This is a genomic window from Papillibacter cinnamivorans DSM 12816, assembly GCF_900176335.1.
GTDB classification, from domain to species: Bacteria; Bacillota; Clostridia; order Oscillospirales; family Oscillospiraceae; genus Papillibacter; species Papillibacter cinnamivorans.
The window spans coordinates 1-57085 of the sequence record NZ_FWXW01000008.1; the positions used below are offsets into that span (position 1 = coordinate 1).

The window sequence follows — 57085 nt, forward strand, 5'->3', positions numbered from 1 at the left end:
CTGATTCCCGGCATAGGCGTCGTCAAGAATCTGGATGAAGCAGGGACGGTGCTGAAAGCCCTGTTCAACGGCGCGGAGACCCTGACCCCCGCCCTGGCCGCGGCGGCGAAGATAAGCCCCGAAGCCGCCGAATGGCTGATGAAAGGAATCGCAAAGTACGGCGACACGGTGACCGATCTGCTGCACGGCGCCGCGAAAAACGCGGACGTCGCCGCCGAATGGGGCCTTCTTGTCTCCGCCGTCCGGAAAGCGGAAGACTCCGGCGGCATTCTAAAATCCGCCGACGAGCTCATTGAGGGCGCGGGGGAGGTAAGTAAATCATGGGGTTCAACAGATAACCTCATTAATTCGGCAACAACCCCCGGAAAAGGCGGAGTATCTCCAGTAGGTAGAGCGTTTCAAAAGCATGCTGGTAATCCAAATCGTGCGGGCACCTTCGTTGGAGATGTGTCGGGGAATGCCGCTAAGAATACAGAACAGGGAGCGCGATATGTTTCTGAAATTTTGAACAATCCGAAGTCGATATACAAAACATCACATTCTAATGTTTTTGGAGACATATTGGATGTGCGCCTTCCAGATGGCACTGGGGCGAGGTGGTCTGCTGATGGGAAAAGATTTATCATGTTTTTAGAAAAATATACACACTAAAAATGAAAGGAATGAGATATAATGGTAAAGTGGACAGCTGATTTTGGGAACGACCCGAATGATGATTATAACTTAATTGTTATAATTTATTGCAACGAAGAAGATGTGGCAATTATTCGCAACCTTGAAGGGGAGTTGGTTCTTCAATGGTTCGCAAAAAAGCCTAATTTAGAAGTGCCTGTTGATTGGCTTATAGGGTTGCTCGTGGCTGCAAAAGAACGTTTAGCCAGAGATTAATACCTTAGCGCTTTTGCGGTCGGCGTTGCCGGACGCTGTGAATCGGCAGGCGCACCTTGCGGCGCGCCTGCCTTTATCCTGCATGGTTTTCTACCCCCATGGTTCACCTCTGACTTTTAGGGAATCGGGCCGATATTATGGCTGACTTTCTAGGCACGGAACATGCCACACAAAGGCCTCACAATCGCTGCTGCCGCCAAGTGGGGTAACCTCCTGCCATGCCGCCAAAACGCGACACAGGGGCACACGGCGGGCCACGGTGCCGAGGTTCTTTCTTTGGTCATAACACAGAGTTAAAACTGTAATATTCTTGTAACACAGCACTAATTGACAAACTTTTACAACCGGCTTATAATTTGCGGCAGGAGGGGGTTTAAGGGTGTAGCACCTTAGCTCTCTCTTTCTCTTTTTTCTGAATGTGACAGTTCGGAGACACTCGCGGAAATGACTTGCAATACTTTTCGAGCAGAGTTAACATCACACATCAAAGAAACCTGCTTGAAGCGTAAAGTCCGTTGGTGGATAGGCTGTCGCGCCCTTGAACACGGGAAACCGTGAATTCTGGCATCTGAGGTTGCCGAATGGCTGATGAAAGGAATCGCCAAGTACGGCGACACGGTGACCGATCTGCTGCACGGCGCCGCGTAAAACGCGGACGACGCGGCCGAATGGGGCCTTCTTGTCTCCGCCGTCCGGAAAGCGGAAGACTCCGGCGGCATCCTCAAGTCCGCCGCCAGGAACGCCGACGAAACCCTCGACGCCGCCCAAAGCGCCGCCAAATCCGCCGATGAGCTCATTGAGGGCACGGGAAAGACAAGTTTAGCAGATTGGGCTAATAATACAGAAGAGCTGGCAAAGACATCTCCTATAGAAATCCCGGAAAATGCAACAATCAAATCAGGCACTAAAGCAGCAGGATATGACCAAATAAGCTATAAATGGACAGATAGCGGATACAACTATGAGGCACGGTGGCATACAAAAACACCCGGGGCACCCGCAGGACAAGGTAATACATGGGTTGTTTCAAGAGTTACACAAGGCAATCCAACTGGTCAACGAAGAGTGATTCATATAATGGTTGGAAACACATGGGTAACGAGACATGAATGGCAAGCGGCTATAACGGCATACCAAAATGGTACGATGACGGCCGCACAGAAAGCGATGTTAAAAGCTGGTCATTGGCTTGCACCATAAAGGAGGGGTTCATAAATGGATAACCAAATAAATAAATACTATGAAGGATATGAAGGTGAGCCTGAGATACAATTTATAAAAGGTTCTAATAATCGAACCATCCTCAGCATATGGGAGGGTTTTTTTGATGATATTATGGACCAATTTGAACCGACTCCCTCTGGTTGGCAAGGGCTGGCGTACTACTATCACCTTGTAACAGGCTGGGAAGATGGAATTTGGGAAATGCCTGATATTTATTCAGCATTAGCAGAATTCCAAAGCATCGATCCAAACAAATTAGAGTTTAATGGTTCTGCTGAAGTTCTATCTGCAATTTGCGATTTTCTTAAAACGGCTATTAAAGAAAATCAAAAGGTATGGATTGACAAGGATTAAGTTCTAGTATATAGCAAGGCGCTTACGATTGCCAACTACCCAAAGGTGGCGGTTAAAAAGCTTCAATTTATCGCACTTTCACTGATTTCCGACCACCTAACTGACGTCAATGCCCGAATTCGACCACCTGAGCAAAATCCCGGAAACGCCCAGCACTGCTGGGCGAAGTGAGCGGCGGGAGGTCGCGCACGACCACCCGCCTTTCTCCTGCTCTGTTTTCGACGCAGTAGATTTGCCCGATTTGAGTGGAACAGGGTAAATCTAATTAAGCAAAGGCACAGCTTGCTTTCGCGGAGACCCTGACTCCCGCCCTGGCCGCGGCAGCGAAGTCGGGCCCCGAGGCCGCCGAGTGGCTGATGAAAGGAATCGCAAAGTACGGCAACACGGTGACCGATCTGCTGCACGGCGCCGCGAAAAACGCGGACGACGCGGCCGAGTGGGGCCTTCTCGTCTCCGCCGTCCGAAAAGCGGAAGACTCCGGCGACATCCTCAAATCCGCCGCAAAATCCGCTGACGAAGCCCTCGACACCGCCCAGAGCGCCGCCAGATCCGCCGACGAGCTCATTGAGGGCGCGGGGGCGTAAATGTCAAAACAACCGGGCCGATGATGAAAATCGGCCCGGCTTATTTTTCTCTTTACAGCAGGATCAGCAGTTCCCGGAGAAGCTTGCAGGCCGCGGCGGCGGAGGCGCCGGAGGGGTCCAGCATGGGGGCCAGTTCGCAGACATCGGCGGCCACAATATTAAGCCCCTTCAGGGAAAGAATCGCTCCCAGAAGCTCTGAAAAGCTTGCGCCCCCCGGTTCCGGTGTGCCGGTGCCGGGCAGCACCGAGGGGTCCAGTACGTCCAGATCCACTGTGAGGTAGACCGGTTTTCCCGAAAGGCGCGCCGTCACATCGGCAAGGCCTTCAAAATCGAATTTTCTGGTATAAACGTGCTCTTCACCCCAGACAAATTCCTCCCGCTCGCCGGAGCGGATGCCGAACTGAAAAATGCGCCCGTCCCCCACCGTCTCCCAGCAGCGCCGGAGGACGCAGGCGTGGGACAGCGGCTCTCCCAGGTATTGCTCCCGGAGGTCGGCGTGGGCGTCAAAATGCAGGATGTGCAGCTCCGGGTACCGATTAGCCGCCGCCCTAAGGGCGCCCAGGGTGACGAGGTGCTCTCCCCCCATCATAACGGGGAGTTTTCCGTCGGCCAGGATCTGCCCGGCAGTCTCGCCGATCCGGTCCAGGGCCCTCTCCGGTGCGCCGAAGGGCAGCTCCGGATCTCCCGCGTCAAATACCTTGTTCTCCGGCAGTTCCTTGTCCTGATACGGGCTGTAAGTTTCCAGGCCCCAGGAGTCCCCCCGCATGGCCCGGGGGCCGAAGCGGGCGCCGGGCCGGAAGGATGTGGTGGAATCGAAGGGCGCTCCGAAAAGAACGAGTTTCGCTTCCCCGTATTCCGCTGTGCAGCCCAGAAAGGTCTCCAAATTCCGCTTAAGCATCGTCCTTCAGCTCCGAAATCACGTAGTTGGGCAGGGCAAAGGCTCCCCGGTGCAGCTCGGGATTGTAGTACCGGGTCTCAATGCCCAGGCGTTCCCACCGGTACAGCTGAGCTTCCAGGGGATCGATCCCCTTGGAGGCAAAGCCGAAAAGCCAGTGCCCCGAGGGATAGGTGGGTATGTGGGCCTGATAGACCCGGCAGACGGGAAAGCACTCGTTGATGCGCCGGTGGGCCCGCTTCATGGACCGGGTGTAGTCCGGGTAATAGGGGGACTCGTGCTGATTGACCAGGATCCCCTCCTCCCGGAGAGCGTTATAGCAGCTGCCGTAAAACTCCCGGGTGAAAAGCCCCTCTCCGGGGCCGAAGGGGTCGGTGGAGTCCACCAGAATGAGGTCGTATTCGTTTTCCCTGCTGCGGACGTACTTGAGCCCGTCCTCGATGAGAAGGTTCACCCTGGGGTCGTCCAGGCGGGAAGCGGTCTGGGGAAGAAATTCGCGGCAGGCGCGCACCACTTCCCCGTCGATCTCCGCCATGTCGATGCGCTCGATCCCGGGATACCGGGTCAGCTCCCGCACCGTTCCCCCGTCGCCGCCGCCCACCACCAGCACCCGCCGGATGTCCGGGTTTGCCGCCATGGGCACGTGGACGATCATCTCGTGATAGATGAACTCGTCCTTTTCCGTGAGCATCATGAGCCCGTCCAGGGTTAAAAAGCGTCCGAACTCCTTGGATTCAAAGATATCGATCCGCTGAAAGGGGCTTTGTACCGAGCACAGCTGCCGCTCCACGCGGATGGAAAACCGCACATCGGGTGTGTGCTCCTCCGTATACCAAAGTTCCATTTTTCATTCCTCCAAAACCTGAATGCTCTCCGCCGCGGGGTCCACGGTGCCGGTGATGCGGCAGCCCCTGTCCCTGGCGTACCGGATGTACTCCACGATCTCCCCGGTGATCCTCTCTCCGGGGGCCACCACGGGGATGCCCGGAGGGTAGCTCATCACGGATTCCCCGCATACCCGGCCGGCGCTGTCCGCGAGAGGAAGGCTCCGGCGCTTTGCGTAAAAGGCCTCCTGAGGCGGCAGTACCACCTGGGGAGGGATGTACTCGTGGTCGAACATTCCCGAGGGATCGCGCCGTTTCAACCGCCGGATCTCCTGAAGGGCGGAAACCAGCCGCTCCGCCATAAGCTCGCTGTCCCCCACGGACAAAATGGCCAGAATGTTCCCCAAATCCCCGAATTCCACCTGGATTCCGTAGTCGTCCCGGAGCATGTCGTACACCTCGATACCGGCGAGGCCGATCTCCCTGGTGAAAACCGGGAGCCTCGTCCGGTCAAAACCGAAAACGCCGGGGCTGCCCGCAATGTCGGGGCCGAAGGCCCGGTAGCCTCCCAAGCGGTTAATTTCCCCTCTGGCGTACTCCGCCAGGGCGAGGACTTTGGAGAAGGTTTCCTTTCCCTCCACCGCGAGATTCCGCCGCGCGATGTCCAGAGACGACATGAGCAGATAGGACGCGCTGGTGGTACCCGTCAGATTGATGATCTGTCGCAGATACCCCGGGTCCACCCGCTCCCCGGCTAAAAGGATCGAGCTCTGGGTCAGAGACCCCCCGGTCTTGTGCATGCTCACCGCCGCCATATCCGCTCCCGCGCGCATAGCCGGCACCGGAAGCCCCTCTCCGAAGGAAAAGTGGGTTCCGTGAGCCTCGTCGGCCAGGACGAGCAAGCCGTTTGCCCGGGCTAGCTTTGCTATGGAAACCGTGTCCGGGCAGATGCCGTAATAGGTTGGATTGTTCACCAGGACCGCCCTGGCGTCCGGGTTTTCCCGGATGGCCCGCTCCACCGCCTCGGGGGTCATCCCCAGGGCGATGCCCAGGCTCCTGTCCACTCCGGGGTCCACGTAGACGGGGACCGCGCCGCAGAGAATCAGGGCGTTGATGGCGGAGGTGTGCACGTTCCGGGGGAGGATGATCTTGTCCCCCCGCCGGCACGCGTAAAGGATCATGGCCTGGACCGCCGAGGTGGTGCCGTTGACCATGAAAAATGCGTACTTCGACCCAAAGGCGTCCGCGGCCAGCTCCTCCGCCTCCCGGATCACAGAAATCGGGTGGGTGAGGTTGTCCAGGGGCTTCATGGAGTTTACGTCCACGGAAAGACAGCGTTTTCCCAGAAATTCCGTAAGGCGCGGGTTCCCCCTTCCCTGCTTGTGGCCGGGAACATCGAAGGAAACCACCCGGTCGGCCCGGTAACGCTCCAGGGCCTCCGCCAGGGGCATGTTCTCCTGCCGGTTCGCGCTCTTTCCCATGGTCACGCGAAGACGTTCTCGCCGCTGAAGATTTCGATCATCTCCCGGCGCAGGTTTTCCACGATCTCCAGCCTCTGGCGGGGCAGAAGCTCGTAGGCATCCACGTTGAAGAGGTAGTTTTGCAGGACAATATCCTTGATGAGCATCTTGGTGTGGAAAATGTTCGCCTGATATACGTTTATGTCCATGGCGTCGTACTTTTTCAAAGTGGCGCCCTCTATATAGTTCTGGATCGAGGTGATGTCGTGATCGATAAACAGCTTTTGTCCGTTCATATCCCTGGTGAAGCCCCGAACCCGGTAATCAATGGTGATGATGTCCGAGTCAAAGCTTCCGATCAGGTGGTTCAAAGCGTTCAGCGGGGAGATGGTGCCGCAGGTGGAAACGTCGATGTCCACGCGGAAAGTGGCGATGGAGTTGTCCGGATGGTACTCCGGATAGGTATGGACGGTGACATGGCTCTTGTCCAGATGCGCCGCCACGTCCTGTTTGACCGGCAGAACCACCGGTTCTTCGCCTTCTTTTCCCCGTTCCAGGATCTGCACCTGGATGGGGTGCTCCGCGATGAGAATGGTGACGCTGGCCCCCTGGGGGTCGTAATCCTGCCTGGAGATGTTCAGCACCTGGGCTCCGATGATCTCCGTGACGTCGCAGAGGATCTTGGTAAGCCGCTCGGAGTTGTACATCTCGTCGATATAGGCGATGTAGTCCTTCTGTTCCCGCTCGCTCTTGGCATAGCAAACATCGTAGATGTTGAAGCTGAGCGTCTTTGTGAGGTTGTTAAAGCCGTATAAAGTCAGCTTTTTTTCCAACCCTACCATCACAACCTTTCAATAGTATCCGCCCCCGCATGTCCGGCAGGGGCGGTAATAAACACTGTATATTATATTGAAACGCTCTCAAATTTCAAGATATTTTTGAAATATTTTGAGATAATCACGATTTTTTTACTTCTGTCTCTTAAAATCTTCTTTTTATTTGGAATTCCTCCGAATATCTCCCATATCCATCGGCTTATCTCCAACGGCTCCTCTTTTTCGCCGACACCGCCGCGCTCCGTTTTTCGACCCGTTTCTTTTTTAAATTAGTATATTCCTATTTTTCGTTGCTATCCCGGCCGTTTTTGTGTATCATAGAATTCGTGTAAAAAAAATAAAAGGAGATCCGATTATGTGGCAAGAATTGTATAAAAAGAAGAAAATTTCGGCAGATGAAGCGGTTTCCTTGATAAAAAACGGCGATCGGGTCAGCATCGGCGAAAATGTGGACGTGGCCCCCACCCTGGTGGAAGCCATGCTCCGGAATAAGGACCGGTATCGTGATGTGGAAATCGTCCACATGCTGCCCATCGGTCCCCAGGAGTACCTGGAACCCGGCATGGAAACCCATTTCAAACACCACACCATGTTCTGCGGCGCAGCCAATCGGGCCGCCGTGAACTGCGGTTTCGCCGACTATACTCCGTCTTTCTATTACAACCAAGGCTCCATCACGAAAAATGAACTCCGGGCGGACGTCCTTTTTGTTCAGCTCACTCCGCCGGATAAAAACGGGTACTGCAGCTTCGGCACTTCCGCCTCCGTGAAGCGGGAAGCCATGGAGAGTGCGAAGATCGTCATAGCGGAGCTCAACGACCAGATGCCCTATACTTACGGCTCTTTCGTCCATATCTCCGACCTGGATTATATCGTGGAATCCTCGAGGCCCATCACCGAATTTCCTCCCGCGCCGGCGGGCGAGGTAGAAATGCAGATCGGCGAGATCTGCGCCTCCCTCATCGATGACGGCTCCACCCTTCAGGTGGGCATCGGCGCGGTGCCCGAGGCGGCGCTGAAAATGCTCCGGGGCAAGCGCGATCTGGGTGTCCACACCGAGCTTCTGGGCGACGGGCTCATCGATCTCATGGAAGCCGGCGTCGTCAACAATAAAAAGAAGAGCTTAAATCCCGGCAAATGCATCACCACCCTGTATATGGGCACAAAGAAGCTCTACGACTACATCGATCGCAATCCCGCCTTCGAGGTCCTCCCCGTGGCCTATACCAACGATCCCCGGGTCATCGCCCAGAACGACAGGATGATCTCCATCAACGCCTGCCTCCAGATCGACCTTCTGGGCCAGGTGAACTCCGAGACCATCAACGGCAAACAGTACTCCGGCATCGGCGGCCAGGTGGACTTCGTCCGGGGCGCCACCATGTCCAGGGGCGGCAAATCCATCCTGGCGGTAAACTCCACCACGGCGGGAGGCAAAAAGTCCAAGATCGTCCCCTTCCTGGCTCCCGGCACCGTGGTTACTACCTCCCGCACCGACGTGGACTACGTGGTCACCGAGTACGGCTACGCAAGACTCAAGGGCAAGAGCATCCGGGAGCGGGCAAAAGCGCTGATCTCCATCGCCCACCCTAATTTCCGCGCGGAGCTCACCGAGGCGTTTGAAAAGGCGTTTTTTAAGCTGTAATTTCCGGAAACACTTCAAAATCACAAAAAGGAGAAGCGGCTATGTGGAAAGAGCAGTATAACCAGAAAAAAGTGACCGCGGAGGAAGCAATCTCCCATATCAAATCCGGCGATACCGTGGCCGTCGGCGGCCCGGGGCACGCTCCCCTGCTGCTGGTGGACACCCTGGTAAAGCACAAGGACGATTTCAGGGACGTCACCCTCTACCAGATGGACCCCCGGGAGCCCATTGGATACCTGGCGCCGGGGATGGAAGGCCATATCCATCACGTCACCTCCTTCTGCTCGGCAAACAACCGCGGCGCGGTGGCCTCCGGGCAGGCGGACTTCATCCCCTGCTTTTATATGGACAAGCCCGAGCTGATGCGCTCGGAGATTCGGCCGGACGTGGCCTTCATCCATGTGACCCCTCCCGACCGGGACGGGTACTGCAGCTACGGGGCTATCGTCTCCTTCATCCCCGGGCTTGTGGAAAGCGCCAAATACGTCATCGCGGAGGTCAACGACCAGCTGCCCTACACTTACGGCAGCTCCATCCACGTCTCCGAGATCGGCTGCCTGGTAGAGGTCTCCCGCCCGGCCTATACCGTGGCTCCCCCCGTCATCGGGGAAGCGGAGTGCCAGATCGGCGAGATCTGCGCCTCCCTCATCGAGGACGGCTCCACCCTGCAGATCGGCATCGGCGCGGTGCCCGAGGCGGCCCTGAAAATGCTCCGGGGCAAGCGGGATCTGGGCGTGCACACCGAACTTCTGGGCGAGGGCCTTGTGGAGCTCATGGAGCTGGGCGTCGTCACCAACAAGAAAAAGACCTATAACCCCGGCAAGTGCACCGCCACCATCTATCTGGGCTCCCAGAAGCTCTACGACTACCTGGACCACAATCCCAGGTTCGAAGTGCTCCCGGTGAACTACACCAACGACCCCAGGGTCATCTGCCGGCACGAGAAGATGGTCTCCATTAACGCCTGCATCCAGGTGGACCTTCTGGGCCAGGTGAACTCCGAGGGCATAAACGGCAAGCAGTTTTCGGGCATCGGCGGCCAGGTGGATTTCATCCGTGGCGCCGCCATGTCTCCCGGCGGCAAATCCATTCTCGCCTTCAACTCGGTGACCAACAAGGGCATCTCCAAAATCGTCCCCACCCTGCCCCCCGGCACCGCGGTCACCACTTCGAGAACCGACGTGGACTATCTTGTCACCGAGTACGGGTACGCCAGGCTCAAGGGAAAGAGCATCCGGGATCGGGCGAAGGCCCTCATCTCTATCGCTCACCCCGATTCCCGCGCCCAGCTTACCGAGGAGTTTGAAAAGATTTTCTTCAAGCTGTAATCCGGAGCCGATTTTTATAAAACGAACAACGCCGGGGGAAGGAGCGCCGCTTCTTCCCCCGCTTTCCCCTTTCGGCGCGAAAGAGGATTGTCCCCCGCTCCGCTTTGCACCTTCCCGCGGCGGATCCGGCCGATTCGTTTTCCTCTGCCGGGCAGGAGAATTTGCTCTTGACTTGACCACAAAAGCTGGTATAATAAATTTTGCTGTATCGCCGCCCCCCGGCATTCAAACGGCAAAATAACCGAATACGCAGCACTCACTCAAGCAATCATGGAGATGTCGCCTAGATTGGTCGAGGGCGCGCGACTGGAAATCGCGTAGGCCGCAAAACGGTCTCGAGAGTTCGAATCTCTCCATCTCCGCCACTGAAAATGCATGTGTTAGCATTGAAACTAGCACATGTATTTTCTTTTTATCTTAAATGTTTATACTACACTTGATTTGACTATCCATAATGATTAAATGAGGAGCTTAGGAACGAATGAATGCTGTGATTAAAGAATTGATAGACGCTGCCGACAAAGCGATAAAAGAGGAACGGTTTGATGCGTTAATGGATTTTTATACTGAGGATGCGGTGCTTGTTGTCAAACCCGGTCTGGAAGCAAGAGGGAAAGAAGCAATTAAGCAAGCCTTTATAAAAATCGCTGCTTACTTTAAAAACAGCGTAATCCCCACACAAGGGAAAATGCTTATGATTGAGGCTGGCGATACGGTTTTGGTTATGTCCCAGACCCTGTTGGAGTCTGATAATAAAAACGAATCGGAATTCAGCATGGATCGACGCGCAACTTATATCTACCGAAATATTGATGGGAAGTGGCTGTGCGCAATAGACAATTCATATGGAACTTCCCTGCTTGATTAAAACTTTAACAATCAAGGGATATCGAAGGTCATGACACATCCCAAAAAGAGCGAGCAGGTTTACCCTGCTCGCTCTTTTTGGGTTCCGGCGGCTTCGCCGTCTCCACCCGGTTTGATTTTATCGCGACGGCGAATATCAATGTATATACATTTTATACAATTGTATTTTTTTATTGACTTTTTGGATGCGTTGTAATAAGCTTGACTTGAGGTGATATTTATGTCAATAGATCTTGATGCCTTAATACCTTTTGAAAGAATAAAAAATGAGCCGCAGCAAGTATTTGACTTGGTGGACAAGTGTGGGCAAGTAATATTGTTGAAAAATAACGCTCCCGCGTATATCATTGTTAAACCCGAAATGGTATTGGGTTTTCAGCAACAAGCTGCAATACCAACCATAACCAACAAGCACAAATCTTCCGCATATACGCTTCAAGAAGCTATGAAACTCGTGTTACTTGAAACCGAAGGGAACCAACTACATGCGGCAGAACTAGCGGATACAATATTTTTGAAAGGTTTATATTACAAAAAAAACGGCAGCAAAGCCGAATATAACCAAATCAGAGCAAGGTGCGGCCACTATCCCGATATGTTTGAAGCGCTTCCTGGGAATATCATCAGGCTGAAAATCAGCGGAAAATCCGTGCATTAGGAAAACTAATTATAAAAATATACTAATAATGATAGGTGATGGAACAAATGAGAGGTAAGAGAATATTCACCGAAAAAGAAGCGGCTGAAATCAGAGTACTAATCAAGCAAAAACAACATGAACCAGATAAGCAGAAAGCGATAAGAGACAAAATCAGACGACGCGGTTTTTACTATAATGATTTTCGGCCCAACCGGAATGACGGCGGTTATACTGTCGAAGATTTCAATGAATTAATCGATACTGGTGAAATTCAGATCGTCGATTAGGACGTATCATACATTTTTCTATTGGGAGGAGTTATGATGGAGCTAGATTATATATGTCCTTTCCCAAACAGGTGGAACGAAATATATGAAAATTTGTGCAGAGCCTACGAAAACATAACGGGAATAATACTTCCAAAAACCGTTGTTGAGATCAGCAATGCCGGTGGACCGCCGACCCCACTCATTTTAGCCGGCTGGGCGTTTACCAATGACGAGGATAAGAAGGATCGGTGGCAGGAAACACTTCATTGGGCTGAGAAACACAAACTCCTCCATTTAACAAATGTTGAAGAGAGCGACAGATGTTATTCTTCCGGGCATACACGCGGCGGAGGAATCTGTTTCGGTGAATACTGCGCATATACCAACGATATCATAGACCAATATAAGCTTTCCGATTATGTCACTTTAAATCAGTACATTTCCGACCCGGCGAGAGTAACGGCCAGACTGCCAGATACAAATGGTGTATATTTTGTAATCTTCCCTTATGAATGGCCTGAAGGTATGTTTGTCAATCCGGGCACCGGTGGCCATTTCAAAGGCAAAAATCCTAATGTGCCGATAGAGGAACTTTGGAGGAATTGGGTCGAAGAAGCGGATATTCTATATATAGGCAAAGCAGGAGGCACATCGGTAAACGGGATCCCATCAGATGCGACCTTAAAGGAAAGGATCGTTGCGCTGCTTCGGTTTGGAAACGGAAAAAACGTCGGCCACTGGGGCGGCCGATATCTGTGGCAGCATGAAAGCAGCCCGGATTTTCGAGTCTACTGGTATGCATGTGCGGATGAAAATCCCGTCGAACTTGAACAAAAACTGCTCAATGAATTTAAAAGAGTATGCTTAAAGAGACCTTTTGCAAATCTCAAGTAAAGAGAAACTTAGTCAAGGAGCAATCTTCGGATTACTCCATTTTCATGCCCATTTTCAAGGAGGGGGCGGTATGGCGATGTCCGATTGGATCCCGAAGATACCAACAGATGCCCGGTAGTTTTTGACTTCTCACGCCGTCTCCCCCCGGTTTGATTTTATCGCGACGGCGGAAGTGAACCTCAAACTATAAAGCTCTCACTTCATCTTTGGCTGTACATATTATATAGCAGCACAGGATCCTTCAAAATCGAATGCGGCAATGGGAGATGAAATACGTGCAAACCTTTAAAAGCTGCTCCGCTCCGAGCGTTTTTCCAAATCCGATCACGCAGGTTGCCGACATGCCCTATGCCCTGTATCTGTCGCTTCAGGGAAAATATTTCGTAGGGTATGCCCCCGACGTGCAATTTGCTAAAAATAAATACGGATGGGCGGGACTGGTGAATCCCCCTCATTCCGGCGTGAATCTTCATGTCTATGTGTGGACGGTCACCAATTTCGGCGCGTCTCCGCTGATTGCGGAAATTTGGTTCAACGCCGGTACGCCGGAGGGCGCGGCGGTATCCGAGTATATGTCGCCGGCCAACACCGCCCTCTGTCCCCTGCCGGAGCCAAGGGTGCAAATCCTTCAGGCGAACAATATCGGCGGCCCTCCCCCCGGCGGGGATCGGATCTCCGTCACAAAAGTCCCTTCCGAGGTTACGATCGTCGGCGCGGAAAACGGCGCATGGATCTTTCCGCCCGGCGGGTCCTTCAGCATTCTGTTATCCAACGCCGAGGCGTCCACTCTGTCGGGAATCGCAAACCTTGCTTTCGGATGGTGGGAAGAAGCAATCAAGTAAATGAACAGGAGGTAATATAAAAATGGAAAGCTGCAGGAAAAACGCCATACTCCTACCCAATCCGATCACGCAGGTTGCCGGCATGCCCTATTCCCTGTACCTGTCGCTTCAGGGGAAGTATTTTTTAGGCTCCTCGGGAGATCTGACGTTCGGGAACGGCGCCAACGCCTGGGCCGGTTTATTCAACCCATGTAATTCCAGGGTCAATCTGCACGTGTATTCCTGGGAGGTAGCCAATACGGGTACGACGCCGGTCCGGGTGCGGATCTATTTCAATTCCTGCCCTCCCGGACAGGGGACACTGGTGGACGCGGTATACCCGGGCAACACAGCGCTGTGTCCGCCGCCGAGGCCGAGAATCAACCTGTATCGGGCGTCGGACGTTTCCGGCGAACCGGAGGGCGGGGTCAAGGTATTTGTAAGGAGAGCTCTGCCCGGAGTGACCGTGGGCGATGAAGAGGTGGGCAAATTCATCTTCCCGCCCGGAGGGTCCTTCCTGCTCTTCCTGTCCGATCCGGAGACGCCGGATGAGCCCGCCAGCGCGACCCTCGGCTTTTCCTGGTGGGAAGAAGCGATCAACTGAAAAAGGCGGGCATAAAGCAGCGAATCCGGCGGTGCCAAACAGGGTGCCGCCGGTTGGTGTTCTTGCCTCCCTTGTCAAAGGGAGGGGGAGTGCCTCAGCGGTGGTAGGATTCCGAGGCGATTTACTCTTACCCTATAAGGGTGCCTCCCTTGTCAAAGGGAGGGGGACCGCTTCAGCGGTGGTGAGATTCTGAGGCGGTTTGCTCTTGCCCCATAAGGGTGCCTCCCTTGTCAAAGGGAGGGGGACCGCTTCAGCGGTGGTGGGATTCCGAGGCGTGAAAGAACTTTTTTACGGAATCGTTTCCTGGTTTCTCCACAATCCCTCCGTCAGGCTTCGCCCGACACCTCCCTTTCACAAGGGAGGCTTTTCGCCTGAGGGCGAGATTATTCAAGGTAAAAGCCTTTTTTCCCGCCGGCTCAGCGGGTGGGTTTCTGCGTTACACAATAAAAAGAACGGGCAGGTTTAACCTGCCTGTTCTTTTTATGTTCCCGGGGCTTTGCCGCTTCCGCCCGGTTTGATTTTCTCGCGGTGGCAAAGGCATGAGTTTACTTAGTCATAAATAAAACGATTTTATTTGCAATCCATTTGAACAAACTCTTCTCATGATTCACGCTATTGACCATAGTTTCGGTAACATTTCCATCCTCATCGAATTGAATCATAAGAAACGGTTGGATGAATGTACCTTTTCCTGTATAATATATCATTTTGTCTTTTCCTGAATCTTCAGAAACACCATTTTCCCCCAACAATTCAATGATTTGATCATACTTCATACTTACAAAATCATATTTGCTATTCAGGCTGTCAATCATTCTCTCCCTCTGCCAGATATCTTGATTCCATTTTTCTGATGTAAATTCTATCGGTGTATGTAAATTGTTTTCAATAACTATAAAAACCAGATTGCTTAAAAATAAAATCAATACAATGATTGATGTAATGATTATTGCTTTTGGAATTTTTTTCATGTCTTTGCCCCACTTCGGTCATTCATGACAAATTGTCCATTCACAATGTAGGCTGGGTAGCAGCAAGCTTTATACATTCCAGATGCCTACTATAACGATGAACAGCCAAAAAGCACTGAACAGAATAAAATAATTGCCCAACCGTTTTGAATATTTTGTTCTGTTTTCAGGGGTATCGTCTGCAACCTTTTTTAGCCTTAAGCCACTTCTTATATACAACCCATCCACCTTTTTCCACGGATGATGAAACATGCAGGAAAAGTCATATTTGCGCATAAGAAGGCCAACTCCAGCCAGAACAAAAGAAAAAAAGAAACAGACTATACTCAATATTATTCTTGTGTTCGTGCTCATACACGATACTCCTCATAAAGATAATGGGAAGTTTTCTAAATCGTAAAATGCTTTATATATTTAATAATAAGTTTAAAATCTGCGTTATTATTTCTTCGGTTCTACCCTCCATATTTTTGTTATGATCATGTTTAATCTGCTTTAAAATCCATAAATATTTTTGTAATATACTCTGATTGTGTTTATTTTGCTCAATGTTTTTTTCCAAGTAATTAAATATAGATGTATATAGTATCTTAGATTGATCAATTCCACTTTCAAGCACCGGATAGATTCCATAAGATGATAGACTATAAACTCCATCATCATCTAATGCAAATTCCATTATTCCTTCATTCATAGCTTTGAACCGATCTTTCAATTCTATTACCAAAGAATTTTCAAGAATAATTCTGGGAGATACTGCGTTTTTTTCTGATAATACAGCCTTGTTCCATGCTTCACCGAAGAATACACTGTTATCTTCGTCTATGTACATCGCGCCGGAAGTAATGGCACCTCTTAGATAAACGCCTTTTGTAGCTAATTTAAATTGCATAATACATAATCTACGAATAACAAGATATACATTTGTGAAATTATGAGGAAACATAAAAAACATACTATCCGCACCCTGCATACTTATAATATGACTATTTTCCTCCATTGATTTTAAGGAGTTGTGAATAGGATTGTAATTTTTCATAAGATCTATTGCTTCATTTAAGGTAGTTTGCATTTCCTTAATTTTTTCAAAATCGCTAGTCATTGATTTAAAACCTAATATGTCAATAAAAGCTACACAATAGTCGAAATAAAGCTCTGCCATTACTGTTCTCTCCTATTAAATTTATAAATTTTATGAGAATATTAATCCAATGTACCTACCCTTATAGTGAAAATAATATTAAAAAGAACTTACTCTTACAGAATAATACATTTTTCTCTAACTTACAATAATTGGTGCATAATTAACGGCCCTGATTATTAATCAGGGCCTTTACTATTAACCATTATCCTGCTTCAATAACTCTTCCACAGTAATATCCAGCGCCTTTGCAAGAATAACGATCTCATAATCCTGTACGAGGCGGTACTGCCCTTCCAGTCTGGAAAGGCTCGTCGCGCTGATATCCATTCCCATGGTCTGAAGTTTTGCAAGGAAATCCTTTTGTTTGATGTGCTTCGCTTTTCTGATTGTCACGACTTTGGAACCGATTATATTCTTATTACCCGGCAAATCTTTTCTCGGTTTCATTTTAAGCGCCTCACTATTCGGCTGGCTAATCTTACTCTTTTATATGCTCAATCACTTCATCCACTTCGCAATCAAGTATAAAACACAGTGTATCGAGGGTTTTCATCGTGATTGCTTTGCCGTGCTTCATTCTGTGTAAGATGTTAGATGAAAAGCCATACTTAAAAATAAGCTGATATTCTGTAATTCCTTTTTTAAAGAGGGTTTGATAAAAAGGCTTATAGCTTATCATAAAAACCACCTCTTCAATACACTAGCATAGTCAAACTGTTGACTATGCTCAATATATTGAGTATAATTACAAAAGAGGTAATCATTTATGCCTGAAATAGAAGGAGTAGTTATAGAAATGAAGCAAAATACCTGCTGTTTTTCGGGGCACAGGCCGGGAGGGCTGCCCTTCGGGTACGACGAGAAACACACGGACTGTATCCTGCTGAAAATGCGCTTGCTGGAGGAAATGGTGGGTATGCGCGGGCGCGGGGTCACCACGTTTCTCACCGGCATGGCGCAGGGGGTGGACCTGATCGCCGCGGAGATCGCGCTGAATCTGAAATGGGCGAATCCCGACGAGCCCGTCCGCCTGGTGGCCATCATCCCCCACGAGGGGCAGGCGGACCGTTGGACAGTGCCCAGCCGGGAACGGTATTTCAAAATCCTGTCGGAGGCCGACGAGGTGATCACCCTTCGCAAGCAATACACCGCCTCCTGCATGCACGAGCGGAACCGGTATATGGTGGACGCCTCCTCTTTTCTCATCGCGGTGTACGGCGGAGCCCCCGGGGGCACGAAATACACCGTGGATTACGCCGTCAAAAAGGGGCTGGACGTCGTGATCATCGACCCCGTCACTTTGAAAAGAAACCATATATGCCCTGCAAAGTCTTAGGCTTCGCGGGGCCTCATTCCCTTAGAACTACACAGCGGCAGCGAAAAGCGCATCTTCTGCAAGATGCGCTTTTCGCTATGAGAGGCAGCCAGACTGAGGAGGCTCTGAAAAGCGGAGTCATTCCTTTTCCGTTGGTATCAGGCGGTCACCAGACGATTGCAAAATACAGTATGTTTACGACAAACACAATCACCACCGCGGGCAGCGAGTAGGGAATGATATCATTGAACTTGACTTTAAAGTTCGCCAGGTAAGGCAGCGCGAAGAATGGGATGATCAGGTTCGTTGTGGAATCGCCCATCTGATATGCCTGAATCGTCGCGTTCAGGCTGGTTCCCAGGTTCAGCGAAGTGGGGATGATATAGGGGGCCTCAATGACAAACTTCGAGCCGCCCGAAGGAACGAAGATATTCAGAATCGCCGAGTAAATATATGTAATGACCGGCCATGTGCTGGGAGTGGAAATCGAGGTAAATCCGTTCGTAATCAAGGTTCCCAGCCCGGTACCCACTATTATGCCGAATATGCCGGCATAAAACGAGAATTGGAGTATGAATCCCCAGGTTCCCATTAAATGATCGCGGAACAGCTTGCAATAGTATTCGGGGCCCTGATTAAAGCACAGAACCATGCCGAGCATGAGAAAAAGAAAATTGAAAAGATTGAGGGAAAGGCCCGCCAGTCCTGCTTCCGCTATTTTCGCAATGGCAAAAAACAATCCGACTCCTCCGACTGCAAGCATCACGATCCGGGACGCGTTCATCCTTTCCGAGGGCAGGTTTCTTGGAATGACCGGCGTTATCGCGCTGGCTTCCACGCCGTATAAAAAGTCGTCGTCGATTTCGCGAATGCGATCGTCCGTCTTGGGATGCATCAAAATGGGAACAAGGACATAAATCACGGCTCCGATGATCAGCAATAGTATAAAAGGAGGCGCGGCCACGGTATCCGTAAGCGGCAGAGCGTCGGGTACCAAAGGTTTGATTTCTTCGGCAACCAGGCCTTTCAGATATCCCGGCGTCGCCGAATAGATGGAAGCGGCGCCGGAAATACCGGCAGAACCCCACGGCATCGTGCAGAACGCGACCGTCCAAAGGACGGGGGCGTGAATTTTGATGCCTTTTTTCTTAGCCGCGGCGGCGATTTCCCGGCCGAAAACGATTCCCAGCATCATGCCGACCCCCCAATGGATATAGCCGCAGAAGCCGGCAATCGCGGCCACCATTATAAAACAGGTGACCCGGTTGTTGGGCAACGACGCCAGTCGGATCAGCAGTTTCTTGATCGGCGGCGAAGAGGCGACAACGCCTCCGGTAACCAGCAAAATCGTCATCTGCATAATAAAGGCCAGCAGAGACCAGAACCCGCCGTTCCAGGCCGACACAACGCTTGCCGAGCCGTCAAAGGTCAATAGCGGGGTCTTTGTAAAAATCATTGCAGCCAGTGCGACGATAATCGTAAGGGCCAGTGTGATGAAAAAGGACTCCGGGAACCACTTGAAAAACCACTCGATATAGCTGTCCATTTTGCTTTTTTTCAGATCCGGTTTCGTATCAATTTGATTACTCATTCTAACCCTCCTCATACTTGATAACATCCTCGGGGAACGATATCGGCTGGGTTTTCCCGTTACAAGCGGACCATATTTGCCGCCGGCTTTCGTCAACTCAATGCCGGTAGAAAAGATGAGAGACGGCTAATCATACTTTTCCAGTATCTCAACGTAAACTCCGTTAAACTCTTCGGGTGCGAAAAAGAAGACTCTGGTGCCGCGGGACCCCGGGACAACGCCGTCCCATAGAAATTTGACGCCGCGCTCTTTGAGCTCTTCGTAATACTTGTCTATGTCCGTTACTTCAAACGCCAGATGGTGAATCCCCTCTCCCCTTTCCCGTATATAATCCGCAACCAGTCCTGTGGTGGCCGTCGTGTAGATCAGCTCTATTTCCGTATCGCCAATGGGGAAAAACGCGACTTTATTCGTCACCCCCTGAACATCGACCGATTCGATGTCCGCCAACTTTAATCCCAGCGTTTTTTCAAACCGCATAACGCTGCTTTCAAAGTCCTTTACCAGCACGCCCACATGCTCCAGTTTCTTAATCAATTTGCTTAAACCTCCTCAACTCATTTTTTAGGGAGGGATTATTGGGGCGGGTTATCTCGACAAAATCTGGATCCCGGCGACCAAGGGGTTTTCCAGTCCGGTCAGAACCCCGCCCAGCATCTCGGCCATGCCCGTCTTGGCGTTTTGCACTTGGGTGGCTCCGGCTTCGCCCCACAGCTGCCTCGTCACATCGTTCACGACCCGGACGCCGGACGCTCCCAGCGGATGCCCCATGGAAAGAAGCCCTCCGCTCGGATTCACTGGGCACCGGCCGCCGATATCCGCGGCGCCGGAACGGGCAAACGCAACGCCTTCCCCCTTTTTGCACAACCCCAGCATTTCATATGCGGCCAGTTCTTCCCCGGAAAAGGCGTCGTGAAGCTCCACAACTCGAATGTCTTCCGGCCCGATTCCCGCCATCTCGCACGCCTTCTTAGCGCCATCTATCAGGCACGGCAGCTCAATGGGCTCGGAACCGGCTTCTTCCGGGCTGCTGCAGGAAATCACCGAGCCGGCGATTCTCACCGGCGGACGGTGGGTTTTCTTATTGTGATTTTTGTAGTACTCCGCCGAGCACAGGACGATCGCCGCGCCGCCGTCGCTCTGGGGGCAGCACTGGAGCACGGTAATGGGATCGACAACCGTGGGAGAAGCCATAACCTCTTCAAAGGTCAGCTCTTTATGATATTGAGAAAGAGGATTGTTCACGCTGTTCTTATGGTTCTTGATCGTGGGATAGCAAAGGTCCTCCAGGGTCGCCCCGCGCTGGCTCATCAGGCGCTGATAGAGCATGGAGAAAAAGGCCGGCATCGTGAGCCCCATCTTCCCGTTCATGTCTCCCTCCACCGCCAGCAGGCCCTTGCCGTATTTTTTATTGAAAGCGGAAAGGGATTCCACGCCGAACGCTATGCCCACTTCGCAGGCGCCCAGAGCGATACGCTCGAAGAGCAGATGCACCGCGCTCGATCCGCTGGAGCAGGCGTTTTCCACATGATACATGGGAATTTTGCAGATGCCGACTCTCAGCATAACGGACTGTGCGGGATTCAGCGGCGAATAGAGGCTCCCGCAATAAGCGGTCTCGATATCCTTGGGGTTGATCTCCGCGTCTTTCAGGGCCATATTTACGGCGTAAGCGCCGAGATCGTCGCAGGTCATTTTTGCATGCTTTCCGAATATCGTCTGGCCGATTCCCAATACGTACACTTCTCTCATCATTTTTCGACTCCTTTTCCTGCGGTATATGGAACATAATAGTATCCGGCTACTTCCGTGCCGTCTTTTTCGGTCCAAAGCGCGCCCGTCTCCACTTCGACTTTCATTCCGGCTCTCACCTGCTTCTCGTCGGCATGGATCTGGCCGAATACCCGCGTGCCTTCGGGAAGGTCCACATATGCCAGAATAATGGGCGGTTTGAACGATCCCACCGGCACCCTGGTCACGCTGTAGGAAAATACCGTTCCCACCTTGCTGAGAGCCGCCTTTTCCGTGTTTTCAGAGGCGCAGAATGGACAGCGTTCCATGGCGGGATACGCGGTCTTGCCGCAATCACGGCATCTTTTGCCCGTCTGGACCAGCCTGCCGTCCGCTTCCTCCAGAGTGCCTTCGTGAAATAGGACCTGATTTCTCATACTCTTTCACCTTTTCCCTTTCTTTTTACCGTTTACCTTACGATTCCCTTTTCCTTCAGCGATGCAATCTCCGCGTCGCCGCAGCCGGCGTATTTTTTGAGGATTTCGTCCGTATGCTCCCCGAGGGCCGGAGAAAATCTGACTTTGCCGGGGGTTTTCGAAAAATGAAACACCGGGGCCCTGGTTTTGATTTTTCCCGCCGTGATTTCCTTTGTTTCCATATCCACGATCATATTTCTGGCGATCAGCTGCTCGTTTCGGACAAGGTCCTGCGTCTTTTCCACCTTGCAGCAGGGAATCTCCTTCTCCGTCATGAGTTTCAGCGGTTCTTCGACGGACTCGAAGGATTTGAGCCAATCTTCAATCATCGGGATGATGAGTTCTTTCCGTTCCGCCCGCTTTCCGGAGCCCCGGTACAAAGAATCGTCAATCATTTCTTCCCTTCCCATCATGGTGCAGAGAGCCGCCCACAGTTTGTCGCTCGCAACGCATATGATGATGGAGCCGTCCCTTCCGTTGAAAAGGCCGAACGGCGCGACCACCGCCTGATGATTTCCGCCTCTGTGGGGGACCGGGAAATTGTTATAGGCAAGGTCGGTGTAATCGTTGATGTTGACCAGGCCTTCCAGCAAAGAGATATCGATATACTGGCCCTCTCCCGTTTTTGCTTTGTGGTACAGCGCCGCCGCCATCGCGCCGAACGCATCCAATCCTCCCACAAAATCGCCGACGGCGCTGCCGATTTTCGTGGGCGGACCGTCGGGAAATCCCGTATTGTCCATGAGGCCGCTCATAGCCACGGCGATCATGTCGTAGCCCGGCCGCTGCCCGTAAGGGCCGTCCTGCCCGAAACCGGATACGGAGCACATAATGAGATCCGGTTTAATCTTGATCAGCTCTTCATACCCGAAGCCCATTTTATTGATGGCTCCCGGCTTGAAGCTTTCCACCACGACATCGGCCTGCGCGATAAACTTTTTGATGATTTCAATTGCTTCCGGTTTCCTTGTGTCCATTACGATGGATTTTTTGTTGCGGTTAAGCCACATCGCAATCAGGCTTTTCCCTTCGATAAAAGGGCCGTACTGCCGGTTGTCGTCCCCGCTGGCCTTCTCAATCTTGATCACTTCCGCCCCATAATCCGCCAACATGCTGACGGCTGTCGGCGCGGCCAAATTGTTGGAAAAATCGATTACCAGCACCCCGTCAAAGATATTTGCCATCTCTTTTTTCCTCCTTTATTCATGTAAGAGCACCGCTGTACAGCAACCACTAAAAATGCAAGCAGTATGCCAAACGTCCGGGGGAATCGGAACGCCGGAATAAACAAATTAGGCTAACACACAGCGATGCATAAATCGCCGATGCGGAATATCCTGAAACGCTTTGGCGGACAAGGGCTCCGGCCGCTTCTTACCGGCACTTTGAAATCCCGATCGAATCCCTGAAAAGCGAATATGCAGACGGATTTTCAGCAAATGAAACCTCAGATTATTTTATTTGTTATTGACACAGGCGCATATCTGCGCCTATAGTTTGTATTGGAAATATTAAACAGTGCCGCACTCCCCGGGAACCAGTAGGCTTATGCACAATTGAGCCTATAAATGAATAACAGGCGCATAATTGCGCCTGTTATGGTCCTTCATATTAAACCAGTAAGGGGTTGCGCTTATGTCTGAGATTCAATCCGCGAATGATATGGGTATTGCTCTCGGCACTGCGTTTATTGACGATGCATTTTTCATTAAATTCGCCGACTCGCAATTCTCACATCTGCTGCAGGTGGAACGAGCCGAGCTATTCGGGAAAAAAATATTCGAATTGTTCCCGGAAATAGACTGGCCCGCCGTTATAAAAAAAACAAATGTCGGACACCGGATCTGCCGGGAAAACGGTCAGATACTGATTGTCAATTTCATTAAGATCCTGATCAAATCTCAGCTGGAATATCTCATCGTATTGCAGGACAATACATACGGTGAAAACATCGTAGAACAGTACAATTTTCTAAACAAGCAGTTTCAGGGTTTTACTCAAATGCTGGACAGGCTGTCGGACGGCGTCTATATCTGCGATGCGAGCGGATGGCCGATATACTGGAACGAAGCCTTTACCGCTTTGTCCGGTCTGGACAGCGACTATCTGAAGAATAAGACGATTTATGATGCGCTGAGAAAGGGGATCGTCAACAATTCCTGCGTGCTGCCCGTTCTGGAGACACAGCAGCCGGATTCCGCCTGCATTACCTATCCCTCCGGGAAAACATGCCTGGCTTCCGGTTTCCCCATATTTGTCGACGGAAAGCTGGCGATGGCGTTTGGGATCGTACGGGACCTGACAGAGCTTATCCTGTTGCAGAAGCAGCTGGAAAAGCAAAAATACCTGACGATGACATACCGGAATAAATTGCTGGAGGTCGAATCAAAAATCTCCAACAAATATTCGTTCGTAACCCACAGCAAGGCTATGAAGGATATTTATAACGAGGTCCTGCGGGTCTCGGAGGTGGACTGCCCGATTTTACTCCGGGGGGAGACCGGCGTCGGGAAGGATTTTCTGGCAAAGTTCATCCATGATATTTCAAAATCCAGCAGAGAAGGGAAAATCATCAGCATCAACTGCGGCGCGATACCCGAAAATCTGATTGAATCAGAGCTCTTCGGCTATGAAAAAGGCGCTTTTACGGGTGCAAAAAAAGAAGGCAAGGCCGGTTTGTTCGAGCTGGCCAATAACGGAACCGCCGTTCTGGATGAAATCGGAGATATGCCTCTTCATCTTCAGATCAAGCTGCTCAATTGTATCCAGGACAAAGGGTTTTTCAGGGTCGGCGGAACACAGGTTGTCAATTTCAACGCGCGGATTATCGCCACAACCAATACGGACCTGGAAAAGCTGATCGATCAGGGAAAGTTCCGGCTGGATCTCTATTACCGCCTGAACGTGATCACCATTGAGATCCCGCCTTTACGGGAACGCAGGGACGATATCCTGCCCATCGCCCAGAAATTCCTGGACGAATTCAACAGGAAATATAACAGGACCTGTTATTATTCTCCGGAATCCATAGGCTTTTTATTAAATTACAGCTGGCCCGGAAACATCCGGGAATTGAAAAACGTTATCGAACGGGTCGTAATCATGTGCAAGCAGGACTCCATCGAGCTTCGCGCCTTCGAAAAGAGCACAAAAGCCACCATTTACAGCCTGCACCCGTATCTGAATATCAAGACGACAAATATTGAGGAATGCCAGGCGCTGAAATATCAGACGGAGATGTTCGAGGCGTCCTATATCAAGGACTGCCTGAATTCTCAAAAAACTCTGGAGGACGCGGCGGTTTATCTCGGCATAGACCGCTCCACCCTGGTCCGGAAAAAGAAAAAATACAAGCTTTAAAGAATATAAGCTTTTAGAGGTCTCCATAGGGGCGGCAATACCGGATTGTACCGTTTTTTAACCCGCAGCCTCTTTTGAGCCGCGCTGCGCCTTTGCATAATCGCCGCCGCAAACGAAAATACTGAGGTTGAATCATCGATCACAAATCGGCAAAGGAAGCGCTTTGATATGAATGAGATTATAGCTTTTATCGAGAGGAACAAGCTGGGCAGCCTCGCCACCTGCGACGGGGAAAAGGCGGACATAAGGCCCTTTGAATTGGTGTTCCACAGCGACAGGGGATTATTCTTCTATACTTCGGACGGAGAAGACGTGTACAGGCAGCTGCGCGAAAACCCCAACATCGCCTTCTGCGCAACGGACCGGAACTATAATTACACGAAGATCACCGGTTCCGTTTCCTTCAGCGACAGCGACGCGGACAAGGCAAAGATCCTTTCAAACAGCCAATTCGCCAAAGAGGTATTCGCGGGTTCCGGCACGGAAGACATGAAGGTCTTTTTCCTGCCCCACGCCTCCTGCATGCTGCATTATCACGCGGACGGCAAAGCCGTTCCCTGGCAGTTTTGAAGCAGAATACCCATCGGATCCGGTTCATCGCGGCAGCCTGCGGACTATTCCGCGGGCTGTTTTTTATAGGAAAAAATGCCAATAAGCAATTGACATTAAATGCTAATCCGTAATAGTATTAGAGATAAGAATAAGTCGAAAAAGGGTGTGATATGTCGCATGAATTGGAATCCTGAACCGAACACTTCCGGATAGCACCCCTCTCTCAACTTCTTAATCCTGCGCAATCGGATTTTATTTCGCGTCCCCCTTTTTACGCAGCTTTTTCCGGGGTAATCCGGCGCGGCAGAGGCTCCTGCGCAATATGACGGCAATCTTCCTGAAACCGAATGACATCGTCTATACGGATCTTACACCGGGCATTTTGGAGGCCAACCCAAAATTCTGATCTGGAATGATCGAGAAGGAATTGAGAGAGATGAAAGAAAGATTGAAAAAGGCGATTTCTATCCTTCTGACGGCGGCGATGCTGATCGTCCTGCTGCCGGCCATGAGCATACCCGCGGGAGCGGAAGTAATCGGCAGCGACTATACCGCGACGGTCGTTTTTAAAGATTCCGGGAACAATCCGGGGTCGGGTTACGCTGTGGTGCTTAAGCAGGGCGACCTGAGCTTTGATCTGACCGAAAGTTCGACCACAAAGGGTACATACACCGCCTCCGTTCCCGCCGGGACATATGACATTTACGCCGGCGGCACGGACACCGAAGAGGACATCACGGTGGACAGCAGCGGCGGCAGCGCGACGGTGGACTGCACCCCTTCCCTTACGGCCACGGGCAACAGCGGCAACTATGTTGAGCTCTCCTGGAAAACCTACAGCACAACCGGCCACTATATGGTCTATCAGAAGGATAACGGCGAGGACGCCAGCCAGTATCAGACGATACCCGTCAGCGTGAACATAAAGGTCCTGAACGTATACCCCGATGCCGCCGGTTCCGACGGTCTTCAGGGCTGGATGAACACTTCAACTTCGGGAAGCGACACCGTGGGCAGCCCGACGGTGGACGGCGTCAAATACACGATGACGGTGGATAAAATCGATATCACGACTTTCAACAGCACTCCTGCCACATATCTTTATAAGAACTCCGACGGAAGCTACAATTACGACGTCATCTACTTCGGAGCATGGGATTCCAATAACGGCAGAGATCTGTCCGCTTCCGCCGCAAACGTCGTGGGCACTTTCATCCAGTACGGCGGCGGCTGCCTGTTCGGGCACGACACGGCCTATTACGGACACAGCAATTTTTACGGGCTTGCGTCATCCTATATGAATATGCTCAGCAGCTCGGGCATCGGGTTTTACGGCAGCAGTTCAGGCAGCAGTACCGTATTGGTGCTGAAAAACGGCCTTCTGACGAATTTCCCCTATAAGCTGACCGGCGATCTCGTTGTGCCCGCGTGCCATTCCACAGACCAGTTCGCCATGGGCGACGTCTGGATGAACTTCGAAGCCGTCAATTTAAGCAGCGGCTGGAATGTTGTGCACACAGAATACGCCTACCAGACGGGCACGAACAATTTTTACCTGACGACCTGGAACAACTGCGCAATGATCCAGACCGGGCACAGCGGCGGCAATTCCTCCGCCGACGAGCAGAAAATCCTCACCAACACGCTCTATTACCTGGCGCAGATCACGAAGGAAAAATCGGCCAGCGATCATATGTCTCAGGATTTCGCCTCGCCGGACGCCGTCAGTTCGGGCAGCGTAAGCTCCGCCGCGTCTGGGACCGACGGTGAAATCATCCGCTGGACCGCCTCGGACGACAACGGCAGCATTTACAATTATTATCTCAAGGAAGTATCCCAGGACGGGAGCAGTTCTCTCCTCTCCCCAACGACAAACGCGACGGTCACCACGGGCGTATCCGGCTACTATGTGCTTGTGGATACGAATGCGACCGCGAGCGCGAGCACCGTTAAAAGCAGCGGCACAAAAGTGACCGGAACCTCCTATACCAAGACCGGGCTGACGAACGGCACCACTTACTATGCCCATATCGTGACGGTGGACGGCAACGACAACCTGTCCGGCGTGACCACGGCCTCCTTCGCCTATGTGACGCCCGGTCTGTCGGCAGCCGCCGGCACTTCCCCGCTCGCGGAGGCGAACCTCAACGGCAACAGCCTCGCGGTCACGCTCACGGGCACGACCTTCGCGGACGGCACCCTTTCGGCCTCCAATTTCACTCTGAACAACAAGCCGGCGGGCTTAAGCGTCGGAAGCGTCTCCTATACGGACGCGACCCATTGCACGGTGAACCTTGCATATGACGGCTCCGTATTCGGCAGCGTGAGCAATTTCAGCCTCACCATCGCGGGTTCCGAGCTGAACTCCGGCAGCAGCCTTACCTCCGGGACGCTGGCGATCACGGCAAAGCTGCACGGCACGGCGAAGATCAGCGGAACCGCCGCCTACGGGCAGGAGCTTACGGCGTCGGTTGAAAACTGCAACAGCACGGGCACCCTTTCCTACCAATGGCTGCGCGGCGGCGCGGAAATTTCCGGCGCGACGGGGCAGCGCTATACCCTGACCGCGGACGATATCGGCAGGGAGATATCGGTCCAGGCAGACAGCAGCGTTGAGACGGACGGCCCGCTGGTAAGCTCCTCTGTAACGGTGGCAAAAGCCGACTGCGGGACGGTCACGGGCATCGCGCCCGTCCTGTCTTCCAAAACCGTCCGGAGCATCACCGTAATCCAGGTCGCCGGCTACGAATACGCCGTCGTCGCCCATGGAGCGGCGGTCCCCTCCGCCGGCTGGCAGGACAGCAATGTGTTTACCACCCTGTCGCCGGGCAGGGATTACGACGTCTACCAGCGGGTGAAGGAGACGGCGACGGTCAAGGCTTCGGCCCCCAGCGACGCGCTGGGCGTGACGACCGATTATTGGCTCAGCGATACGGACAACAGCGCGAAGGCAGAGCTGGACGGGCAGTCGCAGGACGCGGGCACGCAGGAGACCTCCACGGGCTCGGACGGCAGGATAACGACGACGGTGACCGTGGATGAAGACAAGATGAGGAGCATCCTCGAATCGGCGGAGACCGGCGACACCGTTACGCTTCCCATAACCGGCGATTCGGATGCGGTGAGAGGCAGGCTGACGGGGCAGACGGTAAAGGACATGGAAAACAAGTCCGCGACCCTGGCCGTCCAGACCGATTCGGCCATCTACAGGCTGCCCGCCGAGCAGATCGATATCGCGAGTATCTCCCGGCAGTTCGGCGAGGACATTTCGCTCTCCGACATCGACGTAACAGTGGAGATCTCCGTACCGTCGGCAGAGACGGCGGCGGTGGTGGAAAGCGCTGCGGAGGACGGCGGCTTTACCCTCATGGTCCCGGCGGTGGAATTCACCATAAGCTGCGAGTATAACGGGCGGACCATTCCGGTGAGCAGTTTCAACGCCTATGTGGAGCGGCTGATCCGGATCCCCGATGGCGTCGACCCCAATAAAATAACCACCGGCGTCGTGGTCGAGCCGAACGGGACGACCCATCACGTGCCGACGCAGGTGACCGTGATCGACGGAGTATACTACGCCAGGATCAACAGCCTGACCAACAGCACCTACGCTCTGGTCTGGCACCCCATCGAGTTTAACGACGCGGAAGGCCACTGGGCGAAGGACGCAATCAACAACATGGGCTCGCGCATGGTCCTGTACGGCGTGGGCGGCAATACTTTCGAGCCCGACCGATCCATGACCCGCGCGGAATTCGCCGCGGCGGTAGTGCGGGCCCTGGGCCTTGAGCCGGGCACCGGCTCCGTCAGCTTCAGCGACGTGGGCGAGAACGACTGGTTCCTCCCCTATGCCCAGACGGCGGCTTCCTACGGCATCATCAAAGGATACCCCGACGGGGCCTTCGGTCCGAACGACACGATCACCCGCGAACAGGCGATGGCCATACTGTCTCGGGCAATGACGATCACCGGCCTGGACGCGGAGCTTACCTCCGGCGATGTCGGCGCCCTTCTGGGCGCCTACGCGGACAGCGCGGAGGTCTCCGCCTACGCCGAGGACAGCGTCGCAGTCTGCCTGAAAACCGGCATCGTGAACGGCAGAAGCAGCACCGCGATAGCGCCGCGGGAAAGCGTTACCCGCGCGGAGGTGGCCGTCATGATCCAAAGGCTGCTGCAAAAGTCGGAACTGATCTAAAACGGATATCCGCACAAAAGGACCTGCGAAACACCGGAAGTGTTTCGCAGGTCCCTTTATTTCTCCGAAAAAGCCTTCTTTTCTGCGGGACCGGGGGCTGTATATCGCTGAAAAGCTGGGCCTGGAGGCCTGGGGCGTCCCCTCCGACCTGCGGGACTATCCCGGCCAGTTCTACCGCGAAGCCAGGGAAATCCTCGCCCGGGCCAAGGACTTCGTCGCCGTCCTCTTCATGCCCCGCCCCACCTATCTCGGCGCCTCCATCTCCATCACCGGCAGCGGGGATGCTACGGATGGGTAGGGGAATAAAAGTTTGATTCTCAATCTGTACTAAAAAGAATGAGCGACTTTCGGTAACTTATTCCTGCCTACAGTAAAGAATTTTTATATATCGCTTAAATTAAAGGCTCTGGATTTTAACGTCCAAAGCCTTTAAACGTTACAAATCATCACATTCTTCAATATTGCTAAATCCTTCTTCTTTAAAATGTTTTGATATTTGCCGCAATGTAGTAGCAAAACGAGAGTACCCGGCATCGTCTGCCAGGTTTGCTTTATCTTGATAACGATCTGATAGTTCAAAATCTGCCTTTCCTGTTTTATCTATTGAATGAACACCTCTTGAATTAATGGCCTCTGTTCTATAGCCTTCTCTAATTCTATCGCTATCACTTGCTTGAAGAAGGACTGCAATATTTTTGTGTATAAAAAATCCTGAAGGATCTGCCGGAGAATAGTATAGTAATTTTCCAAGAGTAATCATCGCTACTTCAAATCGATCTATCAATTTACTCTTTTCTTTAACATTTTGAACCCATTCCTCGAATTTTTCTATATTTAACAAACCTTCTTCATTACTTCCAGGTACAATTTTACATCCGCTTAAAAGATAGTAATATTGTTCTGCCATTATTTTTGAATGTTCACTTAATTTTTTTTCGCCTTCACATTCTTCTTTTTTATTTCTTGGCTTGTAGATCATTTCTATAGCGTTTATAAACAAATCGGGATTATCAGCTACTCCTTGATATAATGTCTTTGCATTGATTTCAGAACTGTCATCAAGGATACGTAAAAACTTCCATTCAAGTTTTAACATAATTTCATGGTCAATTGTTTGCTTTTGTAACCAGCCAATTATTTTTGAAATGTTGTATGCAGTCATATCATTGCATTTTAAAGCTTCGCCGCTCACTTCATTTAAACAAAAAATAGCTATACCCGGTTCAATTAAAGATTTCTCAATCATACCATTTATGATATCAATGGCTTCTTCAATTTTGTTTACGTTGATTAAATTTGAAACTACATAATTATTAAATTCAAGTCCATCTATTTCTATTATGTAAGGACTTATTAGATTCCAATAAATACTCTCATTACCTTCTATCTTCTTCTTAACATAGTCTAATGTTTCATTTGCAAGCGGAATTAATGCCAAAAAAGTAGCATTTTTATTAGACGGCCATTGGGAATCCATTGTCTTATATACCCATTCAATACCTTCATTACTAAATTTTTTTATTATATAATTATTAGCTACAGTTCGCAGTATCTCGTCTTCAGAAGTAATCCCTTTGAGAATTACTTCTTTAAATGCCTCTATTTCTGAAAGATTCGCTAAACAGCGACCAATTATCTCAGGTTTATCTACTCTATGTGCATATTCCAGCAGGCCAAAAAGGTTAATATTTTCAAATAATTGTTTAACTACTGTTAATTGATTTTCGGATAACTCTTTTTCTGATTTTTTCCAATCACCTTTATTCCTTATTAGTAGACTATGTTGTTCTTTTTTGAATAATCTAGCTGAATAAATTGTAATATCAATGGGTTTGTATTTTTCAGTAATCGCTTCTATTTTCTTAATTGCTTCCTCTGGCAAAGCCCATTTAGCTTCTGGAAAACTTTTATGATGTGCAATGAAATCCAGAAGTTTATCCCAAATTATATATTTGAATTGATCATCTGGTTCATTATCTAAATAATTATCATAGAAATCACACAATTTTTCGAATAGTATCTTTGGTACATTATCTAGGAATTCTATTAATTCGGCTATACGATCTGCCGATCCTTCTGCCGCTTCCATTGCGTTCATAAAATAACATTCTGTAATTTCCCAATACTCTTCTGTACTAATTGTTTCAGGTATATTACCATAAGGTAAAAAACGAGGACGTTCGATCGGATTTCCAGCTTTTACTTTACCTGGTAACAACGATATAATTAGTTTCCATCCTAATTCATTATTTTCTCTCTGTAGCGTGCCTATGATAGATTTCCGTCTAGATAATACTGCCGATGTTTGAGGAAACCACGGAAGTAATATCCCTGTTAGCGTACTTAACGCTTTTTCACTATATGCTGCAAGAGAAAACAAATTTTGACATGAACTTGTAAAATAATCAGAATTGCAGGCAATTAATGATAATGCATAGAAAAGACTTGGACCATATTTATATTCAAATACTCCAATTTCACCTTCATTTAAGAACTTTTGTATTGGGTTATTGTCATGTTTTAAATTCATTTCAATTGATCTAAGAAATACTTCTGGTGCAGCCTCAGCAAGCAAACTCAAATTTTCAGAAAGTGTCGCCCATATTTTCCAGTCTTTGATTTTTAATATTTCTCTTATAATAATTGACGCATAATTATTAATCTTTGTTCTTGTGCATGAAGTAAAATATTCGGGTTTATTACCTAATATAGCTAAAAACTCTGATAATCCATGAGTGATTTCATGAGAATAAATAGGTTTTTTATTATAGATCTCCGCCATAAATCTCTGATTCTGCTCAAGGTTATACCGAGGATTAATTGTTGTTAAAACTTTGATTATTTGTTCTTTAATAATCTCAAAATAACTATCATATATTTTATTTCCTTCTTGCTTTAAAATATCAGAACGGTTTTTAATCTTCCAAACTCCGTTACTAAACTGTATTGAAGTATTTTCTAATGATCTAATATCTCGTATTGGTTGAATCCAGTTCTGATATGTTTCTTGAGTGATTTCTTCAATTAGTTTAATATCATTATTATTATTTTCGTCCCAAGCACCTAATATTGCTGCTAACAAGGTTGAAGAAAGACCCGTATTATATTGCCTATTAATTGCTGATTGATAGACTGGATACGAATAAAATTCAGGTTGATTTATACTTTTAATGATGCGTATCCTATCTTGATGTGTCATTAGATAATTTTTGCTTCCACGTCTTAGAAAAGCTTGCCCTCTAAATACACCTTCCCGTTCATTTTTTGCAAATGTATCTTTGACTTCATAAATTCTATCGTTATTTGCTTTTGAAATAAATATGTATCCGAATGTTAATCCTTCATACTCAATAGTACCAGTTTGGATATCTGGCCTTGGATTTATTTTATCAAATAAATTTTGATATTCATTATCATCTTGCATTGGAATAGTTCCTAATCCTCTTTTTTCAAGTGTTTTATCTACAATTCCAAATATAATAAATTTATTATGCCCTATTCCAAAATCAGAATTTAGCATTGCTATTACTGTCTCAATAACTCTATAGCAATTCTTATGGTTATATGGTATTTCTTTGTATTCAATGGTATCAAATTCTGATGGCAATTGAGAGAGAACCTCAAGAATATATTCATTTGGGGTCCAAAGCATAAAAACTCACCTCATATTGTATAAATCAATAATTCTTTGTTAATATTATTTTGCTAAAATATAATTATAGTTTTACACCAACATAATAGTACTCTTTTCGCTATTTTACAATAATTGGTGTAATAAAAAGGCCCTGATTACATATCAGGGCCTTTTCTGTATCTTGTGTCAATGGTCAATAATTTCTTCTACTTGACTGTGAGATATGACCATAATATATGATTTTTTATTTAACAAATGAAAATTCGTTGAGTTCCTTAAAATCCAAAAACTCTGCCAGGGTCATATTCATACCGATTGCGATACGGTGCAGTGTCTGTATACGCGGGTCTTTCGTTACTCCGCGTACAATATTGTCAATCGTAGACTGATTGAGACCGCTCATGGACGCCAGCTTGTTATAAGCAATCCCTCTTTGCCTGCATATGGAGGATATACGCATTATGATGATTTCGGAATATGTCATAAGCATCTCCTACCTGTATTCGAATCTTTCTTACATAATAATGGATGTTATGACTGTAATTACCCGAATTCGGGTTGACTTGTGAAATAAATCCATGATATTATTACCTATATTCGGGTAATTTTATTAAACTGACGCTAGTAGAGGACTTCAACATGAACGACAAGCAAAATACCTGCTGTTTTTCGGGGCACAGGCCGGGGGGACTGCCGTTTGGGCACGACGAGAAACACCCGGACTGTATCCTGCTGAAAATGCGCTTGCTGGAGGAAATGGTGGGTATGCGCGGGCGCGGGGTCACCACCTTTCTCTCCGGCATGGCGCAGGGAACAGATCTGATCGCCGCGGAGATCGCGCTGAATCTGAAGTGGGCCGATCCCTCCCTTCCCGTCCGCCTGGTGGCCGTCATCCCCCATGAGGGGCAGGCGGACCGCTGGACGGTGCCCTGCCGGGAGCGGTACTTCAAAATCCTGTCGGAGGCCGACGAGGTGATCACCCTTCATAAGCAATACACCGCCTCCTGCATGCACGAGAGGAACCGGTACATGGTGGACGCCTCCTCTTATCTCATCGCCGTTTTCGGCGGAGCTCCCGGCGGCACGAAATACACCGTGGATTACGCCGTCAAAAAAGGGCTGGACGTCGTAATCTTCGACCCCGTCACCCTGAAACGGCGGCATATCCCCTCCTCTTTGCCCTATCCGGCCGTTCCGTAAAGGGTGCCTCCCTTGTCAAAGGGAGGGGGACCGCTTCAGCGGTGGTGGGATTGTCATTCGCGAAAGGACTTCCTTTCTGGATCGTTTTCCGTTTTCTCCCGAATCCCTCCGTCAGGCTTCGCCTGACACCTCCCTTTCGCAAGGGAGGCTTATCGCCTGAGGGCGGAATTATTCAGGCGGCAAAAGCCCTTTGTCTTCCGCCCGCTTTGCTGGCGGTTTTCCTCGTTACACAACAAAAGGCCCTGACTTTGCCGTCAGGGCCTTTTAATGTGTTTGCGGAAGTATGAGGAATCACCGGTTCGTTATCTTTTCGCGGATCTCCGCGCATTTCAGCGGAGAGAGAACCGCCGCCGTGCCGGAGCCGAAATAGGCCACGTCGTCGATGGCGAGCCACCGGCTTTTCTGGCCGTATTTGAAGTTCAGAACAGCGTTGCCTCCCTGGGCGCGCGCCTTAAAGGCCAGCTCCCGCTTGACGTCGTTTAAATTCTTCAGCTGCGATCAGGTAGATCTTCATCGCTGTGCCTCCGCAGCCCGCCGGCCCGCTTTGCCGCCGGCGCATCGGGCCGAAACGGCTTAACCGGACTTCGGCGCCGCCTCCGGCTTTCGCTTTGAGGCGGCACCGTTTATTCCCGGGCTTATTTTCTGTTTTCCCAGAGCTCCACCAGAATGCCGCTGGAGAATTTGGGACGGACAAAGTTGATCCAGGTGTTCTCGAAGGCGGAACCGGGATTCCCCGCCCGGACAGGCGCCTTTTCCAGCATTTCGCACCCCTGGGAAATCAGCTCGTGGCAGGCGGTTTCTATGTCCTCCACCTCGTAGCAGACGTGATGGATCCCGCCCTTGCCGTTGTTGAACTCCTTCAGAACGCCCCCGGAGGGGATAAGAAACTCGATGGGGCTCTCCTGCCCGTTCGCCTTGGTAAAGATCGCCTTCGCCTGGTACGGGGTCTCGCCGATACTGGCCGCCTCCAGGCCGTACTGGGCCATGAAGGCGTACGCCTTTTCCTCCGTGGGCACGATGATACCCACATGGTGCATTTTCATCCTCTGAAACACGGTTCTTCCTCCTCCGGGCAGCTTATGCTGCTTAATTCACGGGACGGGGTGCCGCTGATTATAAGATAATCCATTTTTCGCCCTTTTACAATTCCCGATTAAAAAATCGCGGAGGAAGGGAAGCACGGCATTCTGCGATTTTACGCTGTCCGTTTTTTGCGCTGTTCTTTTATTGCGCAGTTCAATTTTTGCGCTGTTTTTCTATCTCATCCCCGCGCGCCGGGCTTTTCTGGCCGCGCCAGCCCCGGCCAAAAAAATATTTGCGGAGTTTCCCCACAAGCGGATAAACCGCGTTCCGCTGCTTTTTCAATCGAAAAACGCGGCCCTGATACAAATTCAGGGCCGCGTTTTGTTCAGTAACTATTCAGGAGCCGACGGGTCTTTCCTACCGTTTTCCGCGTTTTTTCCTTCCGCCCATCAGGATATAAACCCCCGAGGCGAAAAGAAGGACTAAAGAGGCGGCGGCCGCAATAATCACCATGGGGTACTCCCCCGCGAAACCCGAGGCCATCAGGTGATTTGCCAGGATGCCGGCATAGGCCCAAACGAAAACCAGAAGATACGCAACGCACCGAAACCGGACAGCCGCCACAGCGCCGATAACGGCTCCCAGGGCCAGAATAATCACCGTCCAGACCGGCTGGGAAAGCCCGAAACCGTCCCATCCCAGCCAGACGAGAAGCGCCGTGACGTTTGCGATGGCGGCCACGGTGATCCACCCGGAATACACGCCGAAGGGCACCTTGACAAAAAGCGCCTCCCTCCCGGTGAGTTTCTTGCCGCCCAGCATGCGCATGATTGCCAGAAGCACAGCCAAAAGGCCCGCCATGAGAAGAACGGACAGCGGGACCAGTTCATAGTGCCAGGCGAAAATCCACAGAAGATTCAAAACGGAGGAAACGGCAAACAGGACTCCCACCCGGCACAGGAGCTCCTCGTCCGTCTCCCCTTTCCCACGGAACAGACCCAGGAGATAGAGAACGTGCGCCGCCAGCAGGATGTAGATGACTCCCCATATGGCGAAGGTGAAGCCGGGAGGCGAAAAGAGGTTAGGATATTCCGCCGCCGCTTCCGCCGTGGTAACCCCGCCGATGGGAAGAACGTTTGCCAGAATATTGACGAGAATCATCGCAAGAAAGGCAATGACCGCCGCCGCGGTTACCACCGGGCATCTGCTTTTTGTTTTCATAACGACTCCCTTCCGCATTTCCCTGTTCTTTCTCTCTCAGTAAAAGCCCCGGGCCGCTGCGATTTCCGGGCATTCGGCATTCCTTCCGCGCAGCGTGCGCGGGGAGCGATCCCCGACGCCTCCGGCCGGGTGCCTTCGTTCTTAAAACCGCCTGTACTGTTATTATCTTATCATACGACCCTGCCCGGAATCCAGTGCATTTTGTCCTTTCGCATCCCTTTCCCGGCTTTATCGCCGGACAATTTATGCTTGTATATTCTTATGTTTTTTAAAGCGGAAACAGACTTGTTTTTTCGGCAAGGAGATTTTTTTACTTACATCCGGCTGAAAAAATATGCTACACTATACATACAACGTGCGGTTTTGACGAACGTAAGTCCAGTTGTCAAACCTCACGTTTTCAATTTAAACATTCATTTTTCGGAATACTTCAAAGGAATTCAGGTGACACTATGGCAACTTTATCCCGCCGTTCCAATCTTGAGCTGCTTAAAATGCCGGACTGCGGGGGGCTCAGAGAAGACGGAAGGTGCAGCCGGATCGATATCCCCTGCTGCACGGGTCCCAAATGCGCATTTTTCCGGGAAGCGAGCAGTCCTGCAAAAGCCCGGATCCGGCTGCGATCACTGGACGAAGCGCTCCAGAAGCGTATCGCGGACAAATATTACGGCGGGAAGCGCCCCTGGACCCATCCCTGCGAAGAAAGCACGGAGGCAAAGGGTCATGTTTAAAACCGGGGATTTGGTTCTCTACGGAGGCACGGGGGTCTGCAGAGTCACGGAAATCACACAGCGCGATCTGCAGGGGGCCGAAGGAAACGCGCTGTACTATATCCTGAAACCTCTTTACAGCAATTATATCGTTTCCACACCGGTAGACACCGAGAAGGTTGTCATTCGTCCCATCCTTACGAAGACCGAGGCGGAACAACTTATCGACAGGATCCCCTCTTTCCATCCGAAGCCGTTTTACAGCCGCATGATCCGGGAGGTCGCGGAGCATTACGAAGCTCATTTTAAAACCTATTGCTGCGCGGATCTGATGGAACTGTCCATCTCGCTCTATGCGAAAAAGCAGGAATCGGAGCGGCAGAACCGAAAATTCGGCCTGGTGGACGAGCGGTATATGAAACGAACCGAGGAGCTTCTCTTCGGAGAGCTGGCCGCGGCGCTTGGAATTTTGAAAGAAGAAGTTCCCTCTTATATTACGGCGAGGGTCGGGAAAAAAGGAGGGGAACCTGATGGCAAATGTGACTCATGAGCAGGTCCGGCACAGGCAATTCGGCGTCGGGACGGTTACCGAGCAAACCGAAACCACAGTAACGGTTATGTTCAATGGGGCTTTCGGACTCCGCAAATTTCAATATCCCCTGGCCTTCGATGCGTATCTGGAGCTTTGCCGTCCCGACGCAAAGCAGGCTATGGACACGGAGCTTCAGCAGTTCAGGGAACAGACGACAGCGGAACAAAAACGCAGAATCGAGGACCTGGATCGGCGCCGAGAAGAAAAGCGGCGGGCATTCCTTGTTGGAAAAAAGACTTCCCGCAAAAGCACGCAGGCGAAAAAAAACGGAAAATCAGCAAAATCCGAATAAACAGCACAGGCCGCCGGCTTATATCCGGCGGCCTGTGCTGTTCAGTGCCATTTCAGCAGGCCCTCCGCGCGGAGGGTATCCGCATTCCCGCGCTTTCCTCAAGCGGTCTATTCCATGTATTCCCCACAGCTGTAATCATTAAACTGACGTTTTAGCTTGAGAAGGATCGAGTCGTCGGGCTGAACGGTTTCCTCGATAATCTTATACTGAATCCGTTTGCGGTCAAGCTTCTGTTTAAATTGCTCCAGCTCTTCCCTAACGGCTGCTGCGGCCTCTTCGTGGCCAACCAGGTCTTCTTTCAGCTGAAAATGAATGGTCTGCTCCAGGCAGGCGTATTTGATCCGCTTCATTCTTCTTCCTCCTTTGCCAGCATATTCTATCACGTTTCAAAAAGCAGCCGCAAACGAAAAAAAACGCAATTTTAAAGTTTGTGAAATACGCGCATGCACTGCCGGCGCAACATTTGTGCAGTTTTTCAGGTGAGAATTATCCAACCGCGCCAGCCGGATGCCCCCTGCTATACTTCTCCGTAACGTACATCCAGGTCCCGGACTATTCCGCGTATGAACCCATGCTCCGGCACATATATTGAAACGAGCGTTCCCGGATGCTCAAATCCAACCGGGGCGGTTTTCGCCATGAAAAAAACCAGGATTCTTCTCATACGGAGAAAACGTCTGTTTCCGCTGTCTCTCTTTATTCTGCTCGCCGCCGTGTGCGCCGCGGGCTTTTTTTTCACGCGCACCCCGCCCGAGACGGCGGAAGCCTTCTCCGGGGAATTCATGTGGTACTATATCCCCCAGGAGGCGGGGGAGCCCCCTCAGCCCATGGAAAAGGCGGAGTATATCGGAAATTACAGGATCCTCTACCTGGGGAAAACCGAAGAAAAGGTCATCTACCTGACCTTTGACGACTGCCCTGAAAACCAGAACATTCCCGCTATTCTGGACATCCTGGAAGAGCACGGCATCACGGCCGCCTTTTTCATGAACGAGACCTATATCCGAAAGTACCCGGAGGTCGTCCGGCGGGCGGTGGACGCGGGCTGCCTCATCTGCAACCACACAGCCCACCATGTAAGCGTTACGCGGCTTTCCTTCAGCAAATTCAAAGCCGAACTTCGGGGCGTGGAGGAAGCCTACCGGGATGTGACGGGCAAAGAGCTTTCCCGATTCTTCCGGCCGCCCCAGGGCCTGTTCACCGAAACCACCCTGGGCTACGCCCAGGAGCTGGGGTATACCACGGTGTTCTGGTCCTTCAGCTACGACGACTGGAACGAGTTCGCCCAGCTTTCTGCGTCCCGCGCCATTTCCATTGTCATGAAGGAAACCCATCCGGGGGAGATCGCCCTGTTTCACTGTCAGTCCCGGACCAATTTAAAAATCCTGGACGGGGTGATTACCGCCTGGAGCGAGGCGGGGTACTCCTTCGGATCGCTGGAAGACCTGGCGGACTGATAAAACTGTCGGTTAAAAAGGTACCGGAATATTTCAGACTAGCTCAAAAAGCCGCCGGGTCAAAGCCGGCGGCTTTTTGGATTCGGACTATATTATGCACATTTCCCTGCAGCATCTTTCAGGCTTCCGACAGCGTACCGATGAGCCGCCGGGCAAATTCCCCTGCATGTTTCTTTTTTTCCTCGGTGATAAACTCCGCTTTGTATCCGAAATCCCTTTCCGCCAGCATGCCGATATAGTCAAGCTGAGAGTGCCTGCAGTAGCGCCTGATTCCCTCTTCGAAGAGATCGGCCCCCTTTTCGGGGCGATACCCGCAGGTGGTTATAATCGCCGCTTTCTTTCCCTTCCAGAGTGACGGGCCTTTTTCATCGCCATAATATTTGTTCATTCCGTACATCAGCCGATCGAGAATCGCCTTCATGGGAGGCGTGCAGTACCAGCAGTAGATCGGCGTAGCCAGAATCATAACGTCGCACCCGTACACCTTGTCGAAGATCTCCTGGGCGTCATCTTGAAACCTGCATCCGAAAATCGTCCAGTCTTTCTGGCAGCTGCGGCAGGCGACGCAGGGCTCAATATGCTTGTCGTGGAGCCATATCTGATCATGCTGAACCTTATGACGATCCAACTCTTCAAGAAACGGCCTGATCAATTGAGCCGTATTCCCGTTTTTGCGCGGGCTCCCGCTGAGTATGCAAAATTTCATATCCGATTCCCCGTCCATTTGATTCAATTGCTGCTTGACCGGTTTTGAAGCCTGAGAAAGCGTTCACCGGTGTTGCGAACCTTTCCAATTTCTGCTACAGTAAAACTATAGCAGAAATATTCCCTGTTTCCTAGGGCAAAGCACGGTATTTTAAAAATCGGTGCAGAGAAAAGGAAAGGAGATCTTCCATGGCAAGCGCAGCTTTGGATTATAAGAAAGAATTTTGGGACCTATATCACCCGAAAGCCGCGCCCCGCTTGATAGACGTGCCCGCCATTCTCTTTCTGGCGGTTGACGGCAAAGGCAATCCCAACGAGGAGGGCGGCGAATACTCCCGGGCCATGGAGCTTCTATACGCCCTGAGCTACTCCATCAAAATGAGCAAAATGGGACCGGAAAAGCCGGAGGGCTATTTTGAGTATGTGATACCGCCGCTGGAAGGTCTCTGGTGGCTGGAGGGGGACCGGCCCTTCGCCTTTTCGGAGAAGGACAAATTCTGCTGGACCTCTATGATACGCCAGCCGGAATTTGTAACGCCCGGGATGCTGGATTCGGCAAAAGCCGCCGTACGGAAGAAAAAACCGGAACTGGACGTCTCCCGGGCAAAATTCTTTACCTATCGGGAAGGGCTCTGCGTCCAGGTGATGCACCTGGGGCCCTATGACGGGGAACCGGCCACCATGGCGCGGCTGCAGGAATTCCTCCGGGCAAACGGGTACCGGGACGCCGTGTCCGACCGGCTTCCGGACGGAACCGTTCTCCGGCATCACGAGATCTATCTGGGAGATCCCCGAAAGACGGAGCCCTCCAGGCTGAAGACCGTTCTGCGCCACCCTGTGAAGAAATAATCTGGACTTCAATAAAATGTCGATACAACAAAAGAAACAGTACGGTTGTCCCCCCGCCTCCGGCGGGGGGACAACCGTACTGTCTTGTTTAATCTTTTTGGGGTTAATAGTATAAAACGACGGGTTCGGACCGCGCGGTACCGTTTGTTCTCCTGTAAATTTTACCGCGGGATTGTTCTTTCCCGTTTCACCAAATCCAATGGAAAATTTCTGTAAATATTCGGTAAGTCACCGCTGAATTAATATTCTGCGGTGACTTGTCCTTTTGATTCATAATTGAATTTTTTCACGGAATTTCCGCGGTTCCTGCCGTCTATTTTATGGAATTTAAAAATATTTTTTAATATCGGATACGGTACTTTCCCTTCCTTCGGACAATGGACGACTGACTGGTTTGGAGGACCTCCGCCGCCTTATAGGTATTGCCGTATTTATGAAGGGCATATTCCACATAGTTTTTTTCGCACCGGGCAAGGTATTCCCTCAGGGAGGTCTTCTTCTCCAGAAGCATGTCGTATTCCTCGTTTACGGCTTCGCTTTCTTCCGGTTCATCCTGCCATCCAAGGGCGTAATCGGGAGCAAATTCCGCCGTTATATCCCCGATGTTGCTGATCTCAATGGTTTCGTCAAAGCTCATGACCACAGCCCGTTCCACGAAATTTTTCAGTTCCCGCACGTTCCCGGGCCAGTTGTACCGGGTCATATATGTCAGGGTATTGGGCGAGAGGGTCTTCTTTTTGTTGTATTTATCGCAGTACCGCCTGAGAAACAGCGACGCGAGAGGGACAATGTCCTCCCGCCGGTTTCTCAGGGGCGGGAGCACGATGGGAATTACATTGAGCCTGTAGTACAGGTCGCTGCGGAAGCTGCCTTCGTTAATCGCCGCGATAAGGTCCTGATTGGTCGCCGTGATCAGCCGGAAATCCACAAGGTGATGCCGGTTGGAGCCCAGGCGCTGAATCTGCCTGGTTTCCAGCGCGCGCAGCAGCTTTCCCTGCAGGTTCAGGGGCATGGAATTGATCTCGTCCAAAAACAGGGTCCCCTTATCGGCTTCTTCGATCAGGCCCTGCTTTTCGGCCACGGCACCGGTAAAAGCGCCCTTCTCAAACCCGAAAAGCTCCGCCTCCAGCAGGTTTTCCGGCAGAGAGGCGCAGTTGATAATCACCAATTTGTTCTTATTTCTGAGGCTGTGTTCGTGGATGTAGTTGGCGATGACCTCCTTCCCGGTGCCCGTCTCTCCGGTAATCAGCACGGCGGAGTCCACTTTGGCAATCCTGTCCACCATTTCCATAAGCCTTCGCATCTCGGAACTTCTGGATATGACGGTATCCGACGGTCTTTCCTCCATATGGGGCATGGAAACGCAGTTGATTACATCGTGCCTAGCTGCCTCCTGCAGCGGGTCGTTGATCGTTGCAACGTCCCGGCAGATAGCAAGGATATTTTTTACGTTGCCGTTTCCGTCAAAAATTGGTGTGGATATGATAAGCTGCCTATAGCGCCGCTTGATTCCGTCCACATCCTGAAACATGATCACACGTTTTTTTTGCTTATATACAATGTCGGAGATGGAACTCTTGATAAAACCTTCCTTCACAAGATCGTAAACATTATACTGCATGATCTTTGTCTTCGATATTCCCGTCATCTTGACGTATGTGCTGTTTACGAAAATATAGTCGCCTTTTTCGTCCAGGACGTAAACGCCGTCGATAAAGTTATCCAGCATTGTCTCATAAAACTTGCTGTCCATCTTCCGTCACCTCCGCTGAATTTTTCTCTTCTCTGATATCATACTATTTTTAAGCCCGCTTGTCATCCTCCATCTCCGGCCAAATTCCGCCGCGGCAAAATTTTTGGCATAATAATTGCATATATCATTGGCAGATTCTAAATCTGCGGCAAACCGCCTGCCTGTCCGGGTGTGATTATCCTGTTCCGGTTCGGCAGTCCTGCTTGTTTGCCGATAGCCGCAGCTTAATTTATTATACCACGTTTCCTATTATATGGTATAATAAATGCGGTATCCGACAGAGCAAATTCCCGCCGGATATTTCTGCGGCGGGCCGTGGCATACGGCCTCAATCCAGTGCAAAATACATCGCCGATAAGGCGGAACGGAGGAAGTTATGAGAACATGTATTCTTGGTTGCGGCTCTATGGGAACAGTGTTGGGCGCGTTTATGACGAAAAACGGCTGTAAGGTCGATATGGTCGACTCTTATGCGGATCACGTCAAAGCGCTCAACGAAAAGGGCGCGAAAATAGTCGGTTTCGTGGACATGACAATCCCTGTCAAAGCCCTCACCCCGGATCAGATGGAAGGGATCTACGACCTGGTGTTCCTGTTTACAAAGCAGACGGCAAACGAAGAAGTGCTGTCCAATCTTCTGCCCCATCTGGGCCCGGACAGCACGGTCTGCACGCTCCAGAACGGCGTGCCTGAAGTTTATGTCTCCGAGAAAATCGGCAAAAACAGAACCGTCGGCGGCACCGTGCTTTGGGGCGCTACTTTCTGGTCCCCCGGCGTTTCCGAGCTGACCCAGGATATCACCAAATCCAAGGTTCTCTTTGATATCGGCGAGATCGACGGCAAAATCACCGATCGGATTAAAAAGGTTGCAAGCGTTCTGGAATACATGGGGCCGGTGGAAATCACCACGGAGCTCATGGCTTCCCGCTGGGCAAAGCTGGTGAACAACGCCTGCATGAGCGGCATGTCCGCCGCATGCGGCTGCACTTTTGGGGACGTTTTGGACAACCCCAAGGCCCGCGCGTGCCTGAGCTATATCGGGTATGAAGTAAAAGCCTGCTGCGAAGCGGACGGATTAAAAATGCCCGTTCTCCTCGGCCGCTACTCCCCGGATACGCTGGATCTTTCCAAACCCGGAGGATTTGAAGCTTCTCAGAAGATGTTCCTGGAAATGTACGACGGACTGCGCACCGCCAAGGCCAGCATGCTTCAGGACCTTGAAAAGGGCAAAAAGACGGAGGTCAACATGATCAACGGCTTTGTCTGTGACACCGGCAAGAAGCACGGAATCCCCACTCCTTACTGCAGCACCGTCGTGAAGGTTGTCACCGGCATTGAAAACGGCGAATATCCCCTCTCCATGGACAATATCAAGTATTTCAAAGTTCCCGGCTTTAAAGACTAATTTCGGTCCGGAGAACAAAACTATATTTAATACAGAAAGGTGATCTTCTATCATGAGCACAGGTCTCGAAAACAAAGTTATCATCACAGCCGCCCTTACCGGCGCAGTCACGCCGAAATCCATCAGCCCCAACACCCCCATCACCCCGGAAGAAATCGCGGAAGACGCTTATAAGTGCTGGAAAGCGGGCGCCGCCATTGTCCATCTTCACATGAGAACCGACGACGGCATCGGCACCATGGACAAAGAGCGCTTCAAGAAGACCGTTTCCCTCATCCGTGCAAAAACGGACTGTGATATTGTCGTCAACTGCACCACTTCCGGCGACAACAACGCCACCGACGAAACCCGCATGGCCCACATCAAGGAAATCCCCGCCATCGAGCTCGCCTCCTACGACGCAGGTACCTTCAACTGGATGCCCAGCTTCGTGTTCTACAACACGCCCCAATTCCTGACAAAGCTCGGAACCACCATGCAGGAGTACGATGTCAAGCCCGAAGTTGAGATCTTCGACATGGGCATGCTGAACAACGCCAAGTATTATCTGGGCAACGGCGTTCTCAAGTCCCCGATGTACTGCCAGCTGGTTATGGGCGTGGGCGGAGCCATGGAAGCTACTGTTGAAAATCTTCTCTATCTTGTCAACCACCTGCCCAAGGACACCGTCTGGTCCGCTTTCGGCATCGGCACCGCTCATCTTCCCATCATGTACGCGGCACTGGCTCTGGGCGGACACATCCGCGTGGGCCTGGAAGACAACGTTTACTTCTCCAAGGGAGTCAAGGCATCCAACCCGCAGCTGGTTGACCGCGCCGTGCAGGCCATCACGACCTTCGGCAAAGAGCCTGCTACTCCGGCGGAAGCCCGCCAGATTCTGGGCCTCAAGCCCCTGGTGCGCTAATTTATTTGCTTTTCGGTTTTGTTTTGGTTACTCTCCTTCCCCCCCCCACGAAGACAGGCGGTCGCAAACGCGGCCGCCTGTCCGTTTTTTAATCAACATATTTATCTCATATTATTATGTTAACTTTTGAAATCGTTTTTTCTGCAGCATGCGCTCTTTCATTGAATCAGAGCAAAGTTTGCTCGGTAGCATTACCTTCAGCGTTTGTAACAACTTTATCATTCTGCTTAAATATCGCATATCCTGGCAATATGCATCCATATCCCACTTTTAGTATTCATTATTATGTTAATCTTTAGTAATAATTCAAGGCCGGGGGGATTCCCCTCCGGCCTCGACAGTGGATAGATTATTCCGGCTTTTTCGGATATTCCTTCAGAAGACTGAAAAAGCCCTTGTTGATGGAGGAAAAGTGAATGTTGACGCCGGGACGGAACTGGGATTCCACAAAGGTAATCAATTTGGCGTTCGGAAGCATCCGGGCCATTTGAGCCGCCGCCTCGTAGGGCACCATAGCGTCGCCTTTCGCGTAGTACAGCGTCACGGGCTGCGTGATGGAAAACGGGTCGAAGCCCCAGGGAATCGCGTGCAGTCTTCCTTCCCTGGCGGGGCCGATGCACCGATTGGCAGAGACATCATTCAAAGAGTTCTCGTAATAGCCTCCGGGCTCTCCCCGCAGGCCCTTTTTCATTTCGGCCAGCTTATTTTCAAAATACTCCTGTGTCTCGGAAAGGGGCTGATCCTCAAGCCTCAGATACCCTTTCTGAAATTTCGGGGGATACAGACTGAATATCTCCTTTCGGAAAACAGCCGGAACACCGCCTAAAAGCCAAACCCGGCCCACAAGCTCCGGGAAACCAACGGCAGTGGCATACGCGTAAGGCCCGCCGGCCGAAATACCCACGACGTCGAAAGAGTGCAACTCCAGCTGCCGGACCGCCTCTTGAAACAGCGGAATCCAATCTCCCACCCTTGTAATGTTCATAACCGAGCTGTCCCCATAGCCGGGACGCTCAAAAACGATACATCTAACGTCCGCCTCATCGATGGCCCGGCGCCAGCTTCCCTCCAGCCAGGAGCTGACCAGCTGGCCGTGAAATAAAACCAGCGTGTGCTTTCCGCCGCCGTACACCTGATAGGCAAGCCTGTCCCCGTTTTGCAGATTGACGAATTTTTTTGCCATGCCGAATCTCCTTTTTCCCCGGATCTCCCGCGGGACGTTTCTCTATAAAATCCGCCGCTTCCGGCGGCTTCATATGGCCCAATACGCATTAGTATAAGGCAGCGCGTCCGTTTTTTCAATACGCGGCGGCGGAAAAAGCTTCCCGCGCCGCGGATTCCCGGCTCTCCGCCTCATTAGGTATACCATAATATAATTATGTTAACTCTTTCGCGCATATTCCGGGATCTTCTTCCCTTTTTCCTTTGACAGATACGCTCCGCTGCGGTAGTCTATAATTAACATATCATTCCAAAGGAGGACGCGGTATGGCGAAACCGGAAAAACAGCCGGACGGCACCTGGGCGATCCGCGCCTGGTGGCGGGACGCCTCCGGAAAAAACCGGTCCAAGCGCAGAGGCGGCTTTATCCGTCTGCGGGACGCCATCGACTGGGCGGACGCCTACGTGCTGGAACAAAAAGCCGCGCTTCCCGACAGGAAATCCCGGCGGGTCACGCTTTCGGAATATCTGGACACCTGGCTGTCGCAAAAAGGACCCTCCCTGTCCCCCAATACGGCCTCCGGTTATGAAGAGAACATCCGCAAGATCAAAGAGCATCCTTTGGGGGATACCTCTCTTCTCCGTGTGAACCGGGAAGAGATCCAGTCATTTTTTGATTCCCTGCCGGGAAAGCCCAGAACGGTGCTCTACGTATACCGCACCCTTCACGCCGCCCTCCGCTCCGCCGAGGAGAACGGCCTTATCCCCGACAATCCCGCCCGCAGGGTTTCGCTTCCCCATGAGGAACCCTATGAACCCGCGGTCTTATCCCAGAAGGAAGCGGCCGATCTTCTTTCCGCCCTCCGCAGGGAGAAGAATGATCTTTATATCCCCGTACTCCTCTCCCTGTTGTACGGCCTGCACCGGGGCGAGGCCCTCGGCCTTCGCTGGGAGGACGTGGACGCGGATACCGGCCTTGCCGTCATCCGAATGAGCTATACCACCGAGGGGACACGGGGCACCGTGCTGCGGGCTGTGAAAACGCCAGGAGGCTTCCGCCAAATCCGGTTTTCCCAGGGCGTCCTTCGGGAACTTCTCTCCTATCGCGGCGTTTTCGAAAATCGCCGGGGACGCTTTCCCCTTTTTGTCTCAGAGACACCCAAAGGGCTTCCCGAACCCCGTTCCATGGTCAAGCGCCTTAACGGATTTCAGAGAAAACACGGCCTGAAGGTCTGCCGTTACGAGGATCTCCGCCGCACCTGGGAATCATTGGGCGGAGGAGCAGAAACGGAACTTTCCGCCCCGGCCGTCCGTTCGCTGTTTCCCGAATAAAAACGTCTTTTCCGGTTGTTGCATATGCTTTTCTATTCAAATATGGCGTTATTATTATGAATCGTATTCTTTATTCTTATCTGCAACTATTCTTTTAGTTTTGTCACATATTTTACATTATATTATGTAATTTTTAAAGTATCCTTAGTATATCGTTTTCACTATGTGACTTTATCGACTTTCGGGAAGGCTGATTTGTGTCCAATTTTCCGCCTGCGCTTCATTACCTATCATCCATACGCCGCATCTGGGGATATCTCGGATCCCATATCCCGGAATACCTTATATCAGGGAGGAATATCCATGAACAGCGGGCTTCAAATCAAAACGGTCCATACGGACGCGGAGCTGGAACTCTTTTCTCCCGTGATTCGCCGTGCTTTTCTTACGGTGGCCGAGGAGTTTCACCTGACGCCGGAAACGGCGCCCACCAATCCCGCCTACGCGGGCGTCGAATCTCTGATCGCCATGCGGGACCGGGGAATCCAGCTTTACGGAGCGTGGCACGCCTCCCGTCCCGCGGGATTTGTCGCTCTGGAAGATGCGGGGGACGGCTTGTTCTATTTGGAGCGCCTGGCGGTTCTTCCGGACCTGCGGCACCGGGGATACGGGACGGATCTGATCCGCTTTGCGGAGGAGCGGGCCCGGCAGCAGGGCGGCAGGAGCATCTCCATCGGAATCATATACGAAAACACCATACTGCGCAGCTGGTACATCCAATACGGTTTTCAGGAAACCGGAACCAAGTCCTTCCCTCACCTGCCCTTTACCGTAGGTTTTCTGAAGCTGGATCTCGTCTAGTCTTTCTTGATCCCCGGACGCATAAAAACCGGCCGGCAGGCATTGCGCGCACCGGGATCTCCTCTTAGAGGAGATCCGAGTTATCCGCTTCACCGGCTCCGATGACGTTTCAGGAGGAATGTTTATGGCAGAGACAAACCGGCTCTATATTCTTTGGACCAACGCAGACCTCATAACCTCGGATAAAATGGTGATGATGTACGCCATCAACAGCAAGCTCCACTTCTGGTGGGAGGAAGTCACGGTGATCATCTGGGGAGCGACGGCGAAGCTCGTTGCCGAAAACGCTTCGATTCAGGAAAAAATCAGGGCCGCCCGGCAGGCGGGGGTACACTTTTCCGCCTGCAAAGCCTGCTCCGACCAGCTTGGTGTATCCGGCAAGCTCCGGGAGCTTGGAATCGAGGTCATCTTCTGGGGCGAGGGCCTCACTGCGATTCTAAAGGAAAACCGCTGTCTTCTGACCGTATAACCCCAGGTCTTGTCCCCAGGTTCCATGTCAAACTAATGATCTGCCGCCGGCTCCATGCGGGAGCCGGCGGTTTTCCAGGTTTAATGGGCTGATTATTGGGGAAATCTTCTTGACATCCATGCATATTGTGTATATTATATATATACATTATTTATTGAGGTGCGCCGTGAACATCATCATCAGCAACTCGGGAGCACAACCGATATACGATCAGATCGCTTCTCAAATCAAAAGCCTGATCATTTCCGGGCAGCTGCGGGAGGGGGAGGCCCTTCCTTCCATGCGTCTTCTCGCCAAGGAGCTTCGCATCAGCGTAATTACCACAAAGCGGGCATACGAGGAGCTGGAGCGGGACGGTTTTATCGTGTCCGTAACCGGCAAAGGCAGCTTTGTGGCGGAAAAAAACATGGAATTCATCCGGGAGGAACGGCTTCGGGCATTGGAAGCCCTGCTGCAGAAGGTCTCCGAGGAAGCGGCGGCCAGCGGGCTCGGTCTGGAGGAACTCATCGAGCTTCTTAAACTGATTTACAGGGGAGAATGAAGCATGGAACTGGCACTGGAACTGAAAAACGTAACCAAACGCTATGACGGATTTACATTGGACGCCGTAAGCTTTTCCCTGCCCCGGGGCTGCATCATGGGACTCATCGGGGAAAACGGAGCGGGAAAAAGCACCACCATCCGTCTGATTCTGGACCTTATAGGCAAAGACGAAGGAACCATCACACTCTTAGGGGAGGACAGCCGCGACGCCTCCAAAGCTCTTCGGGAAAAAATAGGCGTGGTGATGGACGAGAGCTGTTTCCCGGAAAACTTCACCCTCCGGGACGTGGACTCGGTGATGAAACGGGTGTATCACAGCTGGGTCAGCGAAGAGTTTTTTGCCATGGCCCACCGTTTTTCCCTGCCGGACAAAAAAATCGTGAAGGACTATTCCCACGGCATGAAGATGAAGCTGGCCATTGCCGCGGCTCTTTCCCACAGAGCGGAGCTTCTGATCCTGGACGAAGCAACCAGCGGCCTTGATCCCGTGGTCCGGGAAGAAATTCTGGATGTTTTTCTGGAATTCATCCAGGATGAATCCCATTCCATTCTCCTGTCCTCCCACATCCTCAGCGATCTTCAAAAGGTCTGCGACTACATCACTTTTATCCACCGCGGAAAGGTCCTCTTCAGCCGGGGAAAGGATGAACTTCTGGAAAGCTACGGAATTCTAAAATGTTCTCCGGAGGAATTCAGCCGGATTGACAAATTCGCCGTCGCGGGGTACCGCGAAAGCAAATTCGGGGTGGAGGCGCTGGTGCTCCGGGATAAAATCCCCTCCGGGCTTGTGGTGGACCGGGCGGGGATCGAGGATATCATGCTGTATTATGTAAAGGAGAATGTCCAATGACGGGACTCATTCTAAAGGATCTTCTCAATCTGAAACGGCAGGGAAAGATCATCGCCATCCTCTTTGCGTTTTATCTCTTTTTATCCCTTACCTCCCATGACAGCTCCTTTTTCGGAGGCGTCGTGGCGGTTCTCTGCGCCATGCTGCCCGTCACCGCTCTTTCTTATGACGAAAGATGCAAATGGGATAAATACGCCCTGACCATGCCGGTGTCCCGGAAGGATCTGGTGATCAGTAAATATCTGCTGGGCGCGCTGTTTTGCGCCGCGGGATTTCTTGTGAATTTCGCCTTCAATCTCATCACAGGCTCCGGAAACATCGCGGAAGCCCTTGAGATCTCCCTTTCCCTTCTGTCGGTGGGTATGTTCTTTATCTCGCTGATCCTTCCCATACTATTTCAATTCGGAGTGGAAAAGGGACGGCTTCTCATGATGCTGGTTCTCTTTGTTCCTGTGGCTGTGGTTGTCTTTCTTTCCACCCAGGGGCTGTCTTTGCCCAAGGGCAAAAATCTGGATTAGATCTTCTGGGTGCTGTTTCCCGCGGCGCTTCTCCTGTTTATCGTTTCCGCCTCCATATCCGTCCGGATTTATCGAAATAAAGAGTTTTCCTGAAAGAATACACCGGAATCCGCGCAGGCGCCGCTTCAAAGCGGCGCCTTTTTATGCCGGGGAGAGTTCTATTGACAGCCTTTCTGCCCGTCAGCCAAACTTTTTACCTTAGATTGCAATTTCCATCTACCTCTTTTGCAGAATTGTGGTAGAATATGAACGTACTCATTTTTAAAGGGGGCGGGACAGATTGCGTATAAAAAAACTGCTCGCAGCGGGAATCCTGGCGGCGGCGCTGCTGCCCCTTCTTACCGTATCCACCCTGGCCGACATGGGCCCCAAACCTCAGATTACCGTCGTGGTCCGGAATTCTCCCGGCGGGGAGTATTATCTGGATCTTCTTGTATACGGCGATCCGGACGCGGATCTTTACGACAACCTCCGGGATTCCCGTGAAAATTACGACTCTGAAATGCTCGCCCTGCTGGAGAACTACCAGGAGGGCGGCTGGTACCCGGCGCTCACCCGGGGCACCCGGATCCCCATGTTCGGAAGCCTTACGGGAAAAGCCGACGGAGACGAAATGATCCACACCTTCAGTTATGTGGGCGTACCGGAAGATTTCAAGATCATCACCGTGTCCTCTTCGGGGGAGGTCTCCGTTACCCGGGAAATTCACCGGAACACCTTTCAGGCCGTTGTCTACTACGACTGGGAAACGGGGGCTGTCACACAGCGAAGCCTTGTCGTCTCTTACCTTCTGCAGTTTCTCATGACATGTGTTCCCACCCTTCTCATCGAGGGGATCCTGCTTCTTCTGTTCCGGTTCTCTCTGCGGGAAAACCTGCGGCTGTTTTTCCTGGTCAATCTCATCACCCAGGTAATCCTAACCGCCGTCCTGGGCACGGCCATGTTCCGCAGCGGAGTCCTTATGGCCTACTTCTTCTACGTGCCGCTGGAGCTGGCAATCCTTCTGGGGGAAACGGTGGTCTACACCCGATTCCTGAAAGGGCACAGTTTCCGCCGGCGCGCGGCCTACGCCATAACGGCAAATCTGGTGAGCGCCGGCGCGGGATGGTTTTTGATCTGGTATGAGTTTACCTTCCATTCCCTCGCCTTCTGAAAAACTTGCAGCCTGACGAACCGCCGGCCGCTGGATATATATGACCAACCGCTAAACTGATACGAAAAGGTGAACAGGAAATGGACTTCAAAAAAGAAAAACGCCCGGTATATCTCGTTGCCGGCGCCCTGACGGAACTGATCGCAGGCTTTGCTTACGCATGGAGCGTAGTACAGGGACCCCTCATCGAAAAATACGGGTGGACCCAGACGGCGGCATCCTTGGCCTTTACCCTGCTGTTTGTCTTTACCATGGTGGCTCAGCTTACCATCGGAAAACGCATCGCCAAGCTCAAGGTTAAAACCTCTCTGGCCATTTCCGCCGTCTTGTACGGGATCGGCATGGTGGGCTGCGGCCTCATCCGGGGCAGCATTCTGGAGCTCTACCTCTATTTCGGCTTTTTTGTCGGCGTGAGCGGCGCTTTCGCATATCCGGTGCTGATCTCCTACGGGGTGCGTCTGTATCCGGAAAAGCGCGGTTTCGGCGGCGGCATCATGGCGGCCGGATTTGCCATGGGCGCGCTTTTATGGGCCCCGATAACCGCCTATCTGTATCAGAAAACGGGGAACATCTCTCTTCCTTTCATCATCCTGGGCATCTTCTTCTTTATCGCCACGCTGGTTCTCTCCCGGCTCATCGCGGACATTCCTCCCCGGTTCGAGGAGGAGTTTAATCAGGGAGAACAGAAAGCTCAGAAGGGGCTCTTTGAAAAAAGCCGGATGGAAATGTTTAAAAGTCCTTTCCTGTACCTGGTTTATCCCTCCCTTATCGTGGGGATCGTGACGGGCCTCATGATCGTAACACAGGGCTCCGGCATCGTACGGACCACCTTCGGCATGAGCGTGCAGACCGCCTCGGTGATTGTGGGTCTCATCTCTACCGCCAGCGCGGCGGGGCGCCTCGGCTGGGGCGCCGTCTCCGACAGGCTTGGGCGGCAGAGGGTGCTGATTATGATCCACTGCCTTATGGGATTTGCCATGATCATGCTGCTGTCGGTCCGCTCCGAGCCCGTCTATATCGTGATGCTCCTGATCACAGGACTCTGCTACGGAGGCTTTTCCACCATGGTGGCGCCCCTCACCTCGGATATCTTCGGTTCGATCCACTTCAGCGAAAATTACTCATTTATGTTCAGCGCCTTCGGCGTTTCCAGCGTCATCGGGCCTCCCCTTATCGCAGCTCTGAAGGAGAGCACCGGCGGCTTCACGGGAGCCTTTTCCTTCGGTGTCATCTTCTCCATCATCGGCGCCGTGCTGGCTCTGCTTCTGTCCATCAGCGTCCGCCGTGTCAAGGCAAAGCGGGCTGCCGGAATCGAGAGCGTACAGAGCTGAGCGCTTCTTTTACTTAAGCATACGAGATCAGACCGCTCAATATATTAATAGAACGACTGCTATTCGGGGAAAGGGTCATACCTATGGACTTTCATAAGACGCGATGGAGTTGCCTCCTCGCCGCCTTCCTTATCCAGCTCACCCCCGGTATCGTGTACGCCTGGAGCGTATTCCAGCAGCCGCTGATCCAAAAATACGGCTTCTCTCCCACCGCCGCGGCGCTGACCTTCACCTTCAGTTTTTCCGTCACCATGCTCACCCAGCTGTTCTTCGGGCCGCGGATTTCCCAGCTCCCCATCCGGCGGACGATGCGTATCGGCGCCCTGCTGTTCACGGCGGGGTTTGCCGGGTGCGGCCTGATCCGGGGCAGCGTCCTGGAGCTCTACCTTTATTTCGGCGTCTTCTGCGGCATCAGCGCGGGCTTCATCTTCCCCGTCCTTGTCTCTTACGGGATGCGCCTGTTTCCCGACAAGCCGGGGCTGGGAGCCGGGGTCATGTCCGCGGGCTCCGCTCTGGGCGGTCTTCTCTGGGCTCCGGCTTTCAACCGGCTCTTTGAACTGACAGGGAACGTATCCTATCCCTTTCTGATCATCGGGATCGTCCTTCTTCCGGTCATTTTCTTCCTGTCCCGATTTCTTCTGGAGCCTCCTTCGGATTTCGCCCCCGCCCCCGCCGCCCAGCGGACGCACAACGAAAGCCTTCTGGACCTGGGAAGGCTCCGGATGGTAAAGCATCCCCTCTTTTACTGCACTTATCCCGCTCTGGTCTTCGGCCTTCTTGTGGGCCTCATGATTTTATCCCAAGGCTCCCCCATTCTCCAGTGGGCCTTCGGCATGAGTCCCGGGCGGGCCTCCGTCGTGGTAGGTTTCCTCTCCATGTCCAGCGCCGCGGGCCGTTTCGTATGGGGCACTGTGGCGGACCGGGCCGGAAGACTCCGGGTGCTGCTTGTCAATCACTGCCTGATGGGCCTTTCCATGCTGCTGATCCCCCTGGTGGCCACCCCCGGCGTTTTTATTGCGCTTTTGATTCTCTGCTGCTTCTGCTACGGGGGTTTTATGACTTTGGTGCCCCAGATGGCCGCCCTGGTCTTCGGCCAGAATCATTTCGCGGAAAATTACACCGTCTTTTTCAGTACCATCGCGGTTTCCAGCCTTATCGGGCCTCCCGTTATCGCGGTGCTGAGGGAGCGCAGCGGCGGCTTTTCCGGGGCTTTCACCTTTGGGCTGTTCTGCAGCGCGGCGGGTATCATCCTGACGCTGATTCTCTTCTCCGCTTTCGCCCGGGGCAGACGGGTCCGGCAAAAAGAATCCGATCCGGTGAATCGATAATTTAACAGAGCAGTTTCATGATTCGCAAAATCCATCAAAATACTGATAATAATAGTGGGATTCCCCCCGCCGCCGCCGGGGGGAATCCCACTATTATTTGTGAAATAAGTGCATTTTGCAACAGCCCGCTTTTATACGGAGCTTTCTGGGTTATTTCTTCTCTTTTTTCGACGGACAGCCATAGCCGGAACAGCCGTCGCAGGAGCCGCCGCAGCCGCGCCCGTTTTTCCGGTCTTTCCTTATTTTCCGCACCGCCAGAAGAATGAGGATCAGCACCGCGGCGCCGATGATATAGGTTGTCATACCGCACCCTTCTTTCCCCTTACCGGAGGCTTTCTTTTTTCAGAATTTCGCGTTATCTCACCGGCTGGCCGCAGTTTCCCTTTCCGCGGGGGCGCCCGGCCGTTTTCCTTTTTTGCCTGGTTCCGGGCGAACAACGAGCCATACCGCCGCCGCCAGAATCACAAAAGCCACCGCGGTTCCCGGGGAAAAGGGGCGGCCCAGAACAAGAACACTGCCCAGCTGGTTGATCACCAGAGCCACCGCATAGGCCAGACCGGTCTGATACCCAAGGGCGATAAGAGTCCATTTCCAGCTTCCCATTTCCCTCCGGATGGCTCCCATGGCGGCAACGCAGGGAGCGCAAAGGAGGTTAAAAGCCAAAAAGGACAGGGCTGACACGCTCGTAAAGAGATTCGCGATGCCGTGCAGCAGCTCGGGGGTTTTCTCCGCCGCTCCCGCGGAGCCCAGAAGAACGCCCAGGGTGCCCACCACGTTCTCCTTGGCGGCCAGGCCCGTTAGGGTGGCGACGGTAGCCTGCCAGTTGCCGAAACCCAGAGGAACAAACAGAACGTCTATCAGGCCGCCGAAGGCGGCAAGGAAGCTCCCCTCCTGGGATACCAGCCCAATGCCGCTTCCCGCAACGCCGAAGTTGGACAAAAACCAGATCACCGTGCATGCCACGAAAATCACGGTGCCGGCCTTGACGATGAAGGCGCGGCTCCGCTCCCAGACATGGGTCAGCAGGCTTTTCAGGCCAGGCAGGTGGTACCGGGGCATCTCCATGACAAAGGGGGACGGGTCGCCCAGAAAGAGTCTGGTTTTTTTGAGGATCAGCCCGGAAAAGACCACCATGGCCACTCCCAGAAAGTACATGGCGGGTGCAACCCAGGCGCTTCCCGGAAAGAGGGCGCCCCCGATGAGGGCGATAATAGGGAGCTTCGCCCCGCAGGGAATAAAGGTGGTGACGATGATGGTCATCCGCCTGTCCTTTTCATTTTCTATCGTGCGGGAAGCCATGATCCCCGGCACGCCGCAGCCGGAACTGATGAGCAGCGGGATGAAAGATTTCCCCGAAAGGCCGAATTTTCGGAAGATCCGGTCCATGATGAAGGCGACCCTGGACATGTATCCGCAGTCCTCCAGAAAGGCCAGGAAAAAGAATAAAAGCATCATCTGGGGAACAAAGCTCAAAACGGATCCCACGCCGCCGAGAATTCCGTCCACAATCAGGCCGGTGAGCCAGCCCGCCGCGCCCACGCTGTTTAAAAAGGCGGTGGCACCCGGCATGAGGACAGCTCCAAACAGGACCTCCCGGGTCCAGTTGGTACCGATGGCGCCCAGCCAGGAAACCGACACGTAGTACACGACGCCCATGATGGCGGCAAACACCGGCAGGGCAAGAAACCGGTTGGTGAGAATACTGTCGATCCTGTCGGAAACGGACATGCCCACCCGGCCTCTGATGACGGAGCTGTCAACCAATTCCGTAATGAAATTATATCGCTCGTTGGCGATGATGCTCTCGCAGTCGTCGTCGTACTCTCGTTCCAGCGCCGCGGACGCCTCCTCGGCGGCGGCGAGCTCTTCCCCGGTGAGTTTGCCCTCCTCCAGAAGCTTCTGGTCCCTTTCCAGAAGCTTCACGCTGTACCAGCGGACCCTTTCGGCGGGATAATGCCAGGAGGCTATGTCCGCCAAAGGTTTCAGTGCCATTTCCACCCGCGGGGAAAAGACAATGGGCTTCTCGCAGCGCTCTCCGCTCCGGGCCAGTGCCACCGCCTGCTCCGCCAGGGTTTCCGTCCCCTCTTCCTTCAGGGCAGAAATTCCAACCATCCGGCAGCCCAGGGCGCGGCTGAGGGCATCGGCGTCGATCCTGTCCCCGTCACGGTTGACCAGGTCTATCATATTCAAAGCGACGATGACCGGGATCCCCAGTTCCAGCACCTGGGTGGTGAGGTACAGATTTCTCTCTATGTTGCTGGCATCCACCAGGTTGATGATCGCGTCGGGCCGTTCTTCCAGAATGTAGTTTCTGGACACCACTTCCTCCAGGGTGTAGGGAGACAGGGAGTAAATGCCCGGAAGATCCGTGATGATCACGTCCTTGAAC

Annotated in this window: 58 protein-coding genes and 1 tRNA gene (1 of these 59 cut by a window edge); 34 read left to right on the top strand and 25 right to left on the bottom strand. The window is 51.9% G+C overall.

The window, feature by feature from the left end; genetic code table 11:
* Both B9A13_RS14145 and B9A13_RS11340 read left to right on the top strand, forming a co-directional pair.
* The coding region (locus tag B9A13_RS14145) for a hypothetical protein (protein WP_084235282.1) at positions 1-651 on the top strand (651 nt) is incomplete at its 5' end.
* 21 nt (positions 652-672) lie between these two features.
* Complete coding sequence (locus tag B9A13_RS11340) at positions 673-888, top strand: hypothetical protein (protein WP_084235283.1); 216 nt, start codon at positions 673-675, stop codon at positions 886-888.
* A gap of 477 nt (positions 889-1365) precedes the next feature.
* Here the strand turns inward: B9A13_RS11340 and B9A13_RS11345 are convergent, their stop codons facing one another.
* Complete coding sequence (locus tag B9A13_RS11345) at positions 1366-1656, bottom strand: hypothetical protein (protein WP_084235284.1); 291 nt, start codon at positions 1654-1656, stop codon at positions 1366-1368.
* Positions 1657-2103: 447 nt separating this feature from the next.
* Here B9A13_RS11345 and B9A13_RS11350 point away from each other — a divergent pair, with 447 nt between their 5' ends.
* Both B9A13_RS11350 and B9A13_RS11355 read left to right on the top strand, forming a co-directional pair.
* Positions 2104-2466, top strand: coding sequence for a hypothetical protein (locus B9A13_RS11350; RefSeq protein WP_084235285.1), 363 nt, complete (start codon positions 2104-2106; stop codon positions 2464-2466).
* A 356-nt stretch (positions 2467-2822) separates the two neighbouring features.
* On the top strand, positions 2823-3050 hold the full coding sequence (locus B9A13_RS11355) for a hypothetical protein (RefSeq protein WP_084235286.1): 228 nt from the start codon (positions 2823-2825) through the stop codon (positions 3048-3050).
* Between the two features lie 52 nt (positions 3051-3102).
* Here B9A13_RS11355 and speB read toward each other — a convergent pair whose 3' ends face one another.
* Genes speB through speD form a run of 4 tightly spaced genes read right to left on the bottom strand, consistent with a single transcriptional unit; the run spans position 3103 to position 7074 of the window.
* The gene (gene speB / locus B9A13_RS11360; RefSeq protein ID WP_084235287.1) at positions 3103-3948 is read right to left on the bottom strand and encodes an agmatinase; all 846 of its coding nucleotides are present in this window, start codon (positions 3946-3948) and stop codon (positions 3103-3105) included.
* Positions 3941-4789: a polyamine aminopropyltransferase gene (speE, locus tag B9A13_RS11365; protein ID WP_084235288.1), complete on the bottom strand. Its 849-nt coding sequence runs from the start codon at positions 4787-4789 to the stop codon at positions 3941-3943. Before speE ends, speB begins: the two co-directional genes overlap by 8 nt.
* A gap of 3 nt (positions 4790-4792) precedes the next feature.
* Positions 4793-6250, bottom strand: a complete 1458-nt coding sequence (locus B9A13_RS11370; protein ID WP_084235356.1) for an aminotransferase class I/II-fold pyridoxal phosphate-dependent enzyme — start codon at positions 6248-6250, stop codon at positions 4793-4795.
* 2 nt (positions 6251-6252) lie between these two features.
* The gene (speD, locus tag B9A13_RS11375) at positions 6253-7074 is read right to left on the bottom strand and encodes an adenosylmethionine decarboxylase (protein ID WP_200809720.1); all 822 of its coding nucleotides are present in this window, start codon (positions 7072-7074) and stop codon (positions 6253-6255) included.
* A gap of 343 nt (positions 7075-7417) precedes the next feature.
* Between speD and B9A13_RS11380 the strand changes: the two genes are divergently transcribed.
* The 9 genes from B9A13_RS11380 (at position 7418) to B9A13_RS11420 (ending at position 14133) form a co-directional block, all read left to right on the top strand.
* The gene (locus tag B9A13_RS11380; protein ID WP_143806989.1) at positions 7418-8710 is read left to right on the top strand and encodes an acetyl-CoA hydrolase/transferase family protein; all 1293 of its coding nucleotides are present in this window, start codon (positions 7418-7420) and stop codon (positions 8708-8710) included.
* A 41-nt stretch (positions 8711-8751) separates the two neighbouring features.
* Entirely contained in the window at positions 8752-10038 is a 1287-nt protein-coding gene (locus B9A13_RS11385) for an acetyl-CoA hydrolase/transferase family protein (RefSeq protein ID WP_084235291.1), read from the top strand.
* A 272-nt stretch (positions 10039-10310) separates the two neighbouring features.
* Positions 10311-10403, top strand: a tRNA-Ser gene (locus B9A13_RS11390).
* 116 nt (positions 10404-10519) lie between these two features.
* Entirely contained in the window at positions 10520-10906 is a 387-nt protein-coding gene (locus B9A13_RS11395; protein ID WP_084235292.1) for a YybH family protein, read from the top strand.
* 219 nt (positions 10907-11125) lie between these two features.
* Complete coding sequence (locus B9A13_RS11400; protein WP_084235293.1) at positions 11126-11563, top strand: hypothetical protein; 438 nt, start codon at positions 11126-11128, stop codon at positions 11561-11563.
* Between the two features lie 47 nt (positions 11564-11610).
* Positions 11611-11832, top strand: coding sequence for a hypothetical protein (locus B9A13_RS11405; protein WP_143806976.1), 222 nt, complete (start codon positions 11611-11613; stop codon positions 11830-11832).
* A 33-nt stretch (positions 11833-11865) separates the two neighbouring features.
* The gene (locus tag B9A13_RS11410; RefSeq protein ID WP_143806979.1) at positions 11866-12708 is read left to right on the top strand and encodes a hypothetical protein; all 843 of its coding nucleotides are present in this window, start codon (positions 11866-11868) and stop codon (positions 12706-12708) included.
* A 266-nt stretch (positions 12709-12974) separates the two neighbouring features.
* Positions 12975-13550, top strand: coding sequence for a DUF6143 family protein (locus tag B9A13_RS11415; protein WP_084235296.1), 576 nt, complete (start codon positions 12975-12977; stop codon positions 13548-13550).
* Between the two features lie 22 nt (positions 13551-13572).
* Positions 13573-14133 carry a DUF6143 family protein gene (locus tag B9A13_RS11420; RefSeq protein ID WP_084235297.1) on the top strand — a complete coding sequence of 187 codons (561 nt, stop codon included), beginning with the start codon at positions 13573-13575 and terminating at the stop codon, positions 14131-14133.
* 545 nt (positions 14134-14678) lie between these two features.
* Here B9A13_RS11420 and B9A13_RS11430 read toward each other — a convergent pair.
* From B9A13_RS11430 to B9A13_RS11450, 5 genes are all read right to left on the bottom strand, one after another.
* Positions 14679-15104, bottom strand: a complete 426-nt coding sequence (locus B9A13_RS11430; protein WP_084235299.1) for a hypothetical protein — start codon at positions 15102-15104, stop codon at positions 14679-14681.
* A 69-nt stretch (positions 15105-15173) separates the two neighbouring features.
* Positions 15174-15458 carry a hypothetical protein gene (locus B9A13_RS14150; RefSeq protein WP_084235300.1) on the bottom strand — a complete coding sequence of 95 codons (285 nt, stop codon included), beginning with the start codon at positions 15456-15458 and terminating at the stop codon, positions 15174-15176.
* A 52-nt stretch (positions 15459-15510) separates the two neighbouring features.
* Complete coding sequence (locus B9A13_RS11440; protein ID WP_084235301.1) at positions 15511-16266, bottom strand: hypothetical protein; 756 nt, start codon at positions 16264-16266, stop codon at positions 15511-15513.
* 177 nt (positions 16267-16443) lie between these two features.
* Positions 16444-16695 (bottom strand): helix-turn-helix domain-containing protein, encoded by a 252-nt coding sequence (locus B9A13_RS11445; protein ID WP_084235302.1) that lies wholly within the window; start codon positions 16693-16695, stop codon positions 16444-16446.
* A gap of 31 nt (positions 16696-16726) precedes the next feature.
* On the bottom strand, positions 16727-16927 hold the full coding sequence (locus B9A13_RS11450; protein WP_084235303.1) for a helix-turn-helix domain-containing protein: 201 nt from the start codon (positions 16925-16927) through the stop codon (positions 16727-16729).
* Positions 16928-17044: 117 nt separating this feature from the next.
* On the opposite strand from B9A13_RS11450, the gene B9A13_RS11455 reads away from it, so the two are divergent.
* The gene (locus B9A13_RS11455) at positions 17045-17584 is read left to right on the top strand and encodes an SLOG family protein (RefSeq protein WP_159448126.1); all 540 of its coding nucleotides are present in this window, start codon (positions 17045-17047) and stop codon (positions 17582-17584) included.
* 145 nt (positions 17585-17729) lie between these two features.
* On the opposite strand, the gene B9A13_RS11460 is transcribed toward B9A13_RS11455, so the two are convergent.
* The 5 genes from B9A13_RS11460 to B9A13_RS11480 form a co-directional block, all read right to left on the bottom strand.
* A complete protein-coding gene (locus tag B9A13_RS11460; RefSeq protein ID WP_084235305.1) occupies positions 17730-19154 on the bottom strand; it encodes a TIGR00366 family protein in 1425 nt (474 codons plus the stop codon).
* Between the two features lie 126 nt (positions 19155-19280).
* Entirely contained in the window at positions 19281-19691 is a 411-nt protein-coding gene (locus B9A13_RS11465; protein ID WP_084235306.1) for a VOC family protein, read from the bottom strand.
* 51 nt (positions 19692-19742) lie between these two features.
* Positions 19743-20909 carry a thiolase family protein gene (locus tag B9A13_RS11470; RefSeq protein ID WP_084235307.1) on the bottom strand — a complete coding sequence of 389 codons (1167 nt, stop codon included), beginning with the start codon at positions 20907-20909 and terminating at the stop codon, positions 19743-19745.
* Positions 20906-21322 (bottom strand): Zn-ribbon domain-containing OB-fold protein, encoded by a 417-nt coding sequence (locus B9A13_RS11475; RefSeq protein WP_084235308.1) that lies wholly within the window; start codon positions 21320-21322, stop codon positions 20906-20908. The genes B9A13_RS11470 and B9A13_RS11475 overlap by 4 nt, the downstream gene beginning before the upstream one ends.
* 32 nt (positions 21323-21354) lie before the next feature.
* Positions 21355-22545 (bottom strand): CaiB/BaiF CoA transferase family protein, encoded by a 1191-nt coding sequence (locus B9A13_RS11480; RefSeq protein WP_084235309.1) that lies wholly within the window; start codon positions 22543-22545, stop codon positions 21355-21357.
* Between the two features lie 451 nt (positions 22546-22996).
* Here B9A13_RS11480 and B9A13_RS11485 point away from each other — a divergent pair, with 451 nt between their 5' ends.
* The 3 genes from B9A13_RS11485 to B9A13_RS11495 all read left to right on the top strand — a co-directional run bounded on the left by B9A13_RS11485 (position 22997) and on the right by B9A13_RS11495 (position 29465).
* Positions 22997-24721 (top strand): sigma-54 interaction domain-containing protein, encoded by a 1725-nt coding sequence (locus B9A13_RS11485; RefSeq protein WP_084235310.1) that lies wholly within the window; start codon positions 22997-22999, stop codon positions 24719-24721.
* Between the two features lie 168 nt (positions 24722-24889).
* On the top strand, positions 24890-25291 hold the full coding sequence (locus B9A13_RS11490) for a pyridoxamine 5'-phosphate oxidase family protein (protein ID WP_084235311.1): 402 nt from the start codon (positions 24890-24892) through the stop codon (positions 25289-25291).
* A gap of 418 nt (positions 25292-25709) precedes the next feature.
* Positions 25710-29465, top strand: a complete 3756-nt coding sequence (locus tag B9A13_RS11495) for an S-layer homology domain-containing protein (protein WP_159448127.1) — start codon at positions 25710-25712, stop codon at positions 29463-29465.
* Positions 29466-29901: 436 nt separating this feature from the next.
* Here the strand turns inward: B9A13_RS11495 and B9A13_RS11500 are convergent, their stop codons facing one another.
* Together B9A13_RS11500 and B9A13_RS11505 are read right to left on the bottom strand one after the other, a co-directional pair.
* Positions 29902-33117, bottom strand: coding sequence for an ATP-binding protein (locus B9A13_RS11500; RefSeq protein WP_084235313.1), 3216 nt, complete (start codon positions 33115-33117; stop codon positions 29902-29904).
* A 226-nt stretch (positions 33118-33343) separates the two neighbouring features.
* Entirely contained in the window at positions 33344-33583 is a 240-nt protein-coding gene (locus B9A13_RS11505) for a helix-turn-helix domain-containing protein (protein WP_084235314.1), read from the bottom strand.
* Positions 33584-33738: 155 nt separating this feature from the next.
* On the opposite strand from B9A13_RS11505, the gene B9A13_RS11510 reads away from it, so the two are divergent.
* The gene (locus B9A13_RS11510; RefSeq protein ID WP_084235315.1) at positions 33739-34299 is read left to right on the top strand and encodes an SLOG family protein; all 561 of its coding nucleotides are present in this window, start codon (positions 33739-33741) and stop codon (positions 34297-34299) included.
* Positions 34300-34934: 635 nt separating this feature from the next.
* On the opposite strand, the gene B9A13_RS11515 is transcribed toward B9A13_RS11510, so the two are convergent.
* Together B9A13_RS11515 and B9A13_RS11520 are read right to left on the bottom strand one after the other, a co-directional pair.
* On the bottom strand, positions 34935-35354 hold the full coding sequence (locus B9A13_RS11515; RefSeq protein ID WP_242942849.1) for a VOC family protein: 420 nt from the start codon (positions 35352-35354) through the stop codon (positions 34935-34937).
* Between the two features lie 385 nt (positions 35355-35739).
* On the bottom strand, positions 35740-36543 hold the full coding sequence (locus B9A13_RS11520) for a lantibiotic ABC transporter permease (RefSeq protein ID WP_084235316.1): 804 nt from the start codon (positions 36541-36543) through the stop codon (positions 35740-35742).
* Between the two features lie 452 nt (positions 36544-36995).
* On the opposite strand from B9A13_RS11520, the gene B9A13_RS13975 reads away from it, so the two are divergent.
* From B9A13_RS13975 to B9A13_RS11530, 3 genes are read left to right on the top strand one after another with little or no spacing between them, the layout of a single operon-like run.
* A complete protein-coding gene (locus tag B9A13_RS13975; RefSeq protein WP_143806981.1) occupies positions 36996-37274 on the top strand; it encodes a hypothetical protein in 279 nt (92 codons plus the stop codon).
* A complete protein-coding gene (locus tag B9A13_RS13980; RefSeq protein WP_143806983.1) occupies positions 37267-37803 on the top strand; it encodes a CarD family transcriptional regulator in 537 nt (178 codons plus the stop codon). The genes B9A13_RS13975 and B9A13_RS13980 overlap by 8 nt, the downstream gene beginning before the upstream one ends.
* Positions 37784-38137 (top strand): hypothetical protein, encoded by a 354-nt coding sequence (locus B9A13_RS11530; RefSeq protein ID WP_084235318.1) that lies wholly within the window; start codon positions 37784-37786, stop codon positions 38135-38137. The genes B9A13_RS13980 and B9A13_RS11530 overlap by 20 nt, the downstream gene beginning before the upstream one ends.
* Before the next feature lie 107 nt (positions 38138-38244).
* On the opposite strand, the gene B9A13_RS11535 is transcribed toward B9A13_RS11530, so the two are convergent.
* Complete coding sequence (locus B9A13_RS11535; RefSeq protein ID WP_084235319.1) at positions 38245-38487, bottom strand: hypothetical protein; 243 nt, start codon at positions 38485-38487, stop codon at positions 38245-38247.
* 288 nt (positions 38488-38775) lie between these two features.
* Here B9A13_RS11535 and B9A13_RS11540 point away from each other — a divergent pair, with 288 nt between their 5' ends.
* Positions 38776-39594, top strand: a complete 819-nt coding sequence (locus B9A13_RS11540) for a polysaccharide deacetylase family protein (protein WP_159448128.1) — start codon at positions 38776-38778, stop codon at positions 39592-39594.
* Positions 39595-39712: 118 nt separating this feature from the next.
* On the opposite strand, the gene B9A13_RS11545 is transcribed toward B9A13_RS11540, so the two are convergent.
* Positions 39713-40300: a flavodoxin family protein gene (locus tag B9A13_RS11545; RefSeq protein WP_084235321.1), complete on the bottom strand. Its 588-nt coding sequence runs from the start codon at positions 40298-40300 to the stop codon at positions 39713-39715.
* 188 nt (positions 40301-40488) lie between these two features.
* Here B9A13_RS11545 and B9A13_RS11550 point away from each other — a divergent pair, with 188 nt between their 5' ends.
* Positions 40489-41148 carry a GyrI-like domain-containing protein gene (locus tag B9A13_RS11550; RefSeq protein WP_084235322.1) on the top strand — a complete coding sequence of 220 codons (660 nt, stop codon included), beginning with the start codon at positions 40489-40491 and terminating at the stop codon, positions 41146-41148.
* 340 nt (positions 41149-41488) lie between these two features.
* On the opposite strand, the gene B9A13_RS11555 is transcribed toward B9A13_RS11550, so the two are convergent.
* Positions 41489-42901: a sigma-54 interaction domain-containing protein gene (locus B9A13_RS11555; RefSeq protein ID WP_084235323.1), complete on the bottom strand. Its 1413-nt coding sequence runs from the start codon at positions 42899-42901 to the stop codon at positions 41489-41491.
* A 376-nt stretch (positions 42902-43277) separates the two neighbouring features.
* Between B9A13_RS11555 and B9A13_RS11560 the strand changes: the two genes are divergently transcribed.
* Both B9A13_RS11560 and B9A13_RS11565 read left to right on the top strand, forming a co-directional pair.
* Positions 43278-44306, top strand: a complete 1029-nt coding sequence (locus tag B9A13_RS11560) for a ketopantoate reductase family protein (RefSeq protein ID WP_084235324.1) — start codon at positions 43278-43280, stop codon at positions 44304-44306.
* 52 nt (positions 44307-44358) lie between these two features.
* Positions 44359-45210, top strand: a complete 852-nt coding sequence (locus B9A13_RS11565; protein WP_084235325.1) for a beta-keto acid cleavage family enzyme — start codon at positions 44359-44361, stop codon at positions 45208-45210.
* A 349-nt stretch (positions 45211-45559) separates the two neighbouring features.
* On the opposite strand, the gene B9A13_RS11570 is transcribed toward B9A13_RS11565, so the two are convergent.
* The gene (locus B9A13_RS11570; protein WP_084235326.1) at positions 45560-46393 is read right to left on the bottom strand and encodes an alpha/beta fold hydrolase; all 834 of its coding nucleotides are present in this window, start codon (positions 46391-46393) and stop codon (positions 45560-45562) included.
* A 305-nt stretch (positions 46394-46698) separates the two neighbouring features.
* Between B9A13_RS11570 and B9A13_RS11575 the strand changes: the two genes are divergently transcribed.
* The 9 genes from B9A13_RS11575 to B9A13_RS11615 all read left to right on the top strand — a co-directional run bounded on the left by B9A13_RS11575 (position 46699) and on the right by B9A13_RS11615 (position 54696).
* The gene (locus B9A13_RS11575; protein WP_084235327.1) at positions 46699-47703 is read left to right on the top strand and encodes a tyrosine-type recombinase/integrase; all 1005 of its coding nucleotides are present in this window, start codon (positions 46699-46701) and stop codon (positions 47701-47703) included.
* Between the two features lie 303 nt (positions 47704-48006).
* The gene (locus B9A13_RS11580) at positions 48007-48504 is read left to right on the top strand and encodes a GNAT family N-acetyltransferase (protein ID WP_200809721.1); all 498 of its coding nucleotides are present in this window, start codon (positions 48007-48009) and stop codon (positions 48502-48504) included.
* A gap of 124 nt (positions 48505-48628) precedes the next feature.
* A complete protein-coding gene (locus tag B9A13_RS11585) occupies positions 48629-48973 on the top strand; it encodes a DsrE family protein (protein WP_084235328.1) in 345 nt (114 codons plus the stop codon).
* Between the two features lie 166 nt (positions 48974-49139).
* Positions 49140-49514: a GntR family transcriptional regulator gene (locus B9A13_RS11590; protein WP_084235359.1), complete on the top strand. Its 375-nt coding sequence runs from the start codon at positions 49140-49142 to the stop codon at positions 49512-49514.
* A gap of 3 nt (positions 49515-49517) precedes the next feature.
* Positions 49518-50366, top strand: coding sequence for an ABC transporter ATP-binding protein (locus B9A13_RS11595; RefSeq protein WP_084235329.1), 849 nt, complete (start codon positions 49518-49520; stop codon positions 50364-50366).
* Positions 50363-50884, top strand: coding sequence for an ABC-2 transporter permease (locus B9A13_RS11600; protein WP_143806985.1), 522 nt, complete (start codon positions 50363-50365; stop codon positions 50882-50884). The genes B9A13_RS11595 and B9A13_RS11600 overlap by 4 nt, the downstream gene beginning before the upstream one ends.
* Before the next feature lie 280 nt (positions 50885-51164).
* Entirely contained in the window at positions 51165-52037 is an 873-nt protein-coding gene (locus B9A13_RS11605) for a hypothetical protein (protein ID WP_084235330.1), read from the top strand.
* An 80-nt stretch (positions 52038-52117) separates the two neighbouring features.
* Positions 52118-53368, top strand: coding sequence for an MFS transporter (locus B9A13_RS11610; protein WP_084235331.1), 1251 nt, complete (start codon positions 52118-52120; stop codon positions 53366-53368).
* 83 nt (positions 53369-53451) lie between these two features.
* Positions 53452-54696: an MFS transporter gene (locus B9A13_RS11615; RefSeq protein ID WP_084235332.1), complete on the top strand. Its 1245-nt coding sequence runs from the start codon at positions 53452-53454 to the stop codon at positions 54694-54696.
* 150 nt (positions 54697-54846) lie between these two features.
* On the opposite strand, the gene B9A13_RS11620 is transcribed toward B9A13_RS11615, so the two are convergent.
* Together B9A13_RS11620 and feoB are read right to left on the bottom strand one after the other, a co-directional pair.
* Positions 54847-54999, bottom strand: a complete 153-nt coding sequence (locus B9A13_RS11620) for a FeoB-associated Cys-rich membrane protein (RefSeq protein ID WP_084235333.1) — start codon at positions 54997-54999, stop codon at positions 54847-54849.
* 57 nt (positions 55000-55056) lie between these two features.
* A protein-coding gene (gene feoB, locus B9A13_RS11625; protein WP_084235334.1) for a ferrous iron transport protein B crosses the window boundary here: on the bottom strand, positions 55057-57085 show its 3' portion. 137 nt of this gene lie beyond the right edge of the window; the window shows 2029 of its 2166 coding nt (coding positions 138-2166); the start codon falls outside the window, past its right edge; it ends in the stop codon at positions 55057-55059.

Coding starts and splice junctions, on each gene's coding strand:
- B9A13_RS11550 (WP_084235322.1), top strand. CDS start 40,489: ATGGCAAGCGCAGCTTTGGATTATAAGAAAGAATTTTGGGACCTATAT.
- B9A13_RS11620 (WP_084235333.1), bottom strand. CDS start 54,999: ATGACAACCTATATCATCGGCGCCGCGGTGCTGATCCTCATTCTTCTG.
- B9A13_RS11610 (WP_084235331.1), top strand. CDS start 52,118: ATGGACTTCAAAAAAGAAAAACGCCCGGTATATCTCGTTGCCGGCGCC.
- B9A13_RS11575 (WP_084235327.1), top strand. CDS start 46,699: ATGGCGAAACCGGAAAAACAGCCGGACGGCACCTGGGCGATCCGCGCC.
- B9A13_RS11405 (WP_143806976.1), top strand. CDS start 11,611: ATGAGAGGTAAGAGAATATTCACCGAAAAAGAAGCGGCTGAAATCAGA.
- B9A13_RS11520 (WP_084235316.1), bottom strand. CDS start 36,543: ATGAAAACAAAAAGCAGATGCCCGGTGGTAACCGCGGCGGCGGTCATT.
- B9A13_RS11395 (WP_084235292.1), top strand. CDS start 10,520: ATGAATGCTGTGATTAAAGAATTGATAGACGCTGCCGACAAAGCGATA.
- B9A13_RS11490 (WP_084235311.1), top strand. CDS start 24,890: ATGAATGAGATTATAGCTTTTATCGAGAGGAACAAGCTGGGCAGCCTC.
- B9A13_RS11420 (WP_084235297.1), top strand. CDS start 13,573: ATGGAAAGCTGCAGGAAAAACGCCATACTCCTACCCAATCCGATCACG.
- B9A13_RS11350 (WP_084235285.1), top strand. CDS start 2,104: ATGGATAACCAAATAAATAAATACTATGAAGGATATGAAGGTGAGCCT.
- B9A13_RS11340 (WP_084235283.1), top strand. CDS start 673: ATGGTAAAGTGGACAGCTGATTTTGGGAACGACCCGAATGATGATTAT.
- B9A13_RS11455 (WP_159448126.1), top strand. CDS start 17,045: ATGAAGCAAAATACCTGCTGTTTTTCGGGGCACAGGCCGGGAGGGCTG.
- B9A13_RS11530 (WP_084235318.1), top strand. CDS start 37,784: ATGGCAAATGTGACTCATGAGCAGGTCCGGCACAGGCAATTCGGCGTC.
- B9A13_RS11430 (WP_084235299.1), bottom strand. CDS start 15,104: ATGAAAAAAATTCCAAAAGCAATAATCATTACATCAATCATTGTATTG.
- B9A13_RS11385 (WP_084235291.1), top strand. CDS start 8,752: ATGTGGAAAGAGCAGTATAACCAGAAAAAAGTGACCGCGGAGGAAGCA.
- B9A13_RS11585 (WP_084235328.1), top strand. CDS start 48,629: ATGGCAGAGACAAACCGGCTCTATATTCTTTGGACCAACGCAGACCTC.
- B9A13_RS11570 (WP_084235326.1), bottom strand. CDS start 46,393: ATGGCAAAAAAATTCGTCAATCTGCAAAACGGGGACAGGCTTGCCTAT.
- B9A13_RS11400 (WP_084235293.1), top strand. CDS start 11,126: ATGTCAATAGATCTTGATGCCTTAATACCTTTTGAAAGAATAAAAAAT.
- B9A13_RS11595 (WP_084235329.1), top strand. CDS start 49,518: ATGGAACTGGCACTGGAACTGAAAAACGTAACCAAACGCTATGACGGA.
- speB (WP_084235287.1), bottom strand. CDS start 3,948: ATGCTTAAGCGGAATTTGGAGACCTTTCTGGGCTGCACAGCGGAATAC.
- speE (WP_084235288.1), bottom strand. CDS start 4,789: ATGGAACTTTGGTATACGGAGGAGCACACACCCGATGTGCGGTTTTCC.
- B9A13_RS11415 (WP_084235296.1), top strand. CDS start 12,975: ATGAAATACGTGCAAACCTTTAAAAGCTGCTCCGCTCCGAGCGTTTTT.
- B9A13_RS11535 (WP_084235319.1), bottom strand. CDS start 38,487: ATGAAGCGGATCAAATACGCCTGCCTGGAGCAGACCATTCATTTTCAG.
- B9A13_RS11495 (WP_159448127.1), top strand. CDS start 25,710: ATGAAAGAAAGATTGAAAAAGGCGATTTCTATCCTTCTGACGGCGGCG.
- B9A13_RS11580 (WP_200809721.1), top strand. CDS start 48,007: ATGAACAGCGGGCTTCAAATCAAAACGGTCCATACGGACGCGGAGCTG.
- B9A13_RS11560 (WP_084235324.1), top strand. CDS start 43,278: ATGAGAACATGTATTCTTGGTTGCGGCTCTATGGGAACAGTGTTGGGC.
- B9A13_RS11615 (WP_084235332.1), top strand. CDS start 53,452: ATGGACTTTCATAAGACGCGATGGAGTTGCCTCCTCGCCGCCTTCCTT.
- B9A13_RS11555 (WP_084235323.1), bottom strand. CDS start 42,901: ATGGACAGCAAGTTTTATGAGACAATGCTGGATAACTTTATCGACGGC.
- B9A13_RS13975 (WP_143806981.1), top strand. CDS start 36,996: ATGGCAACTTTATCCCGCCGTTCCAATCTTGAGCTGCTTAAAATGCCG.
- B9A13_RS11470 (WP_084235307.1), bottom strand. CDS start 20,909: ATGATGAGAGAAGTGTACGTATTGGGAATCGGCCAGACGATATTCGGA.
- B9A13_RS11485 (WP_084235310.1), top strand. CDS start 22,997: ATGTCTGAGATTCAATCCGCGAATGATATGGGTATTGCTCTCGGCACT.
- B9A13_RS11540 (WP_159448128.1), top strand. CDS start 38,776: ATGAAAAAAACCAGGATTCTTCTCATACGGAGAAAACGTCTGTTTCCG.
- B9A13_RS11480 (WP_084235309.1), bottom strand. CDS start 22,545: ATGGCAAATATCTTTGACGGGGTGCTGGTAATCGATTTTTCCAACAAT.
- B9A13_RS11505 (WP_084235314.1), bottom strand. CDS start 33,583: ATGACATATTCCGAAATCATCATAATGCGTATATCCTCCATATGCAGG.
- B9A13_RS14150 (WP_084235300.1), bottom strand. CDS start 15,458: ATGAGCACGAACACAAGAATAATATTGAGTATAGTCTGTTTCTTTTTT.
- B9A13_RS11450 (WP_084235303.1), bottom strand. CDS start 16,927: ATGATAAGCTATAAGCCTTTTTATCAAACCCTCTTTAAAAAAGGAATT.
- B9A13_RS11370 (WP_084235356.1), bottom strand. CDS start 6,250: ATGGGAAAGAGCGCGAACCGGCAGGAGAACATGCCCCTGGCGGAGGCC.
- B9A13_RS11410 (WP_143806979.1), top strand. CDS start 11,866: ATGATGGAGCTAGATTATATATGTCCTTTCCCAAACAGGTGGAACGAA.
- B9A13_RS11545 (WP_084235321.1), bottom strand. CDS start 40,300: ATGAAATTTTGCATACTCAGCGGGAGCCCGCGCAAAAACGGGAATACG.
- B9A13_RS11510 (WP_084235315.1), top strand. CDS start 33,739: ATGAACGACAAGCAAAATACCTGCTGTTTTTCGGGGCACAGGCCGGGG.
- B9A13_RS11565 (WP_084235325.1), top strand. CDS start 44,359: ATGAGCACAGGTCTCGAAAACAAAGTTATCATCACAGCCGCCCTTACC.
- B9A13_RS11500 (WP_084235313.1), bottom strand. CDS start 33,117: ATGCTTTGGACCCCAAATGAATATATTCTTGAGGTTCTCTCTCAATTG.
- B9A13_RS13980 (WP_143806983.1), top strand. CDS start 37,267: ATGTTTAAAACCGGGGATTTGGTTCTCTACGGAGGCACGGGGGTCTGC.
- B9A13_RS11475 (WP_084235308.1), bottom strand. CDS start 21,322: ATGAGAAATCAGGTCCTATTTCACGAAGGCACTCTGGAGGAAGCGGAC.
- B9A13_RS11440 (WP_084235301.1), bottom strand. CDS start 16,266: ATGGCAGAGCTTTATTTCGACTATTGTGTAGCTTTTATTGACATATTA.
- B9A13_RS11355 (WP_084235286.1), top strand. CDS start 2,823: ATGAAAGGAATCGCAAAGTACGGCAACACGGTGACCGATCTGCTGCAC.
- B9A13_RS11445 (WP_084235302.1), bottom strand. CDS start 16,695: ATGAAACCGAGAAAAGATTTGCCGGGTAATAAGAATATAATCGGTTCC.
- B9A13_RS11600 (WP_143806985.1), top strand. CDS start 50,363: ATGACGGGACTCATTCTAAAGGATCTTCTCAATCTGAAACGGCAGGGA.
- B9A13_RS11460 (WP_084235305.1), bottom strand. CDS start 19,154: ATGAGTAATCAAATTGATACGAAACCGGATCTGAAAAAAAGCAAAATG.